This is a genomic window from Bradyrhizobium sp. JR4.1 (assembly GCF_040548605.1).
Taxonomy (GTDB): domain Bacteria; phylum Pseudomonadota; class Alphaproteobacteria; order Rhizobiales; family Xanthobacteraceae; genus Bradyrhizobium; species Bradyrhizobium canariense.
Genome location: NZ_JBEPRY010000001.1, coordinates 1,031,205 through 1,087,674, shown reverse-complemented (window position 1 = coordinate 1,087,674; position 56,470 = coordinate 1,031,205). Strand labels below are relative to the sequence as shown.

Below are 56,470 nucleotides of genomic sequence, written 5' to 3'. Positions count from 1 at the left end.
CGACGACAGTCGTGTCCACGACCGCCACGGCACACCTCATCCGAACATCTATGCGGTCGGTGGCCCCACCAAGGGTACACACTTCTACGCCGCCGCTGTCGACGTCAACATGCGCCGCGCACAGATCGTGGTCGATTCGATCCTCAACCCGAAAGGTCCGAAGATGAGCACCATCACGACGTCAGTCGAAGAAACCGACCGCCTTGCCGATCTGGTCCGCCGCGACGATCCTTCGCTCGATACCATGGTGCTCGCGCCGGACGGCAAGTATCAGACGCGGCCCGCCGCGCTGGACGAATTGATGTGGGAGGTGAGGGACTGCCTTGGCGAGGCGTTCCGGCACTGGGCTCCGGAGGACTTCCCGACGCTCTACTGCGCGTGGGGCCGCTGCCGCGTAGGTTCGACAGCGCTCACCAACCTCTTCGGCGTCGCCGGGATGCCCTCCTATTTCCAGCCGGTGAAGGCAATCCTGCGCCATCGTCTCGTCGGAAACGCGGGGGAGCCCTGGGCCGTGCCGGTCGCGGCGGAGCAGCCGCACGTCTTCAGCAAGGAAATGGCGGGGCCCTATGTATTGGCCGAAAGCCTGTTCCTGCCGCTGCTGCCATTGATCGAGGCCGGCTGGCCGGCAGACAAGCTCCACATGATCATGCTCGACCGCGATCCCGCCAGCTCACTCGCATCGTGGCTGGAGAAATGGTCGGACCGCGTTCCGGAGGACCGGCTGATCCAGAACTACGTCATCTCCACGCTGAACGCCCTTCGCGTCGAAAGCTACGCAAGGCGGCAGGGTGTGGCCGTCACCCGCTACGTCTATGAAGCCAGCAAGGACGCGACCGGCTCGGTGCGAAAGCTGTTCGACCGGCTCGGCCTCGGCGCCCGCTTCACCGAGAGCGCCGTCACCGATTGGCGGGAGCGCGGGCAGATCGAATCGAAGGGTTCGGGCGTCACCTTCCTCAGCGAGCCCAAGGTCTACACCGTCGTCGGCCTTCATGGATCGGACACCGCCTACCGCTATCGCGGCCGCAAGACGGCGTCGCTGAGCGATGCCCAGCTGGCGGTCATCGAACGCTACGACATCAACGGCATCTACCGCGCCTCGGTCGCGGCCTGCGTCGATGACCTCTCACTGGACGCCGACACGGCGATGCGCCTGTTCGGCGACCGCCTGGGCACGGCCGCATGACCGCTCAGATCGATTCCGCGATAGAGGCGCCAGTGCGCGGCGCCTCCGATCAACCCGCGGCGCGCCACAGCGTTACCAGTCATCTCCAGCGCCTGGAGGCGGAAAGCATCCACATTCTGCGGGAGACCGTGGCCGAATTCCGCAAGCCTGTGATGCTGTATTCCATCGGCAAGGACTCCTCCGTGCTGCTGCATCTGGCGATGAAGGCATTTCATCCCGGCAAGCCGCCCTTTCCGCTGCTGCACGTCGACACGACCTGGAAGTTCCGCGAGATGATCGCGTTTCGCGACCAGCGCGCACGCGAACTCGGCCTCGATCTGATCGTCCATACCAATGACGACGGATTGAACCAGGGCATCGATCCCTTCACCCACGGCTCGGCCCGTTACACCGACGTCATGAAGACGCAGGCATTGCGGCAGGCGCTGGACCTCCACGGCTTTGACGCCGCAATCGGAGGCGCGCGACGCGACGAGGAGAAGTCGCGCGCCAAGGAGCGCGTGTTCTCGCACCGGAGCGCGGCGCATCGCTGGGATCCGAAGAACCAGCGGCCGGAGCTGTGGAGCCTGTACAACACGATGCTCGCGCCCGGCGAGAGCATGCGGGTGTTTCCGCTGTCGAACTGGACCGAGCTCGACGTCTGGGATTACATCCTGCTCGAGGACATCCCGATCGTTCCCCTCTATCTGGCAGCTCGGCGCCCGGTGGTCGAGCGCGACGGCGCGCTGATCATGGTGGACGATCAACGGATGCCGCTGCTTGCAGGCGAAGAGCCGCGGTGGCGCTCCGTCAGGTTTCGCACCCTTGGCTGCTATCCCCTCAGCGGCGCGACGATCTCGACGGCGGCAACTCTGCCCGAGATCGTACGGGAGATGATGGCATCACGCACCTCGGAACGGCAGGGACGCATGATCGACCGGGACAGTCCCGCATCGATGGAGCGCAAGAAAGCGGAGGGCTACTTCTGATGTCCTATCACGAGGCCCCCACGATCGCCGCAACCGACGTGCCGCGGCTCGAACAGGACGACGATCGTCCGACGCTGCGTTTCGTCACCTGCGGCAGCGTCGACGACGGCAAGAGCACGCTGGTCGGCCGCCTGCTCTACGATTCGAAGACGCTCCTCGACGACCAGCTCGACGCGCTCGCCTCGGAAAGCAAAACGTCCGGCACCGCCGGTGGCGATCTCGATTTCGCTCTGCTGGTCGACGGTTTGCAGGCCGAGCGCGAGCAGGGCATCACGATCGACGTCGCCTACCGGTTCTTCGCCACCAAACTGCGGCGCTTCATCGTCGCCGACACGCCCGGGCATGCGCAGTATACGCGCAACATGGCGACCGGCGCCTCCAACGCCGATCTCGCCGTGGTGCTGGTCGACGCCCGCAAGGGCGTGATCACGCAGACACGGCGCCACAGCCACATCCTGTCGCTGCTCGGCATCCGCCACGTCGTGCTCGCCGTGAACAAGATGGATCTGATCGGCTTCGACGGGGACCGCTTCGCGGCCATCACCGCCGAATATCTGACCATGGCCGGTCAACTCGGCATCTCCCGGGTCCAGTGCATCCCGGTCGTTGCGCCCGACGGCGACAACATCGTCGCCGCGAGCGCGCGGATGCCCTGGTACGCCGGGCCGACCGTCACGGCCTATCTGGAATCGGTGGACGTTGCCGGCGACGTCTCGCGGCGGCCGTTCCGGCTGCCGGTGCAATGGGTCAACCGGCCTCATGCGGAGTTTCGCGGCTTCTGCGGGCGAATCGCCAGCGGTACGATCGCGACCGGCGAGAGCATCGCCGTGCAGCCCTCGGGCCGTCGCACGAAAGTCGCGCGCATTCTCACACCCGGCGGCGAGCGCGACCGGGCTGTGGCGGGCGATTCGGTGACGCTGACTTTGGCGGACGAGATCGACGTCAGCCGCGGCGACGTGCTGACGGCAGGACCCGCGCCCCTGATCTCGGATCAACTGGCCGCCCATCTCGTCTGGTTCGACGACGAGGCCATGGTCCCGGGCCGGCGCTATTTGCTCAAATGCGGCACGGCCTCGACCGGCGCGGTGATCACGACGCTCAAGCACCGTATCGCCATCGACACCATGGCGCTGGAGAGCGCCGCCACGCTCGATGCCAACCAGATCGGCTACGTCCATTTCAGCCTCGACCGTCCGCTGGTGTTCGAGGCCTATCGCGACGACCGCGACATGGGCAGCTTCATTCTCGTCGATCCGATCAGTCACCGCACGGCTGCCGCGGGGATAATCGACCTCTCGCTGCGGGCGGCCACCAATATTCATTGGCAGCACCTTGCGGTGGATAAATCCGTGCGGTCACGGCTGAAGCAGCAGCGGCCCTGCGTGCTCTGGTTCACCGGCCTCAGCGGTGCCGGCAAATCGACGATCGCCGATCTCGTCGACCGCAGGCTTGCCGAACTCGGACGCCACGCCGCGCTGCTCGACGGCGACAATCTGCGCCACGGCATCAATCGCGACCTCGGCTTCTCCAGTGCGGAGAGGATGGAGAACGTCCGGCGCGTCGCGGAGATCGCAGCGCTGTTCGTCGATGCCGGCATGGTCGCGCTGGTCGCGCTGATCTCACCCTTCCGCAGCGAGCGCGAGCTGGCCCGCCAGCGGGTCGAGGCAGGCGAGTTCATCGAGATCCATGTCGCGACCCCGCTCGCCGAATGCGAGCGCCGCGATCCGAAGGGACTCTATCGCAAGGCACGGGCAGGGGAGCTGAAGGGTTTCACCGGCATTGATGATCCCTACGAGGCACCGCAGGCGCCGGAGATCACCATCGACACCTCGGAACTGTCAACCGAGGCGGCCTGCGAACGCATCATCCGCTATCTCCGGGAGCATGATTATCTGTAGCGGCCGGGACCGGTCTTGCCCGGCATCATCCGGGCGGCCGGCACAGAGCTCAGAAGTCGGAAGCGATGCCCTTGCGCTCCCAATCGCCATAGCGGGTCGGTTCGGGTCCTTTTGGCCCCTGCAACTCCTTTGGCGTCGCCTGGCCGTCGTTTTTGGCTCGGACTGCCGCAGCCTGCCGGCGCGCTTCGGCCTCGGCCAGCGCACGCTGGGCGGCCGGTGTGAGCTGCTTGCGGTCGGAAACGGGAGGCTGGTCACTCATCGTCGGCTTTCTAGCGCGGGACGGCCCGCGGCGCGACGCCCAATAACGCATTCCTGAAATGGCTCCGAAAGGGCTGAAAAACCCGGAAGCGATTCTTACATTTGGCATATTCGCGTGCCAGAGATCGCCTTCTCAAGGCATGCGCCCATTACGGCGAACTGCCGCTCGCTCAGAACCTTGTTTCCGCATGCCTTCTCAACGTTTCGCTCCTCCATCCGAAGTGCCCGGTCTCGCGGCGCGGCGGATTGCCGCCGACATCGTCGACGGCGTGCTGCAAAAGCACCGCACTCTTGACGAGCAGCTCGACGGCAGCGGCGCCCATCCCGGACTGAAGACGCTCCCCGATCGCGACCGCGCGCTGATGCGCCGCCTGGTCGCCACCGTGCTGCGCCGGCTCGGCACGCTCGGCCATGTGCTGTCCCGCTTGCTCGACAAGGGCATTCCCTCCGACGCGCCGCGCGCGCAGAGCGCGCTGTTGATCGGCGCTGCCCAGATCCTTTGGATGGATGTGCCCGATCACGCGGCCGTCGATCTCTCCGTTCGCCTCGTGCAATCCGACCGGCGCGCCGCGCGCTATGCCGGCCTCGTCAACGCCGTGCTGCGCCGCTGCGCCCGCGAGGGCAAGGCGCTGGTGGACGAGGTTGCGGCGCAGTCGCTGGACCTGCCGCCCTGGATGGTCGCGCGCTGGAGCGCGCATTACGGCGAGACGGTCGCAAGGGACATGGCGCTCGCGCTCAGCCACGATCCTTCGCTGGATCTGACCGTGAAGTCGGACGCCGCGCAATGGGCGAGCCGCTTACATGGCGAAGTGCTGCCAACGGGATCGGTGCGTACGGTGCTGCACGGCGCGGTGACCATGCTTCCCGGCTTCGCCGAAGGACAGTGGTGGGTGCAGGACGCCGCCGCTGCGCTGCCGGCCCGGCTGTTCGGCGACATCAAGGGCAAATCCATCGCCGATCTCTGCGCCGCTCCCGGCGGCAAGACCGCGCAGCTGGCGCAGGCCGGTGCGCATGTCACGGCCATCGACCGCTCGCCTGCCCGGGTGGCGCGGCTGCGTGAGAATCTGACGCGGTTGTCGCTCCAGGCCGAGACTGTCGTCGCCGACGCCGCGGAATGGGCGGGTCCGGCCGATGGCTTCGACGGCATCCTGATCGATGCGCCCTGCACCTCGACCGGGACGATCCGCCGCCACCCCGATGTCTCCTGGCTCCGTCAGGAATCCGACATCGCAGCAATGACCGTGCTCCAGCGGAGGCTGCTGCAAAACTCGGTCCCGCTGCTCAAGCCCGGCGGGACGCTGGTGTACTGTACCTGCTCGCTGGAACCCGAAGAGGGCGAGCATGCGGTCGCCGCGCTGCTGGCCGCAGAGCCTGGGCTTCGCCGGGTCCCGATCGATGCGTCCGAGGTGTCGGGGCTCAGCGAGATCGTCACCGGCGAGGGCGATTTGCGCACTCTGCCCAGCCATCTGCCGAACGCCGATCCCAAGCTCGGCGGGCTCGACGGATTTTTCGCGGCCCGGCTCGTTAAATCCTGATTTTGCACTGGATTTTGCAACCACGGCGCTGATTCGCGTCGTTCAAGGTGGTGTCGGCCGTCCGATTTTGGGATTAATAAGGATTCGTCGGAATCCTCTCCCCCATCAAGGCAAGGCGTGTCGGTCGCTCAACGCAGACGTATCTCGACGCTGGTGATGAACCGCTTCGCGCGGAACATGCTCGCGCGCGCGAGCGGCGGTTCCGTCGCCCTGTCGCGGGTCTGGCCCGGCCGCGCCGACCGGTTGATCATCGCGCCGCATGATCTGCGTACCGCAGACGCGACCCGCGCCGCCGAGATCTATGCCGGCCGCTTCGTCTTCGCCGGCAAGATCGTCAACTGCCACGGTCGTTCGATCTTCGATCTCGAGCCGCCGTCGGAGGATTGGGAGGTCGCGCTGCTCGGCTTCGGCTGGCTGCGCCATTTGCGCGCCGCCGACACCGCGCTGACGCGCGCAAATGCGCGCTCGCTGATCGAAGATTGGATCGGCAACCCTGCCAGCAAGCGCCGTCCCGTCGCGCGACGCGCCGACGTGCTGGCGCGGCGCGTGATCTCCCTGCTGTCGCAGGCGCCGCTGGTGCTCAACGACACCGACAACAAATTCTACCGCCGCTATCTGCGCGCGCTGGCGCGCGAAATCCGCTTGCTGCGCTACACCATGGTCAACATCCCCGACGGAGTGCCGAAGCTCCAGGTGCTGATCGCGCTGTGCTATGCGGCGCTGTGCCTCGCCAACCAGGCAAGTCACATCCGCAGCACCTCGAAAAAGCTCTCCGATGAATTGCAGCGGCAGATCCTGCCCGACGGCGGCCATGTCTCGCGCAACCCGGGCGCGCTGATCGAGCTGTTGATCGACCTGTTGCCGCTGCGGCAGACCTTTGCCGCGCGCAATATCGCGCCGCCGCCCGCGCTGCTCAACGCGATCGACCGCATGATGCCGATGCTGCGCTTCTTCCGCCACGGCGACGGCAATTTCGCGCTGTTCAACGGCATGAGCGCGACGCCCTCGGACCTGCTCGCGACGCTGCTTGCCTATGACGACACCCACGGCGCGCCGATGTCGAACATGCCGCACACCGGTTTCCAGCGCCTCGATGCGGGCCAGACCACTTTGATCATCGACACCGGCCCGCCGCCGGCAGCCAGCGTCAGCCACGACGCCCATGCCGGCTGCCTGTCGTTCGAACTGTCCTCCGGCATCAGCCGCATCGTCACCAATTGCGGCATGCCGGCCACGGGCCGCGACAATTGGCGGCCGTTCGCACGCGGCACGGCGGCGCATTCGACGCTGACCTATCACGACACCTCGTCATGCCAGTTCGTGGAAATGTCGGCGATGAAGCGGCTCTTGCACGGTGCTCCGGTCACCAGCGGCCCCGTCGAGGTCGAGAGCTATCGCGAAATCGTGCAGAACGGCACGCTGCTCACGACGTCGCATGACGGTTACCTGACAAAATTCGGCGCGATCCATCGCCGCGTGCTGATGATCGCCAATGACGGCGCGCGCATCGACGGCGAGGACACGTTGTCGCCGCCGCAAGGCGGACGCTTCAAGGGTCCGGATGCCGATTTCGCGCTGCGATTCCATCTGCACCCGGCGGTGAAGGCGAGCCGGCTGTCCGACGCCCGCGGCGTCATGCTGGTGCTACCGAACCGCGACGTCTGGACCTTCGAGGCGCTCGACGACAAGGTGGAGCTCGAGGACAGCGTGTCCCTGGCCGGCAATGACGGCCCGCGCCGCACCGCGCAGATCGTGATCCGCCAGGATGCGCGGCAGGCGCCCTCGATCCGCTGGAGTTTTGTCCGCTCCAGCGCCTCGCCGGCAGTCACGAATGCCCGCAGAAATGCGCGGCGGGAGCCGGAACTTCCGCTGTAGACGCATGTGATTCGGCCCGATCTGAACGTTGTGAAAGCGATCGAAAACTGCTATCGAGCCCTCGCTCGCGCGACTGGCGACCTTGGATGGAGCACCATCGGGAAGCGCGGGACTGAGAAGCCGCGCGCCTGGGCATAGACACTCCTTCAGACAGAGGATCTTGCTCATGACTGACCATCCCCGCCGCGTCACCCGCGCCCTTCTCTCCGTTTCCGACAAGACCGGCCTGATCGAATTCGCAAAGGCGCTTGCCGCGCACGATGTCGAACTGGTCTCGACCGGCGGTACCGCGAGGGCGATCGCCGCGGCCGGCCTTGAGGTGAAGGACGTTTCCGAGCTGACCGGCTTCCCCGAGATGATGGATGGCCGCGTCAAGACGCTGCATCCGAAGGTGCATGGCGGCCTGCTCGCGATCCGCGACAACAAGGACCATGCGGATGCGATGACGGCGCATGGCATCGCGCCGATCGATCTCCTCGTCGTCAATCTCTATCCGTTCGAGGCGACCGTCGACAAAGGCGCGGGCTTCGAGGATTGCATCGAGAACATCGATATCGGCGGCCCCGCGATGATCCGCGCCGCCGCGAAGAACCATGACGACGTCGCCGTCGTGGTCGAGGCGCAGGACTACCAGGCCGTTCTCGACGAGCTCGCCGCCAACAAAGGCGCAACCACGCTGAAGTTGCGCCGGCGCCTTGCTGCCAAGGCGTACGCGCGCACTGCTGCATATGACGCCGCGATCTCGAACTGGTTCAACCGCCAGCTCGAGATCGACGCGCCCGATTTCCGTGCCTTCGGCGGCCGGCTGATCCAGTCGCTGCGTTATGGCGAGAATCCGCACCAGACCGCGGCGTTCTATGCGACCCCCGACAAGCGGCCGGGCGTCTCGACCGCGCGGCAGCTCCAGGGCAAGGAGCTCTCGTACAACAACATCAACGACACCGATGCGGCCTATGAATGCATCGGCGAGTTCGACGCCAAGCGCACCGCGGCCTGCGTCATCGTCAAGCATGCCAATCCCTGCGGCGTCGCGGAGGGCTCCGACCTCGTCAGCGCCTACCGCAAGGCGCTGGCCTGCGATTCCACCTCGGCCTTCGGCGGCATCATCGCGATGAACCGCGCACTCGATGCCGACACCGCGCGCGAGATCACGAAAATCTTCACCGAGGTGATCATCGCGCCCGACGCAAGCGAGGAAGCGATCGCCATCATCGGCGCGCGCAAGAACCTTCGGCTTCTGCTCGCCGGCAGCCTGCCCGATCCGCGCGCGTCCGGCCTCACCGCCAAGACGGTGGCGGGCGGTCTCCTCGTGCAGAGTCGCGACAACGCCGTGGTCGACGACATGACCTTCAAGGTTGTCACGAAGCGCGCGCCCACTGATGCCGAGATGCGCGACCTGAAGTTTGCGTTTCGGGTGGCGAAGCACGTCAAGTCCAACACCATCATCTACGCCAAGGATCTCGCCACCGTCGGCATCGGTGCCGGCCAGATGAGCCGGGTCGATTCAGCGCGGATCGCGGCACGCAAGGCCCAGGATGCGGCCGCCGAGCTGAAGCTCGCCGAGCCGCTCACCAAGGGCTCGGTGGTGGCGTCGGATGCGTTCTTCCCGTTCGCCGACGGCATGCTGGCCTGCATCGAAGCCGGCGCCACCGCCGTGGTGCAGCCCGGCGGCTCCATGCGCGACGACGAGGTCATCAAGGCTGCCGACGAGCATGGCATCGCCATGGTGTTCACGGGCACGCGCCACTTCAGGCATTGATTGAATGGCGGTAGCCCGGATGGAGCGAAAGCGAAATCCGGGTTCTCGCCTCACGGAGAGACCTTCCCGGATTGCGCTTCGCTCCATGCGGGCTACGAAGCTACTCCCGCACCCGCATCAACAGCGCCAGCCCCGCAACGAAGAACACCACCAGCACGGCCATGCCGGCCTTCTGGCTCGCCGTCACCGCGGTGATCACGCCGATCAGCAGCGGGCCGATGAAGGACGTCACTTTCCCCGTCAGTGCGAACAGACCGAAATATTGCGCGATGCGGTCCTTCGGTGCGAGACGGATCAGGAGCGTGCGCGAGGCCGCTTGCAGCGGACCGCCGGCTGCACCGATCAGGCAGCCCAGCACCAGATAAGCGCGCTCTGACGCAGCGGCGAACAATGCACCGCCGGGCGTGGGCGGCGCGACCTTGATGAAGAAGATCGAATCCTTGTCGACCAGCAGGATTGCCGCCAGCGCCAGCAGCAGGATCAGCATGCTGCCGGCGATCACGCGCTTCGGCCCGAAGCGATCGTCCAGCTTGCCGCCAAACCACGCGCCAAACGCGCCGGCGATCGCGAGCATGATGCCGAAGGTGCCGATCTGGATCGTGTGCCAGCCGAACGTGCCGGCAGCATAGATGCCGCCGAAGGCATTTAGCGACACCAGACCGTCGGTGTAGATCATGTTGGCGAGTAGAAACGCCGCAAGCGATTTCTGCTGCGGCAGACCTTTGATCGATTGCTTCAGCTCCGACAAGCCTTCGTGCAGCGCCTCGCGCACCGGGCGCTTCGCCGGATAGTCCGGCGTGAACAGGAACATCGGCGTCACGAAAATGATGAACCAAAGCCCGGTCAACGGTCCGGCGGCGCGGTCGCCTTGATGGCTGACGGGATCGAGCCCGAACAGAGGCGTGAGACCGAGCAGCGTGCGACCGGTCTCGGGATTCGCGGCGAGCAGGCCGAGCACGATGATCAGGCTGACGATGCCGCCGACATAGCCCGTCGCCCAGCCGGTGCCGGAAAGCCGGCCGATGCGCTCCGGCGGCACCAGCGTCGGCATCATCGCATTGTTGAAGAGGGTGGCGAATTCCGCGCCGACGCTGGCGAGCGCGACCGCGGTGAGCAGCGGCGGAATGATCGAGGGATCGCCGGGCTTCCCGATCCACAGCGTGCAGGATGCCAGCACCAGCACGGCGCCGAATCCGGCGATCCACGGCTTCCTGCGGCCCGAAGCATCGGCGATGGCCCCCAGCACCGGCGACATCAGCGCGATCGCAAGGCCGGCGGCAGCCATCGCAAAGCCCCACAGCGATTGGCCGGCGGCGGGATTCGGCGCAATGGCAGTGGCGAAATAGGGCGCGAACACGAAGGTCGTGATCAGCGTGAAATAAGGCTGCGCAGCCCAGTCGAAGAAGATCCAGCTGACGACGGCGCTGCGCGGCGGATAGGTCCGCTGCGCGCCGGCGATGCGCGCATCCGGGGCGATCGTCGTCACTCCATAATCCTCATCACGAACAGTTTTGCCTCTGTCTGGGCAAACCGTATAGCATTGCAGCGCTGCATGTGAACTGCCCATGGCCTTTGCGGAAGTTTGATGATGTCGTCTTTTTCGACACGGCGGACATTTTTCGCCTTCCTTGCCACTCTGGCGTTCGGACTTCCGGCCGCGACCGCGCAGGATGCGCGGCGGGCCTATGTACCGCCCGCGCTCGACACGGTGCATGCCCTTCCCGCTGAGCACGGCATGGTGGTGGCGCAGGAGAAAATCTCTGCGCAGGTCGGCGCCGACATCCTGCGGCGCGGCGGCAATGCCGTCGACGCCGCGGTCGCGACCGGCTTTGCGATGGCCGTGACCTATCCACGCGCCGGCAATATCGGCGGCGGCGGCTTCATGGTGATTCATTCCACTGAGCGCAACGAAGACATCACGATCGATTATCGCGAGACCGCGCCGGCTGCGACCACGCCCCAGATCTTCCTCGGTGCCGACGGCAAGCCCGATGCGGCGAAGTCGCGGGATTCCGCGCTCGGCGTCGGCGTGCCCGGCACTGTTGCGGGTCTTGCGCTGGCGCTGGAAAAATATGGCTCGGGCCGGTTCACGCTGGCGCAACTGCTCGAGCCCGCAATCGCGCTCGCCCGCGATGGCTTCCTCGTCGGCGACGACATCGCCGACACGCTGCCGGGCTGGCACAAGCGGCTGGTGCGCTGGCCCTCCTCGGCCAGGATCTTCTCGCGGCCTGATGGCACGCCACTCAGTGAAGGCGACCGGCTGGTGCAGAGCGATCTCGCCGAAACGCTGTCGGCTGTCGCCGCACAGGGCCCGCGCGGTTTCTATGAGGGGCCGGTCGCGGAGAAACTCGCCAAGGCCGTGGCCGACGCGGGCGGCATCATGACGCCGGCCGATTTGAAATCATATCAGGCGGTGATCCGCGCCCCGGTGCGCGGCACCTATCGCGGCTATGACATCGTGTCGATGCCCTTGCCGTCATCGGGCGGCGTGGTGCTGGTGGAGACGCTTAATATCCTCGAAGGTTTTCAGCTCGCCGATCTTAAACAGGGATCGCCGGCTTCGCTGCATCTGCTGATCGAGGCCATGAAGCGCGCTTATGCGGACCGGGCGCGCTATCTCGGCGATCCCGCCTTCGTCAACGCACCGATCGGGACGCTCACCGCCAAAGATTACGCCGCTAAACTGCGGGCAACCATCTCCGCCGATCGCGCCACGCCGTCGAAACAGCTCGTTTCCACCGCGACCTCACCGCACGAGGGCAGCAACACCACGCATTTTTCCGTCGTCGACGGCAGCGGCAACGCAGTCAGCAACACTTATACGCTGAACTTCAGTTACGGCGTCGGCCTCGTCGCCGACGGCACCGGCGTGCTGCTCAACAACGAGCTTGACGATTTCACAGCGGCGGTTGGCGCTTCCAATGCCTACGGCCTTGTCGGCTACGAGGCCAATTTGCCCGGGCCGGGCAAGCGGCCGCTGTCCTCGATGTCGCCGACCATCGTCCTGAAGGACGGCAAGCCGGTTCTGGTGACGGGCTCGCCCGGCGGCAGCCGCATCATCTCGACCGTGCTCCAGGTGATCGTCAACGTGCTCGATTACAAGATGGACGTGGCGGCCGCCGTGGCCGCACCGCGGCTGCACCACCAATGGCTGCCCGACGAGGTCCGGATCGAGAGCGGCTTTTCCGACAATGTGCTGCTCGAGCTGAAGGCGATGGATCATCTCATCGTCACGCCGATGGGGCAGACATCGGCGAATTCGATTGCGGTGACCGCCAACGGTCCGCTCGGCGCGCCCGATCCGCGTAGCCGGGGTGCGGAAGCAGCGGGGCAGTAACTCTGTCGTTGCATGGCGCGAAGGCCGGCGGCCGGCTTGCGCAGGCCGCCGCGCGTGCTACCACCGCGAGGCCAAAGAGGCCGCAAAAGAAAACACTGTCGGGAAACGCACATGACCACCGTTGATCCGAACCAGCGCATCGAACGCGCCGAGATCGAGGACACCAGCCTTCTCGCCTTCTATCGCGACATGAACGCGCCTGAGCGGCGGACGTTCTGGGCCTGCGCCGCGGGCTGGGCGCTCGACGGCATGGACTTCATGATCTATCCGCTGGTGATCGGCACCATCATCGCGCTATGGAAGGTCGATGCGGGATCGGCCGGCCTCGCCGGCACCGTGACGCTGCTGGCTTCCGCCATCGGCGGCTGGCTCGGCGGCTATCTCTCCGATCATATCGGCCGGGTCAGAACGCTCCAGATCACCATCATCTGGTTCTCGTTCTTCTCGCTGGTCTGCGCGGTCGTGCAGAATTTCGAACAGCTCCTGATCGCACGCGCGGTGCTGGGCCTCGGCTTCGGCGGAGAGTGGGCGGCAGGCGCCGTGCTGATGGGTGAAGCGATCCGGCCGCAATATCGCGGGCGTGCGGTCGGCTCGGTGCAGTCGGGCTGGGCCGTCGGCTGGGGCCTTGCAGTGCTGTCGCAGGCGATCCTGTTCTCGGCCTTGCCGGCGGAGACAGCGTGGCGCTGGATGTTCGTGGTCGGCGCGCTGCCGGCGCTGCTGGTGTTCTACATCCGCCGCTCCGTGACCGAGCCGGAGATCGCGGCTGAGGCCCGCGCCAAGCAGGCCGCGAGCGGCAATCGCCCGGCGCTCTGGGAAATCTTCTCCGGTCCAATCCTGAAGACCACGATCCTGGCGTCGCTGATGGCGACAGGCTGCCAGGGCGGCTATTACGCCGTCACCTTCTGGGTGCCGCAGTTCTTGACCAAGGAGCGGCATCTGTCGATCGTCGGCTCGACCGGCTATCTCTCGACGCTGATCATCGGCTCCTTCATCGGCTATCTCACGGGCGCCTGGCTCGCCGACCGGATCGGACGGCGCAATCTCTTTCTGACCTTCTCGATCGGCGCAATAGCGGTTGTGCTGCTTTACACGCAGCTGCCGCTCACCAACGAGGTCCTGTGGGTGCTCGGCTTCCCGCTCGGCTTTTTCGCCTCGGGCTATTTCTCCGGCGTCGGCGCATTCCTGACCGAGCTTTATCCAACGCGACTGCGCGGCTCGGGCCAGGGATTTTGCTACAATTTCGGCCGCGGCATCGGCGCGCTGTTTCCGTTCCTGGTCGGAGCGCTGTCGGCGACGACGTCGCTTGCGAATGCGATCGCGATCTTCGCGGTGGTGGCTTACGCGCTGTTCTTCATCGCCGCTTTCGCGCTGCCGGAGACGCGCGGGCGCGTGCTGCACGCGGACTGATGAAGGCTAACTATCGTCCGACCTGATACGGCCCGCCCTTTTCGAGGGCGCGACTGTATGCCGGCCGCGCATGAATGCGCTCCAGGAACGCCATCGCCTTGGGATGGCCGAGCTCGAGCCCGCCGCGCGCCTGGGCTGCCTCGAGCGGAAAGCTCATCTGGATGTCGGCGGCGGTGAATTCGTTGCCGGCGAACCACTCGCTCTTGCCGAGCTCGCCTTCCCAATAATCCATGTGCTGCTTGATCTGCGGATTGACCAGTGCAGTGAGCGCCTGGTTCGAGACCTTGCGCACCAGCGGGCGCAGCAACGCCGGCGCGCGCTTCGGCATCAGCGTGAACAGCAGCTTGAGCAGCAGCGGCTGCATCGCCGAGCCTTCCGCATAGTGCAGCCAATAGGTGAAGCGCAGCCGCTCGGGCGTGTTCGGCGGCGGGACCAGCCGGCCGTTGCCGTAGGTGGCGATGAGATATTCGATGATCGCGCCGGATTCAGCGATGGTGTTGCCGTTGTCGGTGATGACGGGCGACTTGCCGAGCGGATGGATGGCGCGCAGCTCCTTCGGCGCGCGCATGTCCGGCTGTCGCTGATAGCGCACGATCTCGTAGGGCACGCCCAACTCCTCGAGCAGCCACAGCACGCGCTGCGAGCGGGAATTGTTGAGGTGATGAACGGTCAGCATCGCGTGGTCCCCGGGGCTAGGCGCGGTCGATCGGCCGCGCGTTCGTGCCAGCCTGGGAACACAATGTCGAGCCATCCGGTCGGATATTTTAACCCGGGTATATTGACCTGAGCAATTTACCCGGGTATTAAAGGACTCAACACGATCAATATGGCAATGATTCCAATGCAAAAGACTTTCACCGCTTTCCAAGGGCATCGCCGTCTGGTCTCCGGGCCGGCAGGAGAGGTCGCGCTGGTCATCAAGCGGATGGCGGAACGGCCGGACCAGCCCATCGTCATCTTCGAGGACGCCACGGGCCGGTCGATCGACTTCGATCTGCGCGGCGGAGACCGCGAGGTGCTGGCGCGGCTGGCGAAGCTTGTCCCGCCCCCGGTTGAGGACACCCCATCGCCGAGCGAGCCGCGCGGCCGCGGCCGGCCGAAGCTCGGCGTGGTCGCGCGCGAGGTGACGCTGCTGCCGCGGCACTGGGAGTGGCTCAGCGCGCAAGCAGGCGGCGCTTCGGTCGCGCTGCGGAAACTTGTCGAAGAGGCGCGGCGTGCCAGCGGCGACAAGGATCGCGCGCGGCAGGCGCGCGATGCGGCCTATCACTTCATGTCGACCATGGCCGGCAATCTGCCGCAGTTCGAGGAAGCTTCGCGCGCGCTGTTTGCGGATGACCGGCGGCGTTTCACCGGACTGATCGCAGATTGGCCCGCCGACATCCGCGACCACATCGTCAAGCTCGCCTACAGCGACCGCGCTTGAGCTTGAGGCGTTCGTACGCGCAACTCGCGCCCAACGTGTTCGCGCGCTCACAGTATTATGACCGTCATTAAACGGTGGACCTGTGGTGCGCGCCGCGCCACAATGGATGACAATACAGATCAAAAAGCTAGGTCAGGGAGAATGATTTTGACCCGCACAGCCCCGCAATTCCTGTTCGATTTCGGCAGCCCGAATGCCTATCTCAGCCACCTCGCGATCCCCGCCATCGAGCAGCGCATCGGCGTCAAATTCGAGTATGTGCCGATCCTGCTCGGCGGCATCTTCAAGTCGACCAACAACAAGTCGCCGGCCGAGACGCTTGCCGGCGTCAAAAACAAGCGGGAATTCCAGGCGGTCGAGACCGAGCGCTTCGTCAAGCGCTTCAAGGTCCAGCCCTATGTCTGGAATCCCTTCTTCCCTGTCAACACGCTGAACCTGATGCGCGCGGCGATCGCGGCGCAGCTCGAAGGCGTGTTCGAAACATACGTCGAGGCTGCCTTCGATCACATGTGGCGCGAGCCGAAGAAGATGGACGATCCGGAAATCGCGGCCAAGGCGCTGGCGTCCTCCGGCCTCGACGCGCAAAAGCTGTTCACCCGCGCGGCGGAACCGGAGGTGAAGGGCAGATTGATCAAGAACACCGAGGAGGCTGTTGCACGCGGCGCGTTCGGCTCGCCGACCTTCTTTGTCGGCAACGAGATGTTCTTCGGAAAGGAACAGTTGCGCGAGGTCGAGGAGATGGTCTCGGGGAAGTGATTTTCGTATGATGGACAGATCGAGCCATCATCTCTGATGTCGTCCTGGCGAAAGCCAGGACCCATAACCACCGAAGGCTGTGCTGTGACGAGCTGGGGCTCCAACTTGCCCGACAATATACAGTCGGGGTAATGGGTCCTGGCTTTCGCCAGGACGACAGCAAGAAACAACAAGGACAATCCCATGCGTATCCTCGTGGTCGGCGCTGGCGCCATCGGCGGCTATTTTGGTGGCAGGCTGTTGCAGGCGGGCCGCGACGTCACCTTCCTGGTCCGGCCGCGGCGCGCCAGCGAGCTCGCGAGCGCCGGCCTCGTTATCAAGAGCCCAAACGGGGACGTGACCTTGAACAATCCGCCGACGGTTCAGGCCGACGCGCTCAAGGAAAAATTCGATGTCGTGCTGCTCAGCTGCAAGGCCTTCGACCTCGATGACGCCATCAAGTCGTTCGCGGCAGCAGTCGGGCCGAATACCGCGATCATCCCGATGCTCAACGGCATGAAGCATCTCGACATCCTCGACGGCAAGTTCGGCAAGGAGCGCGTGCTCGGTGGCCTCTGCGCCATCGCCGCGACGCTCAACGAAAAGCGTGAGGTGGTGCAGCTGCAGCCGATGCAGTCGATCAATTACGGCGAGCGCGATGGCAAGCTGTCGGATCGGGTCAAGGCGATCGACGAGGCCTTCAAGAGCGGCATCGTTGGGGCCACCGCCAGCCAGAACATCATGCAGGACATGTGGGAGAAGTGGGTGTTCCTGTCCTCGCTGGCTGCGTCCACCAGCCTGATGCGCACCTCGGTCGGCAACATCCTCGCCGCGCCCGGCGGCAGGGATTTCCTGCTCGGCATGCTGGATGAGACCAGTGCGATCGCAGCCGCGTCGGGCTACTCGCCGGGCGGGCCGTTCTTCGAGCGCGTGAAGGGCAATCTCACCACCGAGGGTTCGCCGATGACGGCCTCGATGTTCCGCGACGTCAAGGCCGGCCTGCCGGTCGAGGCCGATCACGTCATCGGCGACCTCATCGAGCGTGCCGATGCCGCCAAGGTGCCGGTGCCGAAGCTGCGCATCGCGTACACGCATTTGAAGGCGTATGAGAAGCAGCGGGCGGGCTGACCGCAGCTTCCGCTATTTGAAATACGCGAGATAGTGCGAGACGGCGGTGATTTCCTCATCGCTCATGTGATAGGCGACATCGGCCATCGCGGCGCCGCCACCGCCGACGCGCTGACTGCTCTTGTAGTCTTGCAGCGCCTTGACGAGGTATTCCTCGCGCTGGCCCGCCAACCTCGCGACGGCCTTGGTGCCGGCAAAGCTATCGGTATGGCATGAGGCGCAGCGGCGGCCGGCGGCAACTTGCGCGCCCTTTTTCGACAGGTCCGGATCCTTGTCCTCCGCCGCTGTCGGCGGCGTCAGCGCGGCGAAATAGGCGCCGAGATTGCGGACGTCCTCGTTGGTGATCTCCTCGGCGATCGGCTGCATCTGATCGTTCTTGCGCGAGCCGGCGCGGAAGAACACCAGCTGCCATTGCAGGAATTGATCGGGCTGGCCAGCGAGCGAAGGGATGTTCTCGGTCTGCGAGATGCCGTTCTCGCCGTGACAGCCGGCGCAGACGGCGGCCTTCTCCTTGATCGCAGCATTGTCGGCGGCGCTTGCGGAGAGAGAACCGAGCGCGAGAAGCGCAACCGCGCTGATTGCGTGCGAGATGAACTGCCGGCGCATGATTGGGATTCCGATCTATCGAACGCGCCATTCCGGGCGAAGAAGCGCGAGCTATGATGCGCAATGGCGCATCTGAGAATTCCATAACCCGCGTTCGTGGCCAAGGGTTCCGGGCTTGCGCGCAAGGGGCGCGCAATCAGAAACGACGGCGTGCGAAATTGAAATGAGAAAGGCTGCGGCGCCGCTCGGCACCGCAGCCTCGTGTCATCTTGCGCTACTTCTTGCTGTAGCTGATGCGGTAGATCGCGCCGGCCCAATCGTCGGCGACGAGGATCGAGCCATCCTTGGCGAGGATGATGTCGTCGGGACGGCCGAGATAGCCCTGGTCGCCCTCGATCCAGCCGGAGGCGAACACCTCCTGCTTGGCGTTCTTGCCGTCGGGCCCGACGATCACGCGCATGATGCGGCCGCCCTGGTACTTGTGACGATTCCAGGAGCCGTGCTCGGCGATCAGGATGTTGTTCTTGTACTCGGCCGGGAATTGGTCGCCGGTATAGAACTTCATGCCGAGCGGAGCGACGTGAGCACCGAGGTTCAGCACCGGCGGCGTGAATTCGGAGCACTTGTGGCCCATCGCGAACTTGGTATCCGGCAGGTCACCCTGGTGGCAGTAGGGATAGCCGAAGTGCTCGCCGATCTTGCTGATCATGTTCAGCTTGTCCGAGGGCAGATCGTCGCTGATCCAGTCGCGGGCATTCTCAGTGAACCAGAACTTGCCGGTGCGCGGATCGACGTCGCCGCCGACCGAGTTGCGAACGCCGAGCGCGTAGATTTCCGCATTGCCGGTCTTGGGATCGACGCGGCGGATCTGCGAGACGCTGGTCGGGGGCACGCCGATGTTGAAGGGCGGTCCGAACGGAATGTAGAACCAGCCTTCCTTGTCGACCGCGATGTACTTCCAGCCATGCGCGGCATAGGACGGCATGTCGTCATAGACGACCTTGCCCTCGCCGGGATTGTCGAGCTTGTTCTCGATGTCGTCGTAGCGGATCAGCTTGTCGACCGCGATGACGTAGAGCGCACCGTCCTTGACGGCCAGACCCGTGGGCATGTTCAGCCCCTTGAGGATGGTCTTGACCTCTTTCTTTCCGTTGTTGTCCTTGATGGCGTAGACGTTGCCGAGGCCGAACGAGCCGACGAACAGCGTGCCCTTGTCACCCCAGGCCATCTGCCGCGCGGCCAGCACACCGGACGCGTAGACCTCCATCTTGAAGCCCGGCGGCAGCTTCACCTTCTTGACGATGTTGGCGAGTTCGGCGTCGGAGGCGCCGGTCGGCGGCCCCGATGGCGGCGCCAGGCCCTTCTGCGCCTCGGTCTCGTCGCCGAGGAACCAGTCGTCCGGCGGATGGGTCCAGAACTCCTTGGTGCCGGATTCGTATTTCTTCAGCGGCTTGTTCTTGTCCTGTTGCTGCGCATGACCGACGCTTGTCCCCGCGAGAAGGGCAACCGCTGCAAGCGCCAGGACGGATTGAAAGGCGGATTGAAAGACGGATCCATGGAATTTCATCGCGTCACTCCCCTAAGGCAGCCGTCAGGGCTGCACATTTATTTTATTTTGCTGTCGAGAGGCGAAGTTCGGACTCTGTCGAGAGGACAGACGCAGAAAGGTTAGCACATCTGCGAGCGGTGAGAAGCGCGCCGCGTGCGATGCGATAGCGCTCAGTAAAAATTGAGACGGAAAGTCAATGATGGCGAACGCCGCGACAACAACGCTCTCGCTGCAGCGCGGAATCAAGATCACGCGCGGCTAATTTACAGGCAGCAGGAGGTTCGGAACAAAAAAACGCGAAAACAACCCCATGCACAGTAGAACGGCTCCGGCCATCTTGCTGCCGGTGATTCCGGGTAGACATCTGACGAGTCGAGCGAATTAGCAAAGGTGGCGGCTACGGGGCGACGGGGTAGGGACCATCGTCGAAAATCGTCTCATGATAGCCTTTCGATCCGATATCGCGCGCCAGCGTGCTGCGAAAATCGCGATCATCGCGAAGACAGTTCAGGACATGCGCGAAGTCGAATTCGGGCCGCCAGCCGAGCTCGTGCCGCGCGCGCTCGTTGACATAGACGCGATCGATCGCGGGGAACAGGCGCCAGCCGCGCGCTGCGTAGAGCTCCGCACAATCCGGATAGAGCTCGCGCACCACACTGGCCGCGTCGCGCGCAAGCGCGGCGAGATGGCGCTGCTCGAACGGGCTCGTGGCCGACACGATGGTGCGGGCAAATCCGATGTTCGGCGCGCGCTCGACTGCGAGCAGATGGGCGCTCACCGCGTCCGCGATATCCAGCCGGCGATAGAGCAGCTCGTTGGCCTGCGCGTTCTCCGGCGCGTAAGCCGACCGCATCGCCGGATCGTCATCGTCTTCCGGGAAGAAGCGCGAGGTCCTCAAGATCACGACAGGCAGGCCGCGCTCGCGACAGAACAGCTCGCAGAGAGTTTCGGCCATCAGCTTGGTCGTGCCGTAGATGTTCTTCGGGATCGGCGGCAGGTCCTCGGTGACCCACACCGCGGCCTGTCCCGCCTCGGAGCGGAGCTGCGAGCCAAACGCGCTGGTGGTGCTGGTGAAGACAAAACTGCGCACGCCGGCCGCCACAGCCGCTTCAAGCAAATTGAGCGTGCCGGTGACGTTGGTGTCGATGAAGGCTTGCTTGCTGTGGGTCGCCACATGCGGCTTGTGCAGCGTCGCGGTGTGGATCACCGCGGTGACGCCGTCCATCTGGCGCCGCACGAAATCGGAATCGACGATCGAGCCGACAGCGTCGGTGAAGGGCGATGGCTTCAGGTCGATCCCACGCACAGACGAACCGCGCCCGCGGAGCGTGCGGAGAAGACCCTCGCCGAGATGGCCCGCGCTGCCTGTGACCAGAATTGTCATTCGTTACCCAATACAGCCGCCAGCGGCGTGGAAAACCACGTGCCCGTCCGGTCCGGCTGGATGCTTTGGGAAAAATTGGAGCGGGCGAAGGGGCTCGAACCCTCGACCCCGACCTTGGCAAGGTCGTGCTCTACCACTGAGCTACACCCGCATCCTGTGTCGGTCGCATGACTGCGCCGGCAACGGCTGTCGTATGCCAAAAGCGGGAGGGGAATGCAACAGCTACCGGCGGCATAGATGCGCAATCGGAGGCCCGATATCAACCCGAACGCGGCCAAATGACCCAAAAAGGCCCCGGAACCGTCGAATCGGCACGCACCGATTGAAATTCGGCCGTCCCGGCCCAATTTAGGGCCAACAGCGAAGCATATGAATTGGCGACGTGCTAAAGACCCGCCAATTCCAGACATCAGACGAGGGGATCCCGTGACGATCATCGACCAGGGTAACGGAGCAGCGGGCCCGGCTGCCGCCGATCTGATCAAGGACACGACCACCCAGACCTTCGTGAAGGACGTCATCGAGGAATCGAAGCGCCAGCCGGTGCTGATCGACTTCTGGGCGGAGTGGTGCGGCCCCTGCAAGCAGCTCACGCCCTTGCTGGAAAAAGCGGTCAAGGCCGCCAAGGGCAAGGTCAAGCTGGTCAAGATGAACATCGACCAGCACCCGGCGATCCCGGGCCAGATGGGCATCCAGTCGATTCCGGCGGTGATCGCCTTCGTCAACGGCCAGCCGGCCGACGGCTTCATGGGTGCGGTCCCGGAGAGCCAGCTCAACGCCTTCATCGAGAAGCTGACCAAGGGCGTGACCGCGCCGGGTGAGCCGAATATCGCGGAAATCCTCCAGGAAGCCGAGGCCGTGCTCGCCGAGGGCGATGCCGCCGCGGCCGCGCAGATCTACGCGGAAGTGCTGCAGCTCGAATCGACCAACATCGCAGCCCTGGCCGGGCTCGCGAAATGCTACGCCGTCTCCGGTGCGATGGAGCAGGCCAAGCAGACGCTCGCCATGGTGCCGGAATCCAAGCGCAACGACCCGGCCGTGAAAGCCGTGCAGACCGCGATCGATCTGGCCGAGCAGGCGGAGCAGCTCGGGCCTGTCGCCGAGCTGGAACAGAAAGTCGCCGCAAACCCGCTCGATCATCAGGCCCGATTCGACCTCGCGATCGCGCTCAACGCCCAAGGCAACCGGGCAGCTGCCACCGAGCAGCTGCTCGCGATCGTCAAGCGCGACCGCAAATGGAACGACGACGGCGCCCGCAAGCAGCTGGTGCAGTTCTTCGAGGCCTGGGGCGGCACGGACGATGCAACCGTCGAGGGACGCAAGCGCTTGTCGATCATCCTGTTTTCCTGACGCGCGCTGGCAAGGCCAGGGGACCCGGCAGATGCCGATCAACATCGAATATCGCGGGCCCGCCGACCTTCCGGAGATCCTTCCGGTGTTTCCGTTGCCGGGCGCGCTGCTGCTGCCGCGCGGGCAGATGCCGCTCAACATCTTCGAGCCGCGCTACCTCGCGATGATCGACGATGCCTTCCGCGATGGCCATCGCCTGATCGGCATGATCCAGCCCGACATCGCGCACTCGCCCAAGAATTCCGACAAGCCGGCGCTGTTCCGCGTCGGTTGTGTCGGCCGCATCACCCAACTCGCGGAATCTGGCGACGGCCGCTACATCCTCGAGCTCACCGGTGTCTCGCGCTTCAAAGTGCTCGAGGAGCTCGAAGTGCTCACCGCCTACCGGCAGTGCAAGGTGGATTTCTTCGCCTTCGTCGACGATTTCACGCCGCGCATGGGCGAGGAGGAGGTCGATCGCGAAGCACTGCTGACGGTGCTGGCGGACTTTCTGAAGGCCAACAACCTCAAGGTCGACTGGGAGGGCGTCGAGACCGCTCCCAACGAGGCGCTCGTCAACGCGCTGGCGATGATGTCGCCCTATGGTGTGGCCGAGAAGCAGGCGATGCTGGAAGCGCCCGACCTGAAGACCCGCGCCGAAATTTTGATCGCGGTCACCGAGATGGATCTCGCCAAAAAACGCACCTCAGGCGATCCGCCGCTGCAGTGACGGCCTGAACGCTCACGCAGCGCAGACGGCTGCTCCGGCATCTCGCAGCAGCATTTTCGCGATGCTGGATGCAGGCATCGGCCGGCTGAAATAGTAGCCTTGCGTTTCGGCGCAGCCGTCTTCACGCAGGATGTCCAGCTGCTCCCTCGTTTCGACGCCTTCGGCGGTCGTGGTCTTGCTCAAGCTGACTGCGAAACGAACGACTGCTCGCGCGAGATGTTGCGCCTCTGCCCTCGCGCTGGTCAGTTCGCTGACGAAGCTGCGGTCGATCTTGATCTTGTCGAACGGGAATCTTTGCAGAAAGCTCAGAGAAGAATAGCCGGTGCCGAAATCGTCCAGGGCGATTCGCACACGGAGCTGGCGCAGCTGACCGAGGGCCTCGAATACAGCTTCGCTGTCATGCATGATCGCTGTCTCCGTAACTTCGAGCTCGAGCCTGTGCGGCGCCACACCCGAACTCGCCAGCGCGCTGACAACGACCGGCACAAGCTCCTTGCTCCTGAATTGAGCGGGAGACAGGTTGATCGCGATGCTGAGATCGACAGGCCATTTTGCGGCTTCCGCACAGGCCGTCCTAAGGACCCATTCCCCCAGCGGCACGATCAGGCCGGTCTCTTCCGCAAGCTGGATGAATTCGCCCGGCATGACCAGACCTCGCTGCGGGTGATGCCAGCGCAGCAGGGCCTCGAAGCCCCTGGTCTTACCGGTCGCGGCGTCGATGAATGGCTGGTAATAGAGCTCGAAGTGACCGCCGGCAAGCGCATCGCGCAAGTCGCGCTCCAGATTCCGTCGCGCATGCATGATCTCGTCGAGTTCCGGCTCGAAGAAACGGAATGCGCCACGTCCACCATTCTTGGCCGAGTAGAGGGCGAGATCGGCGCTCTTCATGATCGCGTCGGGATCATTGCCGTCACGCGGCGCGATGGCAATGCCGATGCTGGTGCCTACGGTGACCCGGTGATCGCCGAGGTCGAAGGGTTTGCAAAGCGCCTTTCTGATGTTCTCGGCGAGGGTCGCGGCCTCCACGGCCGGGCTGGTCACGTAGTCGATCACCGCGAACTCGTCCCCGCCCAGTCGGGCGATCAACGCCGTTTCCGTGGTGCATTCGCGCAAACGCGCCGCGACGGCGCGCAGCAGGGAATCGCCCGCCGGATGTCCAAGCGTGTCATTGACTTCCTTGAAGCGATCGAGGTCAAGCATGAGCACGGCAAGATCAAGACCACCATTGCGCGTAACTGCAATGGCATGCTCCATCCGCTCTCTGAGCAGCACCCGATTTGGCAGGTCGGTCAACGCATCGTGTTGCGCCATATGGGTGATTTTGGCCTCGGACCGGCGTTGCTCCGTAACATCAAGATGCGTGGCCACCCATCCGCCGCCGGGCATCGGCTGTCGCGTCACGCAGATCAACCGACCATCCGCAAACTCGTCGATCCTGCTCGAGACTGTGTCGAACGGCAATGCAGCCAGTCTCGAGATGTATTGCCCGGCAGCGCCCTCGCTCGTATCGCCCTTGAGGATGCCGTTCACAACGCGGTGCTTGACGATGTCGACGTGCGGCGTCCCCGTCTTCAGCAGTTCCGGCGGCAGCCGATAGAGCAGGGCATAGCGCTCGTTGCAGACGACGAGCCGCTTCTCCGTGTCAAACATGCAAAGGCCCTCGACCATGTTGTTGATGGCCGTGTCGAGCCTGATCTTCTGGTCCTGGATTTCCTTTTGCGAATCTTCCACCTGTTGCCTGGCAAACGAAAGCTGAGTGATAACTTCCTCGAATCGGCTGGTTCTGGTCGCAAGCCGGCGATCCGCCAGCACGCCCACAAAACTCATCCCGAGCACCGACAGGGCCACGCCCGCGATTGCCACGGCGAGGAAGCCGGGAGAAAGCGACAGTGTGTCGCTTGCCAGCGTCGGGTCTGGAACGATCTGTACCGCCCCCATAGCCGTGAAATGATGCGACACGATGGCGAGCGTCAGCAGCAGCGCCGCAGCGAAGGTCCCCCACCTGTCCTTGCGACCCAGGGCGACCGCAAGTGCGGCGTAGCCTAGGACCATGCCGAGGGCGATCGAGATGAGCACCAGCTCCGGCGACCAGGTCACGCGACCAGGCACTTCGAGGGCCGACATGCCCAGATAGTGCATGCTCGCAATACCGCCGCCGATGATGCCGCCACCGGCAGCCGCGCGCCAGCGGCCGGGCCTGCCGACGGCAACGCCAAAACCTGCCGACGTCAGGATCATCGCTGCGGCGAGCGACAAAGCTGTCAGCGTGATGGCGTAACCGGTCGAGACGCCGGGCTCGTAGGCAAGCATTGCCACAAAATGCGTTGCCCAGATTCCATAACCGATGGCGGCGCCGGCGACCGCAATCCAGATCAGTCGCGTCCAGGCGCGCGATGCGTTCGCTCGATGAAAGATGCTGACGGCTACAATGCTTGCGGCGAAGCAAACCAGACCGGCGAGCATGACAAGCCGCCAATCGTGCTCTGCCGTGAGGCAGGTAAAAACGCGGAACATCGAAATCGCCTCCCTCGTCAATAAGCTCGACGATTGATCCGATTGGCTTTGGTCACGTTAATTTCTTGCAATGCCCGGTTGCATGCCTATCGGGAGGTAAACCCAACCTCGACAATGGCGCCGTTTGGCGGTAGCCGGTGCGGGCGAAGGACTTAATTCTCGTGGAACCACGGGTTTAGGCGGGCCCAAGGCTCCATCCGCTTGAATTAACCCGGTGCTGCTTAGAGGTGCCCGCGGATTCGTTTGCGGCCGGTGATCATCGCGCGGATCAGGTTCTCGCGCTGGAGACGCCCCATCAACAGCACGCCCAGGACGTGCAGCACGACCAGGACGATGACCGCGTCGGATGAATAGTGGTGGGTGTCCTCGATCCACCAGACGCCGAAGAAAGTGACGGTCACCGACATCGCGCCTGATATCGTCGAGACCGCGAGCGAGACCAGCAGCGCCACCAGCATCAACGTGCCGGCGGGATTGAGCCCGATATAGCGGCCGGTGATGCCGCGGCGCAGATTCCAGAGATAGCGTGGCGCGGCCCGAAGCCTGATGCCGACCATGCGGAAGCGCGAATAGCGGCTTCCCCAAAGACCCCAGACCAGACGGAACGCAAGAAGCCCGAGCACGGTATAGCCGACGATGCGGTGAAGTCCGTCATAGACGGTGGGCGTGAACCACGCGGCCAGAACGCAAGCCGCGAGCGCCCAGTGCCAGAGCCGCAGCGGGAGGTCCCAGACCGCGACTGTCCGCGAAGCGGCTCGATCCGCGGGGGTCCGGTTGGACCCCCTGCGTATTTGCGGTACCGTTTCATCGATCAAGCGAGGACCACCCTCAGGCCTAACTTTGCGCAGTTCATTTGGCGCGAGCCGTCTCGCGCGGTCTACTTCGCAATCGTGTGCTTCAGGCTCAGATCTTCGGGGCTGTAGAACAGCTCGTAAAGCTTGCCTTCCTTGACGCCGTAGACCTCGTAGCACGACCCTTCGATCTTTGAGCGCCGCACCTCGTAGCCGAGCGTCTTGGCCTTGGCTTCGGCTTCGCTCGCCGGCTTCCACGACGCCTTGTCGAGCTTGGTGCAGTCCTTGAAACCATCGGCCAAGGCTGCCGATCCCATGCCAATCCCGATCGTCAATGCAACGGCAGCAACACGAATAACCTTCACGAACGTCTCCTCTTCTGTCGTGGGCGCTACGCCTGAGGCGAAGCGGGACCGAAGGAAGCAAAGCACATGATGAAGTCAATGCGGTTCAGAAGCAGTTGGCTTTAGAGTTATTCTAACGATCCGAAAAAGCTCAGCGCTCTCCGTATGCAGCGCGTGTTTACAGCGACACTGCGGCCTTACGTCTCACGGTTTGATGGCAAGCAGATCGGGCGCGCCGCTCAGTAGCCGGCAACCGCCATCGCGACGACGGCACTTAGCGCCATCCATCCAAAATGCCGGCCGCGCGTGGCCCATGCGTTGGCGAAAGCAGCGAAGCCGAACACGCCGGCCATGGTGACGACGATCCAGTGGCGCGCCGGCTCCGATTGCATCCAGGGCGCCGCGATCAGGAGCGCACCTCCGCCGATCCAGGCGACGGTCGAGGCCTGCCACACCAGGCGGATCAGGGTGCGGAGCCGTTCCGGCTCTATGCGGGCGCGGGCAAAGACCTTGGTCTCGCCGAGAATGCCGTGAATGAGGGCCACGGCAATGGTCACGACCCCGGCGCACTGGAGCAAGAGATCACGCATCGTCAAAGCTCCCTGCAAATTTCGTCCATACAGTTGTGTATGGTGAGATAGGCGCTGGCCTGCCGGCTGTCAATACACTAGTGTATGGTTTGCATCCGGAATCCGACATGGCAGAACAGCTGAACGCCGACGACTGGATCAAACGGGGCCTGAAGGCGCTAGCGAGAGACGGCTTCACCGCGCTGAAGGCCGATCCGCTGGCGAAAGCCATGGGGGTCTCGCGCGGCAGCTTCTATTGGCATTTCGCCGATCTCGGCGCATTCCATGCCGCTCTCCTGAAGCGCTGGCGCGAGATCGCGGCCGAGCAGATCATCGCCGATGTCGAGGCGGATAGCGACGAGCCGCTGAAAGCGCTGCTGCGCAGGACTTTTGGCGCGCGGCTCGACCTCGAGCGCGCGGTGCGGAACTGGGCGGCCTTCGATGCGGCGGCACAGACGGCGGTGCGTGCCATCGACCGGCGCAGGCTCGACTATATCGAAGAGTTGCTGAGGAAGCGCGGGTTCGAGGCGGCGACGGCGCGAGCCCGCGCCCAAATCCTGTACTGGACGTTTCTCGGCTTCGCCCTGTCGGGCCCGCCATTGCCGGCCGCGCGGCTCGAGGGCCTGCTCGACGAGATCCTGCGGATGGCTTCGGCTTGAGCGACGCAATGGGCTGCTACGATTTTTTATGCTAAAGGCAACCGACCGCCGGAGACCCCCATGAACGCGCCCACCGAACGCCCCGAAGCCAGCGTCGATCCCAAATTGCTGGAGATTTTGGTCTGCCCGCTGACCAAGGGCCCGCTGGAGTTCGATTCTGCAAAGCAGGAGCTGATCTCGCGCAGCGCCAAGCTCGCCTATCCGATCCGCGACGGCATTCCGATCATGCTGCCGGAAGAGGCCCGCAAGATCGATTGAGAGACTTGTGGCCCGATGAGAGACTTGTAGCCCGGATGGAGCGCAGCGAAATCCGGGGTTCCTCGTATGACGCAGCGGCGCCGGAATACGCTGCGCTCCATCCGGGCTACCGAAAATCCTACAGCGCCTCGCCCTTCAACAGCCGCGGTATCTCACCGGTCAAACCCGCGGCTTGGCGGATAAAAAGATTCTTCAGCGGCGGGGCGCGATCGACGAGGCCGAGGCCGATGTCGCGGACGGTGCGCAGCAAGGTGGACTGGTTGGAGAACAGGAAGTTCAGCGAGTTGGTGGCAACGCCCATGGCCATGGTGTCGAAGCGGCGCCAGCGCTGGTAACGTTCGAGCACGTCGGCGGCGCCGATATCCATGCCGAGCCGCGCGGCATCGACCACGACCTCGGCCAGTGCGGCGACGTCCTTCAGTCCCATGTTGAGACCCTGGCCCGCGATGGGGTGGATGACGTGGGCGGAATCGCCGACAAGCGCGAGGCGCTGGGCAATGAAGGAGCGTGCGACGAAATAGGACAGCGGAAACGCGCGCGGCTTGTCGAGCGCCTTCACCTCGCCGAGATGCAGGCCGAAGCGCTGCTCGAGCTCGCCGTGAAATTCCTCATCGCTCAACGCAATGATACGCGCGGCTTCGCTGCGGCGCTCGGTCCAGACCAGCGAGGAGCGCTTGCCCGAAAGCGGCAGGATCGCGAACGGGCCCGCCGGCAGAAAATGCTCTTCGGCGCGGCCTTCATGATCGCGATCATGGCCGACGGTGACGACGATGCCGGATTGATCGTATTCCCAGCCATGGGTGGCGATGCCGGCGCGCTCGCGCAGTTTCGACTTCGCGCCGTCGGCCGCAACCAGGAGGCTCGCCGCAATGACGCTGCCGTCGCCGAGCGTCACATCGATGCCCTCGGCCCGCGCGTCGTAAGACGACACGGTGGTCGCGCGGAGATCAATGCCCTCGGCCTCGGCGCGGACCACCAGCGCATCGATCAGGCGGCGGTTCTCGACCATATGCGCGAAGGGCTCGCCCGGCGCGACATCGCCGGCAAAGTTGAGGAACGCCGGACGGGTGGCGTCTTCCAGCTTGGAATCGGTGACGGCCATGTCGAGGATGGGCTGCGCCTCGCCCCTGACGTCATCCCAGGCGCCGATCGCCTCGAACAGGCGGCGGCAGGCGGCCACGATCGCGGTGGCGCGCGGGTCCCGGCTCGGACGTGTGGAGAGCGCGGGGTCGGCGACGATGACGGGGATCTCGGGGCCGAGTCCCTGGCGCAACGCCACAGCCAGCGCCAGGCCCGCAAACGCGCCGCCACCGATGACAATGCTACCCTGTACCGACATATCCAATTCCCGGCTAAATCCTGGCCTTGCTAGCAGACTTGAGGTGGGCGAAACAGTGCGGTGAAACAAGGGCGGAAAGCCCCCATTGTGTCATTCCGGAGCAGCGAAGCCGGGGCGGCAAGGCGAAAGCTGAATTCCATGTCCAAGAGCCTGATCGACCTCATCTCGATCCTCGACCTCGAACAGCTCGAGGTGAATCTGTTCCGCGGCAACAGTCCGAAGACGAGCTGGCAACGGGTGTTCGGCGGCCAGGTGATCGGGCAGGCGATGGTTGCAGCGTGCCGCACCGTCGAGGGCAGGCTGCCGCATTCGCTGCATTGCTATTTCGTCCTGCCGGGCGATCCGCAGATCCCGATCATCTACCAGGTCGAGCGCCTGCGCGACGGCAAGAGCTACTCGACGCGACGCGTCACCGCGATTCAGCACGGCAACGCGATCTTCTCGATCATGGTGTCGTTCCATGCCGAGGAAGAGAGCGCGTTCGATCACCAGGACAAGATGCCCGACGTGCCGCGGCCGGAAAAGCTGACGGCGGAGGAGGTCGCGAAGCAGCCGATGTTCAAGGAGATGCCGGAGTTCATCCGCCGCTACTATGAATCCGACCGTCCGATCGAGCTGCGCCCGGTCGAGCTCGGCCGCTATTTCGGCCAAAAGATCGAGGACGGCCGCATCCATGTCTGGATCAAGACCGCGGCAACGCTGCCGGACGATCCGGCGCTGCACATGTGCGCGCTGGCCTACGCGTCCGACTTCTCGCTGCTCGACGCGATCATGGCGCGCTACGGCCGCACCCTGTTCGACAAGCGCATGATGCCGGCGAGCCTCGACCACGCGATGTGGTTTCACCGCCCGTTCCGCGCCGACGAATGGCTGCTCTACGCACAGGATTCGCCAAGCGCCCGAAGCGGCCGCGGCTTGACCCGCGGCTCGATCTTCAAGCCCGACGGCACGCTGGTGGCTTCCGTCGCGCAAGAAGGCTCGGTGCGCGAACGGAAAGCCTGAGAGGCATAAGCACGATCGATCGCGCTTATGCCTCTCGAGGTCAGGTCCGGAGCGATCCTCGCGGAGCCAGGACGGTCTCCGACGCGAACCAGTTCATGATCCAGCGATACACCCACGGGATCGGGATGATGAAGCCGCAAAGGAATGCAGCCACGATGCCCCGCCAGAGAATCCCGAGACCGCTGCCGTTGAAGACGATCTCGCGCCGCGTGCCTTCGATGCTGCGGCAGAACCAGCGCATTTGAGCCGCGGCGACCCAGGCCCAGCCGATGATGGTGATGATGGAGATCGCAAACAGCAGGCTCCAGCCGACATAGGCCCAGACCGTGCCGGTGAAGCTCAGGCCGAGCGGCTGCCCGTTGGAGGCGAGGTTCGCGACCATCCATTTGATCAGGAGCCAGTAGAGAACGATCTGGGCGATGAACAGCAAATTGCTCAGCAAGGGGACGCCGATCAACCCGATCACGATCGCCAGCACGATGAAGCCGAAATACCAGGGCACCAGCGCCATCGCATTGCCGGTGAAGCTGAGATTGGGCCGTCCGGGGACCTTCACGCAGGACACGATCCATTTCGTGTACCAGACGAACACCCACGGCACCGGGATGATGAAGCACATGCCGATCAGCATCACGATGCTGCGCCAGGTGAACTCGAGGATGCCGAAATCGACCGCCAGCGATCCTCCGGTGCCACCGCCGCCGTAACCCCCGGAGCCCATCATGGGCGGGCCGCCAGCCGGCATCATCGGGGGCGCACCGCCGCCGCTGATCAGGCCAGGGATTTCGGCCGCCTTCTGCCAGCCGGCCATGCCCTCCGACCACACCAGCGTATCGGGGCGCACGACTCCCTGGGCGACGAGGTCGCGGAATTGCCCTTCCTGGTAGGGCCCCTGCTGCTTGCCCTCGGATGCGTAGAACCAACTCGCCATGAAGCGTCCCCCCTCAAACATAGTTTTGTACCGGCCGCGACGCTTGGGTTCATCGCATCCATGCCAAAAACGCATTGTGGAGGATGAACGGCTGCCCTGTACAGAGGCGGCCGTTCACATAGCCCAACGATTTTCCGCTTCAATCTGCAACTTTTTTATGCCATTTGCCCGGAAAGATGCCAGATTGACGCAGCGCCGGGGACATACGGCGCGGCGCATCCCGGGGAATAGGCCTGACCATGAAACTCGTCGTCGCGATCATCAAACCCTTCAAGCTCGATGAAGTCCGCCAGGCACTGACGGCGATCGGCGTCCACGGCATGACCGTGACCGAAGTGAAGGGCTATGGCCGCCAAAAGGGCCACACCGAGATCTATCGCGGCGCTGAGTACGTGGTGAATTTCCTGCCGAAGCTGCGGATCGAGATCGCGGTCGCCTCCGATATCGCCGAGAAGGCGGTCGCCGTCATCACCGCGACCGCGCGCACCGGCCAGATCGGTGACGGCAAGATCTTCGTCACGCCGATTGATCACGCGACCCGCATTCGCACCGGCGAGACTGACAGCGACGCGCTCTGATTCTTGCTTTGACGCGTTTTCCTTTCGCGAACCGGTATCCACTTCGCGCGAAAACGCTCTTCTTCTTCGATCGCACCGGGCAACGGCGCCACGGCGTGCGACGCAATCAATAGCTGGGGGAAACGACATGGCGGGATTGTTGCGCCGCGCGGCTGCTATGGCCGCGCCGATCGGGCTTGTGTCGATCATGGCTTCGCCGGCGCGCGCCGCGGGCTCCGAGATCAACACCGCCGACACCGCCTGGATGATCGTCGCCACCGCATTGGTGCTGATGATGACGATCCCGGGGCTCGCGCTGTTCTATTCCGGCATGGTGCGCAAGAAGAACGTGCTCGCCACCATGGCGCAGAGCCTCGCCGCGGTGACGATCATCTCCATTCTCTGGGTCGCCTTCGGCTATTCGCTGTGCTTCGTCGGCGACGGCCCATGGATCGGCACGCTCGACCGCTGGTTCCTCGCCGGCATGACCATGGACAGCGTCAACCCGGCGGCGAAGACGATCCCGGAAGCGCTGTTCATGCTGTACCAGATGACGTTTGCGATCATCACGGTGGCGCTGGTCGCGGGCGCGGTCGCCGACCGGATGCGGTTCTCCGCCTATCTCCTCTTCTCGGTCGCATGGTTCATCTTCGTCTACATTCCGCTGGCGCATTGGGTGTGGGGCGGCGGCTTCCTCGCGAGCATGGGCGTGCTGGATTTCGCCGGCGGCCTGGTGGTGCATCTGTCGGCCGGCACCGCCGGCCTCGTCGCGGCGAAGGTGATGGGACGCCGTCACGGCTACGGCACCGAAAATCTTTCGCCGTTCGATCTGTCGCTCGCGGTGATGGGCACCGGCCTGTTGTGGGTCGGCTGGTTCGGTTTCAACGGCGGCTCGGCGGGCGCAGCCAATTCGCGCGCGGTGCTGGCGATCATCGCGACCCATCTCGCAGCCTGCTCCGGCGCGCTGACCTGGGGTGCGATCGAATGGTCGACGCGGCGCAAGCCGTCCGTGCTCGGCATGATCTCCGGCGCGGTCGCCGGCCTCGGCACCATCACGCCGGCCTCGGGATTCGTGGCGCCCTGGCACGGTATCGTCATCGGCGTGATCGCAGGCCTCGTCTGCTACTGGGCCTGCACCTGGCTGAAGCACCGGTTCGACTATGACGATTCGCTCGACGTGTTCGGCGTCCACGGCATCGGCGGCCTGACCGGGACCCTGCTGGCCGGCGTGTTCGCAACCAGCGCCATCGGCGGCACCGCCGGCCTGCTCGAAGGCCATCCGCAGCAGCTTCTGATCCAGCTGTATGGGGTCGCCGTCACCTTCGTCTGGTCGGCAGGCGTGAGCTTCGTCCTGCTCAAGCTGGTCAGCCTGTTCGTGCCGTTGCGCGTCTCCCGTGAGCACGAGCTCGAAGGGCTGGATATTTCGCAGCACGGCGAAGCGCTGCAGTAATTGGGCTTGCGCAACACATAAGCACGTGCTTATGTGTGGCCATGATCGAAGCTGACATCTTCAAGGCGCTGGCCGACCCGACCCGCCGCAAGGTCTTTGAGAAGCTTGCCGGCGGAAGCCTGAATGCGAGCGCTTTGCGCGACGGATTAGAGATCAGCCAACCGGCGATGTCGCAGCATCTTGCGGTGCTGCGCGGGGCGGGCCTGGTGCGCGAACAGCGGCAGGGCCGCTTTGTGAATTACGAAGTCGATCCCGAAGGAATTCTCGCCATCGGGACCTGGCTTGCGCGGTACCGCGCCTATTGGCCGAAACGCATGGATGCCCTCGCCGATCTCTTGAAGGAGATGGATCAATGAGCGACGCCGCGAAGCCTGATCCCTCCGACGCAGCTCTCGTCCTCGAATATGAATTCGATGCGCCGCCGGCCAAGGTCTGGCGCGCGGTGACCATTCCGGCGTTGCGCGAGCGCTGGCTGCCGGATTGCGACCTTGCGGGCGCCGAGCCGGAATCATCAATCCCAGGCCAGGAGGTGCGCTACCGGCTTCGCGATTCCGAACCGCCGTTTCGCGAAAGCCATGTCATCTTCCGGATCGAACCGAACGAGGATGGCGGCACCCGCTTCCGCATCATCCAGCAAACCTGCATGAAGCTGCCGCAGCCGGCCAACAGCAATGGCTGCCTGATGCGCGCGGCCGCCTAACACCAACACCACTTCACCACCCGCAGACATGGAGGTCGCCGATGCGCGACATGCTTCAGCTCGTCCCTATGGTCGTCGAACAATCCGCCCGCGGCGAACGATCCTTCGACATCTATTCGCGCCTGCTGCGCGAGCGCATCATCTTCCTCAACGGCGAGGTCAATGATGCGATGTCGGGCCTCGTCTGCGCGCAGCTCTTGTTCCTGGAGGCGGAGAATCCGAACAAGCCGATCAATCTCTACATCAATTCCTATGGCGGCGTGGTCACCGCTGGCCTTGCGATGTACGACACCATGCAATTCATCAAGGCGCCGGTGCATACGCTGTGCATGGGCACCGCGCGCTCGATGGGCTCGTTCCTGCTGATGGCCGGCGAGCCCGGTCACCGCGCCGCCCTGCCCAATGCGAGCCTTCACGTGCATCAGCCGCTCGGCGGCTTTCAGGGCCAGGCGTCCGACATCCTGATCCATGCCACCGAGATGCAGGAAACCAAGCGGCGCATCATCCGGCTCTATGCCCAGCATTGCGGGCGCCCCGAACCGGACGTGGAACGGACCCTGGACCGCGACCACTTCATGACCGCGCAGCAGGCGGTCGACTGGGGGCTGATCGACCGGGTGTTCACGGAACGCAGCGCCGCCTGACGGTCTCTGCCTGCAACCGTCCGGCGAGCTCGCCCCGCGGCCGGTTACGCGCATTCCGTGAGCACAAGTGCGGGGGGTCCGATATTTCGCCGCACGACAAGCCCTGCAACAGGCGTCCGCCTTACGGAAATACCGTTCTGCTGCCCGGCGCATGAGCATCAATGTGTCGGCAGCTTGACGTGCCTTTATTTTAATCAGGCATGGTCAGGTATTGAGCGCGGCGTAATAGCGCACCGCACCGCACTACGCGTCAAACGCGAAAACACCCGTTTTCATAGCCCGTTAGCCAACACGCCCGATCTGGCACGGCATTTGATTCTAAGGGTCCTGGCTGTGCCCGCGTAGTGAACTTTCTCCCTCGTGGCGAACCAGTCGAGAAACGCCCGGCCACGTCCGGACCGGGCCCAAGCGGGGATAGGACCCATGAAAATTGTTATGGCGATTATTAAGCCATTCAAGCTGGAAGAAGTCCGTGACGCCCTGACCGCCATCGGCGTTCACGGTCTCACGGTGACGGAAGTCAAGGGATATGGCCGCCAGAAGGGCCATACGGAAATCTATCGCGGCGCCGAATATGCCGTGAGCTTCCTGCCCAAGATCAAGATCGAGGTCGCTGTCGCCTCCGACCAGGTCGACAAGACCATCGACGCCATCACGACCGCCGCGAAAACCGGTCAGATCGGCGACGGCAAGATCTTCGTCATCAATCTCGACCATGCGGTTCGCATCCGCACCGGCGAGGCCGATGCTGCGGCCCTTTGATTTCGCGCTCAATCAAAATTCAATCAGGAGTAAATGAAATGACGTTTAAGCGTCCCTATGGCGCGGGATTGGCGGCTCTCGCAGTCGGCCTGTTCGCTGCGACCGCAGCCTATGCCGAGCCAACGGTCAACAAGGGAGACAACGCCTGGATGCTGACATCGACAGTGCTCGTGCTGTTGATGACGATCCCCGGCCTCGCGCTGTTCTACGGCGGCCTCGTCCGCTCCAAGAACATGCTCTCGGTCCTGATGCAGGTGTTCTACACCGTCTGCGTCGTCACCGTGATCTGGGCCGTGTACGGCTACAGCCTCACCTTCACCGGCGGCTCGGACTTCATCGGCGGCTTCTCCAAGGCCTTCATGATGGGCGTCACCACCGACTCGAAGGCTGCGACCTTCTCGGTCGACGCCAACATCTCGGAGCTCATCTATATGTGCTTCCAGATGACCTTCGCAGCGATCACGCCCGCCCTCATCGTCGGCGCCTTTGCCGAGCGCATGAAGTTCGCGGCGATTGCGCTCTTCATCCCGCTCTGGGTCACGCTGATCTACTTCCCAATCGCGCACATGGTCTGGTATTGGCCCGGCCCGGACATGATCCAGGACGCTGCCAAGGCTCTGGCTGCTGCGGCTGATGGCGCGGCGAAGACCGCGGCGCAGGCCAAGCTCGACGAGATCAACGCCGACGCAGGCTGGATCTTCAAGAAGGGCGCGATCGACTTCGCGGGCGGCACCGTGGTGCACATCAACGCCGGCATCGCAGGCCTCGTCGGCGCTCTGCTGATCGGTAAGCGCGTCGGTTACGGCAAGGAGCTGATGGCTCCGCACTCGCTGACCATGTCGATGATCGGCGCCTCGCTGCTCTGGGTCGGCTGGTTCGGCTTCAACGCCGGCTCCAACCTCGAAGCCAATGGCGGCGCAGCGCTTGCCATGACCAACTCCTTCGTCGCCACCGCAGCCGCCGCGCTGTCGTGGATGTTCGCGGAGTGGATCATCAAGGGTCACCCGTCCGTGCTCGGCGTCATCTCCGGCGCTGTCGCGGGCCTCGTGGCCGTCACGCCTGCCGCCGGCTTCTCCGGCGTGATGGGTGCGATCGTCCTCGGCCTCGTGGTCGGCGTGGTCTGCCTGTTCTTCTGCACCGTCGTGAAGAACGCGCTCGGCTACGATGACTCCCTCGATGTGTTCGGCGTGCACTGCGTCGGCGGCATCATCGGCGCCCTCGGCACCGGCATCCTCGTCAATCCGGCGTTGGGTGGTGCGGGCATCATCGACTACACCGCGATCCCGCCGAAGGTTGCCGATTACGACTTCGCAGCGCAGATGATCTCCCAGGTCTGGGGCGTCGGCACCACGCTGGTGTGGTCGGGTATCGGTTCGGCGATCCTCTACAAGGTCGTCGATGTGATCGTTGGCCTCCGCGCCAATGTCGAGAGCGAGCGTGAAGGCCTCGACATCACCGAGCACACCGAGCGCGCCTACAACATGTAAGTCTCCTCCCGGGCGCGGCCTCCTCGGAGGTCGCGCTCACAACTACGGTTTGGGGCACATACCCGGCAATGTCCCGGCCGTTGAGGGGCTCCAGCGCAAGTTGGAGCCCCTTTCTTTTTGGACCCGAGCACCGCTGGGCCGTCATAAGTTAAATTGCATTGCTGCGAGCTTGTTGAATATCATGCTCCCCATTTGGAGCAGGATTTCATGCGTCTGCCCTATTGCCTGGTCTGGTGCTTCCTGTTGCTCGCTTTGTCGAGCCTCGATGCCCGTGCGGACAAGCGCGTCGCGCTGGTGATTGGCAACGGCGCCTACCGAAACGTTCCCACGCTCGCCAATCCGACCAATGATGCGGCCGATGTCGGCGCGGCCCTCAAGCGATCGGGGTTCGATCCTCTGGTCGCGACCGACCTCGGCCAGTCCGCCATGCAGGACACCATTCTTCGCTTCGCGCGTGAGGCTCGCGGCGCCGATGTCGCCCTGTTCTACTACAGCGGGCACGCGCTCCAGTTCGCCGGCGTCAACTATCTGGTGCCTGTCGATGCCGTCGTTCGCGACGAGGTCGATCTGCGCCGCCTGGTACGCGCCGACGAGATCCTGGCGGATCTCCAGCAGGCGAAGAACCTGCGCATCCTCGTGCTCGACGCCTGCCGCGACAATCCATTTGCCGACGAGTTGCGGCGAAACGTCGGACAGGGCCGTGGCGTCACCGTCTCTCGCGGCCTCGCCAAGATGGAAAGTCCCGAGGGCACCATCATTTCCTACGCGACACAGGCCGGCCGGACTGCCGACGACGGCAGCGGCCGCAACAGCCCCTATACCAGCGCGTTCCTGGAGCACATCGGCGACAAGGGCAACGTCAACACGGTATTTCAGACGATCAGCGCCGGCGTCTACCAGCGCTCCAAAGGCTTGCAAGTGCCGGAGCTGTCGCTGTCGTTCTTCGGCGAGTTCTACCTCAACGGCAAGCCCGAAACGGCGGCGTTGTCTCCTGCGACGCCTCAGGTCGATCCCTGCGCGGAGGCCAGCGACCATTGGCGTAGCGCGGAAGCGCTGGGAACGCTCGCGGCGTTCAAGGATCACCTCGCACGCTTCCCGGCGTGCGCGTTCGCAGATTTGGCGAAATCGCGCATCGAGACTTTGGCGAAACCATCAGACGCCGCCAAGCGCGTAACCGCGTTCGATGGAACCTGGATCGCGAAGGAAACTTGCGAGAACAAGCCCCCGTTTCCCGAGGCCTATTTCCAGTATGCGCTGCGCGTCAAGGATGGCGTGCTGCACACTCTCTCCGGGGAAGAGGGCAAGCCCGGTGCCACAATCTATGACGGGAAGATTGAAGCGGACGGCAGCGCGACTGTCACCGTCAACGGGCTGATTGGCGAAAAGGATCCGCTTCGCCGCACCGCCGGCGCGCCCTATCAGTACAAGCTGGCACTCGAGCTGAAAGAAACCACCGGCGCCGGCGTCCGCACCGAGACCGGCCGACCGTGTCGGATGGAGCTCTCCAAGCTGACGACACCGAGCCCCGCTGCAAGTCCGGGCCAACCTGATTCGAAGCGGCCGACCAAGCGCGACGACAAGAGGGCCGTGCTGCCGCCAGATCAGGCCGGAGCAGGGCAACCACGGCAGACCGGAAGCGGCATGAGCTGTTCGTTCATGCGAAGCAGGTGCGCCACGGCGTGCGTCAGTATGGGCGGCCGCGCGGATTGCGCTTCAACCGCTTGTCCACGGCTGGAAGCCGAGTGCATGAGCAGCGGTTGCTGGCGCGGCCGGGGATTCAACGGCTGCGGGCTTGCCAAGCGATAGATGCACGAACCGGCTGCGGATGGTCTGCCTTTGTCCGCTCGCAAAGAAAAAGATTGCCATTCCGCACCGCTGGCGCAGAAATATCGACCACAAGAAACAACAAAAGGGAGGTCGTCATGCGTTTGGAAGGCGGATGCTATTGCGGCGAAGTGCGCTATGTCGCCGAGGGCGACCCAATGATGCAGGCGCAGTGTCATTGCCGCGAGTGCCAGTACATCTCGGGCGGCGCGCCCAACACCTTCATCGCGATGCCGGCGGCCGGCTTCAGCTACATCGCCGGGCAGCCCAAGCAGTTCACCCGCAAGGACCTCGAGCGCGCCGTCACGCGCGAATTCTGCGCCGAATGCGGCACCCATCTGGTGACCAAGGTTCCGGGACTGCCGGCTGCGATCCTGAAGGTCGGCACGCTGGACGAGCCTGCGCAGTTCCATCCGCAGATGGCGATCTACACCTGCGACAAGCAGGACTTCCACGCGATCCCCGCGGGCATGGCGACATTCGAGAAGCTGCCGGCGCACTAGAGCCGCGATGACGGCGCGCTCCCTCCCTCGCATGCGGGGGAGGGCTGGGGAGAGGGTGCCTCAACATCGGGACAGTCCCTGTTTGGAGAGAACCCTCACCCACGCCTCCGGCGCGACCTCTCCCGCAAGCGGGAGCGGTAAGAACCGCCGCAGCCATCCCGTTGTTATCCGGCCTTATTTTTCCTGCTCTGGACGGAGCCGGCGACCGATGGTTAATCGCGTCTTAACCTCGCCCTATCTATGGTGAACTGAACCGCTTCCCGTCGGCGCCTTGCTGCGACCGGCTGTTCCAAGAGTGCTGGCGTCCAGAATGGCTATGACCGCTTCATCCCGTGCGCCGCAGGACAGTGGAAGCTCCGATAGCGAACGCTCTCCCTTCGTCCGGCTGAACGAGCTGCTGGCACCCCATCAGCCCGGCAAGCCGTTGATTTCGCTTGCCGTCGGCGAGCCGCAGCATCCCGTGCCCGACTTCGTCGGCCCGGTACTGGCCAAGCACATCGCCGATTTCGGCCGTTACCCCGCGAACAAGGGCACCGACCCGTTCCGCAAGGCTGCGGGCGCCTGGCTGTCGTCGCGTTTCAGGCTGCCGCGCGCGCTCGATCCCGAGAGCGAGATTCTCGTCCTCAATGGAAGCCGCGAGGGGCTGTTCCTCGCCGCGATCGCGGCGGCGCGCTATGTCGGCCCACGTCCCGGCAAGCCCGCGATCCTGATGCCGAACCCGTTCTATCCGGTCTATGGCGCCGGCGCCCGCGCCGCGGCTTGCGAACCGGTCTACCTGCCGACCACGGCCGAGAACGGCTTCCTGCCCGATCTCGACGCCATCGACGAGGCGACGCTGGCGCGCACGGTGGCGTTCTATCTGGCTTCGCCCGCCAACCCGCAGGGCTCGGTCGCCTCGCGCGATTATTTCACGCGCCTGAAGCAGCTCGCCGACCGCTACGGCTTCGTGATCCTCAGCGACGAGTGCTATTCGGAGATCTACACCCGCGAAGCGCCCGGCAGCGCGCTCGAATGCGCCGGCCCTGATTTCACCCGCGTGGTCGCGTTCCAGTCGCTGTCGAAGCGCTCCAACCTGCCGGGCCTGCGCGTCGGCTTCGCCGCCGGCGACAAAAAACTCATCGGCATGTTCCTCGAGCTGCGCAATATCGCGGCGCCGCAGGTGCCGGTACCGCTCCAGCATGTCGCGACCGTCGCTTACGGCGACGAGGCGCATGTCGAGGAGAACCGCAGGCTGTACCGGATCAAGTTCGATCTCGCCGACCAGATCATCGGCAATCGCTACGGCTATCGCCGGCCCGACGCCGGCTTCTGCGTCTGGCTCAACACGTCCGAAATCGGCGACGACGTGTCTGTGTGCCTGAAACTCTTCAAGGAAGCAGGCGTGCGCGTGGTGCCCGGCAGCTATCTGGCGCGGCTCCAGCCCGACGGCTTCAATCCCGGCGCAGGCTACATTCGCCTTGCGCTGGTGCAGGATGGCGAGACTACGGCGCAGGCGCTGCACCGCCTGGTCGAGACTCTGGGTTAGGCGGGGCCCGTGAGCATGTCGACAATCGAACGTGTCATTCCCTTGGTCGGCCATCTGCCGCCCTCGATCCGCGAGGGGTTGGCGCGGCGCGTGCGCGAGCTCAGCGGTCTCGGCCTGATCGCATTGTCGGGCGTCGCCTCGGCGGCGCTGATGACCTGGTCAGTGCAGGATCCCAGCCTCAGCCACGCAACGTCGCGGCCGATCCGCAACATTCTCGGCTATGCCGGCGCAATCGGCGCTGACCTTGCGATGCAGATCCTCGGGCTCGGCGCGATCATGCTGGTCCTGACGATCGCGGTCTGGGGGTGGCGCATGCTGACCCATCGCCCGTTCGACCGCGAGGCGCTGCGGCTCGGCTCCTGGATTCTCTGCACGGTGATCGCGGCGGGCTTCGTCAGCTGCTGGCCGCATGGCGGCGCCTGGCCGCTGCCGACAGGCCTCGGCGGCGTGGTCGGCGATGCCTTGGTTCGCGCGCCCGCGGTGATCTTCGGACCGCCGGGCATGATCTATCGCATCGTGCTCGGCACGATCCTGTTCGCGGCGATGGCGGCGACCTTCCTGATCGCCTGCGGCCTCGGCGCACGCGAGCATGACGACGAACTCGCGGACATCGAGGACGACGACAAGCCGCTCGAACAGGACGAGGACAGCGATCGCGGTTCGGTGTCGCTGGGCTGGCTGTTCCATGCCTTGATGAGCACGAAGGCGCGACTGACCTGGTTGCTTGGTGCGGCCTACCGCTCGCTGGTCTCGAGCGGACCGAAGACCAAGGCCGTTGCATTCAGCCGCCAGGAGCCGAAGCTCGGTGGCGGCCGCACCGCGCCGTCGATCTCGCCCCAATCCGAAGACGAGCACGACGAGGACGAACACGAGGACGACGAGGAGGAGGAAGAGGAGGAGGAGCCGGCCGCGCGCGCCCCGCGTAAGAAGGCTGCGCCCAAGGCCGCTTCCAAGAAATCCTCCGACAAGTTCGAGCTTCCGTCCGTGTCGGTGCTGGCCGCGCCGAAGGCCGGCGATCGTCAGCCGCTCAGCAAGGCCGAGCTGGAAGCCAATTCGCGCGCGCTCGAAGGCGTGCTGCAGGATTTCGGCGTTCGCGGCGAGATCGTGAAGGCCCATCCGGGTCCCGTGGTCACGCTGTACGAGCTGGAGCCGGCGCCGGGCATCAAATCGTCGCGCGTGATCGGATTGTCCGACGACATCGCGCGTTCGATGAGCGCGCTGTCGGCGCGCGTCGCCGTCGTGCCCGGCCGCAACGCCATCGGCATCGAGCTGCCGAACGCCCATCGCGAAAAGGTCTATCTGCGCGAGCTGCTGGTCGCCAAGGAGACCGTCGATTCGGTTGCGAAGCTGCCGCTCTGCCTCGGCAAGACCATCGGCGGCGATCCCGTCATCATCGACCTCGCACGCACGCCGCACATGCTGATCGCCGGTACCACCGGCTCCGGCAAATCGGTCGCCATCAACACCATGATCCTCAGCCTGGTCTACCGGCTGCGCCCGGACCAGTGCCGCCTGATCATGGTCGATCCGAAGATGCTCGAACTCTCCGTCTATGACGGCATTCCCCATCTGCTCACGCCCGTCGTGACCGACCCGAAGAAGGCGGTGGTCGCGCTGAAATGGGCCGTGCGCGAGATGGAAGAGCGCTACAAGAACATGGCCAAGCTCGGTGTGCGCAACATCGACGGTTACAACACGCGCTTGCTCGAATTGAAGGCCAAGGGCGAAGAGCCAACGCGCACGGTGCACACCGGCTTCGACAAGGAAACCGGCAAGGCGATCTACGAGGAAGAGAAGCTCTCGCTCGACCCGCTGCCCTACATCGTCATCATCGTCGACGAAATGGCCGACCTGATGATGGTTGCCGGCAAGGACATCGAAGGCGCGGTGCAGCGTCTGGCGCAGATGGCGCGCGCAGCCGGCCTGCACGTGATCCTCGCCACGCAGCGTCCATCGGTCGATGTCATCACCGGCACCATCAAGGCGAACTTCCCGACCCGCATCGCCTTCCAGGTCACGTCCAAGATCGACAGCCGCACGATTCTCGGCGAGATGGGCGCCGAGCAGCTGCTCGGCCAGGGCGACATGCTCTACATGGCCGGCGGCGGTCGCATCAGCCGCGTGCACGGACCGTTCGCGTCGGACGACGAAGTCGAGAAGGTGGTGCGCCACCTCAAGACGCAGGGACAGCCGGAATATCTCGAAGCCGTCACGGCCGAAGAACCCAGCGAGGACGAGGACGGCGCGGTGTTCGACGCCTCCGCCATGGGCGCGGATGGCGGCGGCGATTTGTTCTCGCAGGCCGTTGCGATCGTCAAACGCGACCGCAAGGCCTCGACCAGCTACATCCAGCGCCGCCTGCAGATCGGCTATAACCGCGCCGCATCGCTGATGGAGCGCATGGAACTGGAGGGCATCGTCGGACCCGCCAACCACGCCGGCAAACGCGAGATTCTGGTCGAGGAAGAAGACAGCCATATGTGAGGCGAGCCGCCTCGGACCACCATTTCACGCAAAAACGTTATCTGCTTTTGGCCGAAATCACGCTAAAAGGGCGCCCAGCCACACAGGACGACGCGTTGATCAGACATCCGGACATTCGATTCGCTGCCATCGTCGCCGCGCGAAGCGCGCGCATGGCCGGCGTGATTCTCGTCACCGCCGCGATGGTGAGTGCGGCGTCGTTCGCGCAGACCGTTCCCGTGCCGAAGCCTGCACCGAAGGGCCGCGATGGCAGTCCGGCCGGTGGAGGACCCACGGTCACCGGCGCGACCCAGACGCCGCCGAATCCGGTGATTCCGGATCCGCGCCGCAACGTGCCGAGCAGCATCTTCCAGACCTTCGATGCCAACCAGAAGGCCCAGGCGGCCAAGGTCAGCGCCTATCTCTCATCATTGTCGACGCTAGTCGGAAATTTCGTCCAGGTCGGCCCCGACGGCAGCAAGACGCAAGGCGACTTCTACATCCAGAAGCCGGGCAAGGTGCGCTTCGAATATGACGCGCCGAGCCCGATCGACATCGTCGCCGACGGATCGTCGCTGGTGGTGCGCGACCGCAAGCTCGCGACGCAGGACGTTTATCCGCTGTCGCAGACGCCGCTGCGTTTCCTGCTGTCCGACCGCATCGACCTGATGAAGGACACCAACGTCGTCAACGTCTCGGCCGACGACGTCTTCGTCAGCGTCACCATCGAGGAGAAGCAGGCGCTGGTCGGCACCAGCCGCCTCTTGCTGATGTTCGGCGCCAAGGACGGTCAGTTGAAGCAGTGGACCGTCACCGACCCGCAAGGCTACGACACCACGATCGCGGTCTATAATCTGGATACGAGCAAGAAGCTCGATCCCGGCATGTTCAAGATCGATTTTACCAATTACGGCCCGTCGCCGGGCTAGGTGCCGTAGGGTGGGTTAGCCGAAGGCGTAACCCACCATCTCGGTCCGCAAATTTGGAAGCATGGTGGGTTACGCTGAGCTAACCCACCCTACGATTCCGCTGCTGTGGACAAGCATTTTCCTCGCGCAAATCCATGCTAAGACGCATCCCTCATGCGTTTTTCCCTGACAACCTGGAACATCAATTCGGTGCGGCTACGCATCGATCTGGTCGCAAAATTTCTCAAGAGCTCGCGGCCGGACGTGCTGTGTCTCCAGGAGACCAAGTGCATCGACGACGCCTTTCCACTGAAGCGCTTCAAGCGGCTCGGCTACGAGCATGTCGCGCTGAACGGGCAGAAGGGTTATCACGGCGTCGCCATCGTCTCGAAGATTCCGTTCGAGTCGAAGGACATCCGCACCTTCTGCGACAAGGTTGATTCACGCCATATCTCAGTATCGTTCGGTGAGAAGGCCGGGATCGCGAAGCCCCTGGTGGTGCATAATTTCTACGTGCCGGCCGGCGGCGACATTCCCGATCCCGCGCTGAACGAGAAGTTCGATCACAAGCTCCGCTTCCTCGACGAGATGAAAGCGTGCGAGCCGTTGCATCCGCGCGGCGAGGATCGCCACATCCTGGTCGGCGATCTCAACGTCGCTCCGCATGAGAACGACGTCTGGTCGCACAAGCAGCTTCTGAAGGTGGTGTCGCACACGCCCATCGAAACCGAGAAGCTGCAAGCCGCGCTCGCCGCCGGCGAATGGGTCGACGTCGCGCGCGACCGCATTCCGATGTCGGAAAAGGTCTACACCTGGTGGAGCTACCGCTCCGCCGATTGGACCCTCGGCGACCGCGGCCGCAGGCTCGACCACATCTGGGTCTCGCGCGCGCTGAAAGACGCGGTCGGCGATTTCAAGATTTTACGCGACGCGCGGAGCTGGGAGCGTCCGTCGGACCATGTGCCCGTGACGGTGACGCTCGAGGTGTGATCTTGTAGCCCGGATGGAGCGTAGCGAAATCCGGGGCAGCTTTTCCGGAGGCACGAATCCCGGATTGCGCTTCGCTCCATCCGGGCTACGGCACTGCTAGCTGGTCAGCTTCGCACCCGCCATCAATATATCGCTGGCGATCTGGCTGGAGCGCACCGCGAATTCATCGCGAAGGCGGACGGCCGCGGCGGGGTCGCTTTCGAGCACACGCTGAAACAGGCTGCGCGCGACGCGGATGACGGAGGCGTGCTCGATCGCGATCGCGCTCGACGGCCGCTTCATCGGCACGATCAGCGCGAGCTCGCCGATCAGCGCACCGGGACTTGCGATCATCTCCGCGCCGGCGCCGTCGTCGACCCGGAAGGCGCCGCGCTGGACCACGAAGCCGGCATCGGCATCGTCGCCGAGATTGAACAAGACGTCGCCGCGGACGAAGTCACGCTGCTCGGAGCCGATCGCCAGCATGCGCAACGAAGTGTCTCCCAACAGGCGCAGTGTCGGGACACGCTCGAGAAGCGCTACATCGTCGTCGATTGACATTCAGGTCCGGGGCTCAAGGGCATGCAATCTAAAACGATTCGCACGCCCCAGAAGCGTATCACGGCACCAGCTTGTAGCCACCGGCTTCCGTGACCAGGATCTCCGGGTTCGCGGCGTCCTTCTCGATCTTCTGGCGAAGGCGGTAGATGTGGGTTTCCAGCGTGTGGGTGGTGACGCCGGAATTGTAGCCCCAGACCTCCTGGAGCAGGGTCTCGCGGGAGACCGGCATCTGACCGGCCCGGTAGAGGAAGCGGAGGATCGCGGTTTCCTTCTCCGTCAGCCGGACCTTGCGCGCGTTGGCGGCGGTCAGCATCTTGGAGCCGGGCCGGAAAGAGTAGGGGCCGACCGAGAACACCGCGTCCTCGCTGGCTTCGTGCTGCCGGAGCTGGGCGCGGATGCGCGCCAGCAGCACGGCGAAGCGGAAGGGTTTTGCGACATAGTCGTTGGCGCCGGATTCCAGCCCCAAAATCGTGTCGGAATCGGTGTCATGCCCGGTGAGCATGATGATCGGAGCCTTGAACCCGCCCTTGCGTAATGAACGCACCACTTCGCGGCCATCGGTGTCAGGCAGGCCAACATCCATCAGGACGAGATCAGGGGCATTGGCCTTCGCGGCGCTCGCGCCCTTGGCGCCGGTATCGACCGCGGAGGCTTCAAATTCTTCGTGCAGCGACAATTGCTCCACCAACGTATCGCGCAGATCGGTATCGTCATCCACGATCAGGATCTTGCGGGCATTGGCCATAGGGGGTCATCCTTTTGGGGTCCGGCGCGGCGCGCATCCATGCTGCACCCAACCGAGAGGGAAGTTTAGGGGTCGCCGTTATTATTATTGTTCGTGTTGAAGTAGTGGGCTGTTACCGATTCACAAGCCAGAACCACTCTAACCCAGAATAGCAGGCCGTTTTGATGAATGTCCTGTAATGAATTCGACATCGCACGTTCACATGAAAAATAAAGCTGCTTCAGCTAGTTACACCATGAACCGAAGCGCCGGGCCGCTGTCGGCGATCCGCGTTAAGCCTGCCGCCGGGAATCCGCGCCGGGGCTGGCTGACCGCCGGAGCGCTGACGATTCCGGTGGCGCTCGGACGCGGCGGCATTCTGGCGAACAAGCGCGAGGGCGATGGCGGCACCCCGAGGGGCAGCTTCCGTCCCAGACGATTGTGGTGGCGGGGCGACCGGCACAGCCGCCCGCAGACCTTCCTGCCGGCCCGGATCATCACCGGCGAGGACGCCTGGTGCGAGGATCCCAAGGACCGTCACTACAATCAGGGGATCCGCCTCGGCGAGGGGCAGGGCGGCGACCGGCTCAAGCGGGCCGACCATCTCTATGACTTCATCATCGAAATCGACCACAATACGAGGCCTCGGATCGCCGGCCGGGGCAGCGCGGTGTTTTTGCATCTGGCCCGCGACAATTTCGGCCCGACCGCAGGCTGCGTCTCGATGACCGAAGCGGCGATGCGACAATTGCTGCGGCGGCTGGGACCAAAAACAAAAATCATCATCGGGTGAGGACACATGCTCGACAGGGATCAGATCGCCGCCGCTTCGCAGGTCCTGATCAAACATTGGCGCGACGGCACCAAGCTTGACGCGCTGGAGCCACCGTTGCGGCCTCAGAACCGCACCGAGGGTTACGCCATACAGGCCGCACTCAGCGGGACTTTGTTCGGCTGGAAGATCGCGGCGACAAGCGAGTCCGGACAGAAGCACATCAACGTCGCGGGACCGCTGGCCGGTCGGATCATGAGCGACACCGTGATCGCCGATGGCGGCACAGTCTCGATGAAGGGCAACGCGATGCGCGTCGGCGAACCTGAGTTCGCTTTCCGCATGGCGCGCGATCTGCCGCCGCGCGCGGCGCCGTATACTGTCGACGAGGTGCTCGCCGCCGTGGACAGCTTGCATCCCGCGATCGAGATTCCCGATTCGCGCTTTGCCGATTTCGCCAGCGCCGGCGAGGCGCAGCTGATCGCCGACAATGCCTGTGCGCATCTGTTCGTGCTGGGCGCGGCGACGAATGCGAACTGGCGTGCCATGGATCTCGTCGAGCAGCGGCCGCAGATCACGCTGCGTGGCCAGCGCTATCTCGGCCACGGCAAGAACGTGCTCGGCGATCCCCGCATTGCCCTGGTCTGGCTGGCCAACGAGCTGCGTGGCCTCGGCATCACCTTGCGGGCAGGAGAGGTGGTGACCACGGGCACGTGCCATCCGCCGCTGCCGATCCAGGCCGGCGATCAGTTTGTCGCGGACTTTGGCGCGCTGGGAAAGGTGGCGGTGGGGTTTGAATAGGCTCTTCCCCACTGTCGTCCCGGCGAAAGCCAGGACCCATACCGCGTGATCTACGCAAAGGGCAGAGCGGTCGTTGCCGCGGTGTTCGTCAAACAGACTATCGCGGTAATGGGTCCTGGCTTTCGCCAGGACGACCAAAAACAAATTCGCTTATGATCACCGGTGCCCGAAGATCGCACTGCCCACGCGCACATGCGTGGCGCCGAGCATGATCGCGGTCGCATAATCCGCGCTCATGCCCATCGAGAGCTTCTTCAATCCATTGCGCGCGGCGATCTTGGCGGTCAGCGCGAAATGCGCCGCCGGCGGCTCGTCCACCGGCGGGATGCACATCAACCCCGAGATTGTCAGCCCGTAGGTGTCGCGGCAGCTCGCGATGAAAGCATCGGCCTCGCCAGGGGCGATGCCGGCCTTCTGCGGCTCCTCACCGATATTGATCTGGACGAACAATTCCGGGTGCTTGTCCTGGGATTCGATTTCCTTGGCTAACGCCTGGCAAATGCTCGGGCGGTCGACCGAATGGATGGCATCGAACAGCGCGACCGCCTCTTTCGCCTTGTTGGATTGCAGCGGGCCGATCAGATGCAGCGCGATATCGGGGTAAACAGAAGTTAACGCGGGCCATTTGCTTTTGGCCTCCTGCACGCGATTTTCACCGAATACGCGCTGTCCGGCGTCGATGACCGGGGTAATTGCATCCGCGGCGAAAGTTTTCGACACCGCAATCAGCGTCACGGAGGCACGTTCGCGCCGCGCATCCCTGCAGGCGCGCGCGATTTCGGCTTCGACCGCGGCGAGCGCGTTTGGTGAATGGCCGGTTAGCGGCGCGGCGTTGGCTTCAGTCATGATGTCGCATCGGAGCTGTTGTTGCGGAGCTAGTTCTAATTTTACCGAGTTCAAGAAAGAGTTTTTGAACCCTTTGCTTTACCTTAGCCGCGGGGTGGGCAGCGAAGATGGCAAACGTCAGTTTCAACCGCAAACGAGCGAAACTCAAGCAGGTTCTCGGAATCCGGGCGCGGCTTGCGTTGCTCGCGGTAATTCTGGTGACGCCTTTGATGTTCGAGCGCATCCGTTCGCTCGAAGACACGCGCACGCGGCAGATCGCGCAGGCCACGGCCGAATTCACCACCGTTGCAAGACACAGCGCCGACGCGCAGCGCGAGGTGATATCGTCGGTCGAGACCATCCTGAAATCGGAAGCTTTCATCCGCGCCTCCGTCGGCGGCATCAGCAAGAGCTGTGACGTGCTGCGCGCGAGCCTGCCGTCGAATCTTCCCTGGATCCGCACGCTTCTGATCGCCGGCCAGGACGGGCGCATCCAGTGCGCCACCAACAACATGTATGTCGGCCTCGACCTCGGTGACCGGCCGTACTTCCAGCAGGCGCAGGAAACCGGCCGCTTCGTGCTGAGCGACTTCATCCTGTCGCGCCCGGTGCCGACACCGACCGTCATGGCGGTCTACCCGGTGTCCGCCTTCAGCGGCGTAGCGGATGCCGTCGTGCTCGCCACCGTCAACCTCGACTGGATGTCGAAGGTCATGAGCAATCTGGGTGGCCGCGCCGGCATCACGGCCGTGCTGGTCGACAGCGCGGGCACCGTGCTGGCGGCACCGGCCGACCAGCATAGTGCGATCGGACGTCCGCTCGACAACATGCCACTGATGTCCGCGATCGCCGACAAGGCGCTGAGGTCTGACCAGGACGAAGGTTCACTCTCCTTCCTCGCCGCGGACGGCTCCCGCCGCGCGGTCAGCTATATCCGCATCGCCGGAACCAATGCCCGCCTGATCGCCAGCATCGACGAGGACAAGGTGTCCGCGGCCGTGAGCCGCGATATCCGCACCGCCTATCTCCAGCTCGCTTTCGTCGTCGTGTTCGTGCTGCTCGGCGCGCTGATCGCAGCCGAGAAACTGGTGATCAAGCCGATCAGGATGCTCGCCGACATGGCCAAGCGTCTGGGCGAGGGCGATCTGTCGGCGCGCGCCGCGCGCAATCGCCTGCCATCCGAGTTCGTGCCGCTGGCCCGTGCGTTCAACGCGATGGCCGCGCAGCTCAGCCAGCGCGAACGCGAGCTGATGGCGAGCAACGACCGGCTCACGGTGATGGCCTCGATCGACATGTTGTCGGGGCTCGCCAACCGCCGCGGCTTCCAGAGCCGCCTCGACTTCGAATGGATGCGCGCGCAGCAATATGGCAGCGACCTCGCGCTGTTGATGATCGACGTCGATCATTTCAAGCTGTTCAACGACACCTACGGCCATCTCGAAGGCGATTCCTGCCTGACCAGGCTCGGCGAGTCGCTGTCCGGCATCGCCGCCGACACGATGGGCTTCGCGGCCCGCTACGGCGGTGAGGAATTCTGCCTGTTGCTGCCGAACACCGACATCGCGCGCGCCGTCGAAATCGGCGAACAGGCGCGCGCGGCCGTGCTGAAGCTGTGCCTGCCGCACATCACCTCCGACCACATGATCGTCACCGTCTCGATCGGCGTTGCCGCGACGAAGCCCAACGAGAGCTTGCGTCCGGGCGATTTGATCGAAGCCGCCGACGCCGCGCTCTACGCCGCCAAGCACCGCGGTCGCAACAACGTCGTCGAACACGGCATCATGGTGATCGACAACGGCGCGGCGGAAATGATGATGGCGGGTTAAGGGCTAACCCGCAGCCCCGGTGGCATCGAGCTCGCGCTCGGTGACCACGCGATTGCGGCCGTTGTTCTTGGCGAGATAGAGCGCGCGATCGCAGCGCTCGATGAGATCTGTGATCGGTCGAGATCGTCGAAGCTGGTGTCCATCGCAAGTCTTCGGGTCCTGGCCACCACCAACCTGGCATCGACCTCTTAATCACACCCCAATGGCGGCCGCACTATTTGCCCGGGACGGTCGCGAAGGTTCCCAAATTGCGGCAACCCATTGACCCCTTGAGGACTTCTATGGCCTAGTCCGCCGTCTTTAGCTGGCCCAGATCCACGAAAACCCAACGATTCCATGACCTCCGAACGCTACAACGCCCGCGACGCCGAACCGCGCTGGCAAGCCGCCTGGGACCAACAGGCGATCTTCGTCTCCAGAAACGACGATCCGCGGCCGAAATATTATGTGCTTGAGATGTTCCCCTACCCGTCGGGGCGCATCCATATCGGCCATGTCCGCAATTACACGCTCGGCGACGTGCTGGCCCGCTTCATGCGCGCCAAGGGTTTCAACGTGCTGCACCCGATGGGCTGGGACGCTTTCGGCCTGCCGGCCGAGAACGCCGCGATCGAGCGCAAGGTCGCGCCGAAGGCCTGGACCTACGACAACATCGCCGCGATGAAGAAGCAGCTCCGCTCGATCGGGCTGTCGCTGGACTGGAGCCGCGAGATCGCGACCTGCGATCCCAGCTACTACAAGCACCAGCAGAAGTTGTTTCTGGACTTCCTGCGCGAAGGCCTCGCCGAGCGCGAAAAGCGCAAGGTGAACTGGGACCCCGTCGACATGACCGTGCTCGCCAACGAGCAGGTGATCGACGGCAAAGGCTGGCGTTCGGGCGCCGTCGTCGAACAACGGGAAATGAACCAGTGGGTCTTCAAGATCACGAAGTACTCGCAGGAGCTGCTGTCGGCACTGGATACGCTGGACCGCTGGCCCGACAAGGTGCGGCTGATGCAGCGCAACTGGATCGGCCGGTCCGAGGGGCTGCTGATCCGCTTCGCGCTCGACGCGGCGACGACTCCGGCCGGCGAGAGCGAGCTGAAGATTTTCACGACGCGCCCGGACACGCTGTTCGGCGCGAAGTTCATGGCGATCTCGGCCGATCATCCGCTGGCGCAGGCAGCCGCGGCCAAAAATCCTGAGCTCGCCGAGTTCATCGGTGAGATCAAGCGGATGGGCACAGCGCAGGAGATCATCGATACCGCCGAGAAGCAGGGTTTTGACACCGGCATCCGCGCGGTCCATCCGTTCGATCCGAGCTGGAAGCTGCCGGTCTATGTCGCGAACTTCGTGCTGATGGAATACGGCACCGGCGCCATTTTCGGCTGCCCCGCCCACGACCAGCGCGACCTCGACTTCGTCAACAAGTACGCTCTCGGCAATACGCCGGTGGTGTGCCCCGAGGGCCAGGATCCGAAATCGTTCGTCATCACCGATACCGCCTATGACGGTGACGGCCGCATGATCAATTCGCGCTTCCTCGACGGCATGACCATCGATCAGGCCAAGGACGAGGTGGCGAAGCGTCTCGAGAGCGAGCTGCGCGGCAACGCTCCGGTCGGCGAGCGTCAGGTCAATTTCCGCCTGCGCGACTGGGGCATTTCGCGCCAGCGCTATTGGGGCTGCCCGATTCCTGTCATCCACTGTCCGAAGTGCGACGTGGTGCCGGTGCCGGATGCCGACCTCCCCGTGGTGCTGCCGGAGGATGTGAGCTTCGACAAGCCAGGCAACGCGCTCGATCATCACCCGACCTGGAAGCACGTGACCTGTCCGCAATGCGGCGGCAAGGCGCAGCGCGAAACCGACACCATGGACACCTTCGTAGATTCGTCCTGGTACTTTGCGCGCTTCACCGATCCCTGGAACGAGAACGCGCCGACGACGCCAGAGGTCGCCAACCGGATGCTGCCGGTCGACCAGTATATCGGCGGCGTCGAGCACGCGATCCTGCATCTGCTCTACAGCCGCTTCTTCACGCGCGCGATGAAAGCGACCGGGCACATCGCACTGGACGAGCCGTTCGCCGGCATGTTCACGCAGGGCATGGTGGTGCACGAGACCTACCAGAAGGCCGACGGCACCTACGTCCAGCCGGTCGAGGTGAAGGTCGAGACCGGCGCCAACGGCCGCCGCGCCACGCTGCTGACGTCAGGCGAAGACATCCAGATCGGTCCGATCGAAAAGATGTCGAAGTCTAAGAAGAACACGGTCGATCCCGACGACATCATCGAGACCTATGGCGCCGACGTCGCCCGCTGGTTCATGCTGTCGGACTCCCCGCCCGAGCGCGACGTGATCTGGAGCGATGAGCGCGTCCAGGGCGCCTCGCGCTTCGTGCAGCGGCTGTGGCGGCTGGTGAACGACTCGATCGAACCCGGCAAGGCCGCGCCGGCCGCCCGGCCCGCCGGCTTCGGCCCGGACGCCACCGCCTTGCGCAAGGCCGCCCATGGTGCGCTGGACAAGGTCACCACCGGGATCGAACGGCTGCACTTCAACGTCTGCCTCGCCCATATTCGCGAATTCACCAATGCGTTCGCGGAGGTCTTGCAGCGTCCCGGCCAGCCGGCTCCAGATTTGGCTTGGGCGATCCGGGAGGCGAGCCAGATCCTGGTCCAGCTGTTCTCCCCGATGATGCCGCATCTGGCCGAGGAATGTTGGCAGGCTCTCGGCCACAGCGGGCTGGTTTCCGAGGCCAATTGGCCCCAAATCGAACGTGATTTGCTGGTTGAAGACAGTGTGACCCTGGTGGTTCAGGTCAACGGCAAGAAGCGCGGCGAGGTCACAGTTGCAACAGCGGCCGAGAATCCGGAAATCGAGGCTGCCGTTTTGGCCCTCGATGCGGTAAAACTGGCCCTGGATGGCAAGCCCGTCCGCAAGGTGATTATCGTCCCCAAGAGGATCGTGAATGTTGTCGGCTAGGATCCGCATCGCAGCCCGCTTGCTGGCGGTCGCCGCACTGGCGGCCATGACGGCCGGCTGCTTCCACCCGATGTATGCCGAGCACACCGACGGTACGCCCGGCCTGCGCGAGAAGCTGATGGGGGTCGATCTGCCCCCGATCTCCAAAGCCAATGCCTCGCGCGAGGCCCGCGTCGGCGTCGAGGTCCGCAACGCGCTGGCCTTCAGGCTCTATGGCACCGCCACCGGCATGCCGCCGACCCACCGCCTGGAGATCCGCTTCTCAAGCAGCAAGTCGTCGCTGATCGTCGATCCCAATACCGGCCTGCCGAGCAGCGAAAACTACGGCCTCGACGCCCAGTACAATCTGATCGAGGTCGTCAGCGGCAAGTCGGTAATGACCGGCACCACGTTCTCCCGCGTGTCCTACGACATGCCCGGCTCCTATCAGCGTTTCAGCCGCAACCGCGCAATACGTGATGCCGAGGATCGTGCCGCCAACGAGATCGCCGAGAACATCACGACTCGCCTCGCCTCGTTCTTCACCGCGGGCACTTAATTCATCCCGTCACCCCGGTTCGCCCGGAATGACGAATCCCAGGCAACATGGTCGCGCTGCGCGGAAAAGAGATTGACGCCTTTCTCGCCCGCCCCGATGCGGGCCGTTCGATCATCCTGCTCTATGGTCCAGACGCCGGCCTGGTCCGCGAACGCGCGGATGCGCTGATCGCCTCGGCTGTCGACGATCCCAACGATCCGTTCTCGCTGGTCAAGGTCGATGGCGACGAGCTCTCCGCCGAGCCGTCGCGCCTCGTCGACGAGGCCATGACGGTGCCGCTGTTCGGCGGCCGCCGCGCCATCCGCGTGCGCGCCGGCTCGCGCAGCTTTGCCAGCGCTATCGACACGCTGGCTGAGATGGGCGTGAAGGATTGCCGCATCGTGATCGAGGCCGGCGAGCTGCGCCCGGAATCGCCACTGCGCAAGGCCTGCGAACGCGCCAAGACGGCCGTCGCGATCGCCTGCTATCCCGATACCGAGCGCGACCTCGCCAAGCTGATGGAGGACGAGCTCCGCATCGCCAATTTGCGCATCGCGCAGGATGCCCGCGCGGCGCTGATGTCGTTCCTCGGCGGCGACCGCCAGGCCTCCCGCAACGAGCTGCGCAAGCTCACGCTCTATGCCCATGGCAAGGGCGAGATCACGCTGGATGACGTGATGGCTGTCGTCGCCGATGCGTCGGAGCTGAAACTCGATCCGATCGTCGATGGCGCCTTCGCCGGCCGACCCGAGATCGTCGAGAACGAGTTTGCCAAAGCCATGATCGCCGGCACCTACCCCGGCGTGATCATCTCTGCGGCGCAGCGCCAGGCGGCGTGGCTGCACAAATCGGCGCTCGCGATCGCCGACGGCACGCCCGCTTCCGCCGTGCTCGACAGCGGCTATCCGCGCCTGCATTTTTCGCGGAAGCCCGCGGTCGAAACCGCACTGCGCAATTTCAGCGTGGCGCGGCTCGCCGCCATCATCGAGCAGCTCGCGACCGCCGCGCTCGACACGCGCAAGCAATCCACCCTCGCCGCCGCCATCGCCCAGCGCACGCTGATGGCGATCGCCGCGAACGCGAAGCGGCGGAGCTGAGCACGCCGCTCTGCCCCCCGTCATTGCGAGGAGCCCTTGCAACGAAGCAATCCAGAATCTCTCCGCGGAAAGATTCTGGATTGCTGCGCTCGCGATGACGAGGACGGTGCGTGCCCCTCATCCTGAGGAGCGCGCTCTTGCGCGCGTCTCGAAGGATGCAGGCCGGGCCCTCGCCCTTCGAGACGCCGCTCCGCGGCCCCTCAGGGTGAGGGTGAGAGAGCGGAACTAGCGGCTACAGTGCGCCCTTCGCAAGCCGCCGCATCACCTCGTCGAGCTGATCGAGGTTGCGGTAATTGATCTGCACGGAGCCGCCGGGGTCGCGGTGGCTCACCGTGACCTTCAGCCCGAGCGCATCGCTGACGCGCTTTTCCAGATCGATCGTGTCGGGGTCCTTTTCCTTCGCCCCCGTGCGCGCCTTCTGCGGCTTGCGCTCCGGCACGCCCTCTTCATGCGCCAGCGCCTCGGTCTGGCGGACGTTGAGGCCTTCTTCGACGATGCGCTTGGCGGCCGCGAGCGGATCAGGCACGCCGATCAGCGCGCGGGCATGACCAGCGGTCAGATCGCCGCTCGTGATCAAGGCTTGCACCTCGGCGGGAAGCTTCGTCAGCCGCATCATGTTGGCGATGTGGCTGCGGCTCTTGCCGACGACTTTGGCGATGTCGTCCTGGCTGCGTTTGAACTCGTTGGCGAGCGCGTGATACCCGAGCGCCTCTTCCATCGGGTTGAGGTCTTCGCGCTGCACGTTCTCGACGATCGCGAACTCCAGCGCATTGCTGTCGCTGATGTCGACGGGGACGATCGGCACTTCGTGCAGGCCGGCCATTTGCGAGGCCCGCCAGCGCCGCTCGCCGGCGATAATCTCGAAGCGGTCCTGCGCACCCTTCACCGGCCGCACCACGATCGGCTGGATCACACCATGCTGCCTGATCGAATCGCTGAGCTCCCTGAGCTCGCTTTCCGAAAAGCTGCGGCGCGGATTGCGCGGATTGGGCTTGATGAACTCGATCGGCACCTTGCGTTGTGCGCGCGGCCGATCGACATGCTGAGCCTCGCCGCCGACGTCACCGATCAGACTCGCAAGACCCCGGCCCAGTCGCGAACGCGCTTCGTCGGCCATCGCCAGCTCCCTTGGATTCACGCTGC

General features: G+C 64.4%; 51 protein-coding genes, 1 tRNA gene, 1 pseudogene and 1 riboswitch (1 of these 54 running past the window's edge). Of the genes and pseudogenes, 35 read left to right on the top strand and 18 right to left on the bottom strand.

Going from position 1 to position 56,470, the window contains the following annotated elements:
• The 3 genes in view from ABIB90_RS05215 to cysC are tightly spaced (each overlapping or abutting the next) and all read left to right on the top strand, a layout consistent with a single transcriptional unit that may run on beyond the window.
• Positions 1-1,183 carry the final stretch of an FAD/NAD(P)-binding protein gene (locus ABIB90_RS05215; RefSeq protein WP_354200356.1) on the top strand. The gene continues 1,289 nt to the left of window position 1, outside the view, so 1,183 of the gene's 2,472 nt are visible here — the last part of the coding sequence; its start codon lies beyond the left edge, outside the window; it ends in the stop codon at positions 1,181-1,183.
• Complete coding sequence (gene cysD / locus ABIB90_RS05210; RefSeq protein WP_354127094.1) at positions 1,180-2,151, top strand: sulfate adenylyltransferase subunit CysD; 972 nt, start codon at positions 1,180-1,182, stop codon at positions 2,149-2,151. Before ABIB90_RS05215 ends, cysD begins: the two co-directional genes overlap by 4 nt.
• Positions 2,151-4,049, top strand: coding sequence for an adenylyl-sulfate kinase (gene cysC / locus ABIB90_RS05205; protein WP_354200355.1), 1,899 nt, complete (start codon positions 2,151-2,153; stop codon positions 4,047-4,049). The genes cysD and cysC overlap by 1 nt, the downstream gene beginning before the upstream one ends.
• Before the next feature lie 49 nt (positions 4,050-4,098).
• On the opposite strand, the gene ABIB90_RS05200 is transcribed toward cysC, so the two are convergent.
• Complete coding sequence (locus ABIB90_RS05200) at positions 4,099-4,308, bottom strand: DUF1674 domain-containing protein (protein WP_088941367.1); 210 nt, start codon at positions 4,306-4,308, stop codon at positions 4,099-4,101.
• Positions 4,309-4,495: 187 nt separating this feature from the next.
• Between ABIB90_RS05200 and ABIB90_RS05195 the strand changes: the two genes are divergently transcribed.
• The 3 genes from ABIB90_RS05195 to purH all read left to right on the top strand — a co-directional run bounded on the left by ABIB90_RS05195 (position 4,496) and on the right by purH (position 9,476).
• Positions 4,496-5,842 (top strand): RsmB/NOP family class I SAM-dependent RNA methyltransferase, encoded by a 1,347-nt coding sequence (locus ABIB90_RS05195; protein WP_354200354.1) that lies wholly within the window; start codon positions 4,496-4,498, stop codon positions 5,840-5,842.
• 156 nt (positions 5,843-5,998) lie between these two features.
• The gene (locus tag ABIB90_RS05190; RefSeq protein ID WP_354200390.1) at positions 5,999-7,717 is read left to right on the top strand and encodes a heparinase II/III family protein; all 1,719 of its coding nucleotides are present in this window, start codon (positions 5,999-6,001) and stop codon (positions 7,715-7,717) included.
• Between the two features lie 59 nt (positions 7,718-7,776).
• Positions 7,777-7,858, top strand: a riboswitch (ZMP/ZTP riboswitch).
• 25 nt (positions 7,859-7,883) lie between these two features.
• Positions 7,884-9,476 carry a bifunctional phosphoribosylaminoimidazolecarboxamide formyltransferase/IMP cyclohydrolase gene (purH, locus tag ABIB90_RS05185; protein WP_219681873.1) on the top strand — a complete coding sequence of 531 codons (1,593 nt, stop codon included), beginning with the start codon at positions 7,884-7,886 and terminating at the stop codon, positions 9,474-9,476.
• Between the two features lie 100 nt (positions 9,477-9,576).
• On the opposite strand, the gene ABIB90_RS05180 is transcribed toward purH, so the two are convergent.
• Positions 9,577-10,962: an MFS transporter gene (locus ABIB90_RS05180; protein WP_354200353.1), complete on the bottom strand. Its 1,386-nt coding sequence runs from the start codon at positions 10,960-10,962 to the stop codon at positions 9,577-9,579.
• Between the two features lie 99 nt (positions 10,963-11,061).
• Here ABIB90_RS05180 and ggt point away from each other — a divergent pair, with 99 nt between their 5' ends.
• Positions 11,062-12,813, top strand: coding sequence for a gamma-glutamyltransferase (ggt, locus tag ABIB90_RS05175; RefSeq protein WP_354200352.1), 1,752 nt, complete (start codon positions 11,062-11,064; stop codon positions 12,811-12,813).
• Between the two features lie 111 nt (positions 12,814-12,924).
• Positions 12,925-14,220 (top strand): MFS transporter, encoded by a 1,296-nt coding sequence (locus ABIB90_RS05170; RefSeq protein ID WP_354200351.1) that lies wholly within the window; start codon positions 12,925-12,927, stop codon positions 14,218-14,220.
• Between the two features lie 10 nt (positions 14,221-14,230).
• Here the strand turns inward: ABIB90_RS05170 and ABIB90_RS05165 are convergent, their stop codons facing one another.
• Entirely contained in the window at positions 14,231-14,896 is a 666-nt protein-coding gene (locus ABIB90_RS05165) for a glutathione S-transferase family protein (protein ID WP_007598666.1), read from the bottom strand.
• 150 nt (positions 14,897-15,046) lie between these two features.
• Between ABIB90_RS05165 and ABIB90_RS05160 the strand changes: the two genes are divergently transcribed.
• The 3 genes from ABIB90_RS05160 to panE all read left to right on the top strand — a co-directional run bounded on the left by ABIB90_RS05160 (position 15,047) and on the right by panE (position 17,506).
• Positions 15,047-15,643, top strand: a complete 597-nt coding sequence (locus ABIB90_RS05160) for a DUF2239 family protein (RefSeq protein ID WP_354200350.1) — start codon at positions 15,047-15,049, stop codon at positions 15,641-15,643.
• A 141-nt stretch (positions 15,644-15,784) separates the two neighbouring features.
• Positions 15,785-16,399, top strand: a complete 615-nt coding sequence (locus ABIB90_RS05155) for a 2-hydroxychromene-2-carboxylate isomerase (protein WP_354200349.1) — start codon at positions 15,785-15,787, stop codon at positions 16,397-16,399.
• Between the two features lie 183 nt (positions 16,400-16,582).
• Positions 16,583-17,506 (top strand): 2-dehydropantoate 2-reductase, encoded by a 924-nt coding sequence (gene panE / locus ABIB90_RS05150; protein WP_354168364.1) that lies wholly within the window; start codon positions 16,583-16,585, stop codon positions 17,504-17,506.
• Between the two features lie 12 nt (positions 17,507-17,518).
• Here the strand turns inward: panE and ABIB90_RS05145 are convergent, their stop codons facing one another.
• From ABIB90_RS05145 to ABIB90_RS05130, 4 genes are all read right to left on the bottom strand, one after another.
• A complete protein-coding gene (locus tag ABIB90_RS05145; RefSeq protein ID WP_354200348.1) occupies positions 17,519-18,112 on the bottom strand; it encodes a c-type cytochrome in 594 nt (197 codons plus the stop codon).
• Between the two features lie 214 nt (positions 18,113-18,326).
• Positions 18,327-19,619 (bottom strand): PQQ-dependent sugar dehydrogenase, encoded by a 1,293-nt coding sequence (locus ABIB90_RS05140; protein WP_354200347.1) that lies wholly within the window; start codon positions 19,617-19,619, stop codon positions 18,327-18,329.
• Positions 19,620-19,998: 379 nt separating this feature from the next.
• Positions 19,999-20,985 carry an NAD-dependent epimerase/dehydratase family protein gene (locus ABIB90_RS05135; protein ID WP_354200346.1) on the bottom strand — a complete coding sequence of 329 codons (987 nt, stop codon included), beginning with the start codon at positions 20,983-20,985 and terminating at the stop codon, positions 19,999-20,001.
• A gap of 76 nt (positions 20,986-21,061) precedes the next feature.
• Positions 21,062-21,136, bottom strand: a tRNA-Gly gene (locus tag ABIB90_RS05130).
• A gap of 275 nt (positions 21,137-21,411) precedes the next feature.
• Between ABIB90_RS05130 and trxA the strand changes: the two genes are divergently transcribed.
• Positions 21,412-22,335, top strand: a complete 924-nt coding sequence (gene trxA / locus ABIB90_RS05125; RefSeq protein ID WP_007598659.1) for a thioredoxin — start codon at positions 21,412-21,414, stop codon at positions 22,333-22,335.
• A 31-nt stretch (positions 22,336-22,366) separates the two neighbouring features.
• Complete coding sequence (locus ABIB90_RS05120) at positions 22,367-23,044, top strand: LON peptidase substrate-binding domain-containing protein (protein WP_007598658.1); 678 nt, start codon at positions 22,367-22,369, stop codon at positions 23,042-23,044.
• 12 nt (positions 23,045-23,056) lie between these two features.
• Here ABIB90_RS05120 and ABIB90_RS05115 read toward each other — a convergent pair whose 3' ends face one another.
• The 4 genes from ABIB90_RS05115 to ABIB90_RS05100 all read right to left on the bottom strand — a co-directional run bounded on the left by ABIB90_RS05115 (position 23,057) and on the right by ABIB90_RS05100 (position 27,283).
• A complete protein-coding gene (locus tag ABIB90_RS05115; protein WP_354200345.1) occupies positions 23,057-25,558 on the bottom strand; it encodes an EAL domain-containing protein in 2,502 nt (833 codons plus the stop codon).
• A 221-nt stretch (positions 25,559-25,779) separates the two neighbouring features.
• Complete coding sequence (locus tag ABIB90_RS05110) at positions 25,780-26,373, bottom strand: cytochrome b/b6 domain-containing protein (protein WP_354200344.1); 594 nt, start codon at positions 26,371-26,373, stop codon at positions 25,780-25,782.
• 62 nt (positions 26,374-26,435) lie between these two features.
• Positions 26,436-26,714 (bottom strand): PepSY domain-containing protein, encoded by a 279-nt coding sequence (locus ABIB90_RS05105; RefSeq protein WP_219681881.1) that lies wholly within the window; start codon positions 26,712-26,714, stop codon positions 26,436-26,438.
• A 218-nt stretch (positions 26,715-26,932) separates the two neighbouring features.
• Positions 26,933-27,283 carry a hypothetical protein gene (locus tag ABIB90_RS05100; RefSeq protein WP_007598653.1) on the bottom strand — a complete coding sequence of 117 codons (351 nt, stop codon included), beginning with the start codon at positions 27,281-27,283 and terminating at the stop codon, positions 26,933-26,935.
• Positions 27,284-27,390: 107 nt separating this feature from the next.
• Between ABIB90_RS05100 and ABIB90_RS05095 the strand changes: the two genes are divergently transcribed.
• Both ABIB90_RS05095 and ABIB90_RS05090 read left to right on the top strand, forming a co-directional pair.
• Positions 27,391-27,921 (top strand): TetR/AcrR family transcriptional regulator, encoded by a 531-nt coding sequence (locus tag ABIB90_RS05095; RefSeq protein ID WP_354200343.1) that lies wholly within the window; start codon positions 27,391-27,393, stop codon positions 27,919-27,921.
• 60 nt (positions 27,922-27,981) lie between these two features.
• Positions 27,982-28,179 (top strand): Trm112 family protein, encoded by a 198-nt coding sequence (locus ABIB90_RS05090; protein WP_007598651.1) that lies wholly within the window; start codon positions 27,982-27,984, stop codon positions 28,177-28,179.
• A gap of 118 nt (positions 28,180-28,297) precedes the next feature.
• On the opposite strand, the gene ABIB90_RS05085 is transcribed toward ABIB90_RS05090, so the two are convergent.
• Positions 28,298-29,518: a ubiquinone biosynthesis hydroxylase gene (locus ABIB90_RS05085; protein WP_354200342.1), complete on the bottom strand. Its 1,221-nt coding sequence runs from the start codon at positions 29,516-29,518 to the stop codon at positions 28,298-28,300.
• 138 nt (positions 29,519-29,656) lie between these two features.
• Here ABIB90_RS05085 and tesB point away from each other — a divergent pair, with 138 nt between their 5' ends.
• The gene (tesB, locus tag ABIB90_RS05080) at positions 29,657-30,520 is read left to right on the top strand and encodes an acyl-CoA thioesterase II (protein WP_219681884.1); all 864 of its coding nucleotides are present in this window, start codon (positions 29,657-29,659) and stop codon (positions 30,518-30,520) included.
• A 40-nt stretch (positions 30,521-30,560) separates the two neighbouring features.
• Here tesB and ABIB90_RS05075 read toward each other — a convergent pair whose 3' ends face one another.
• Entirely contained in the window at positions 30,561-31,451 is an 891-nt protein-coding gene (locus ABIB90_RS05075) for a DUF4339 domain-containing protein (RefSeq protein ID WP_354200341.1), read from the bottom strand.
• Positions 31,452-31,690: 239 nt separating this feature from the next.
• Here ABIB90_RS05075 and ABIB90_RS05070 point away from each other — a divergent pair, with 239 nt between their 5' ends.
• The 13 genes from ABIB90_RS05070 (at position 31,691) to xth (ending at position 45,264) form a co-directional block, all read left to right on the top strand.
• Complete coding sequence (locus tag ABIB90_RS05070; protein ID WP_007598647.1) at positions 31,691-32,029, top strand: P-II family nitrogen regulator; 339 nt, start codon at positions 31,691-31,693, stop codon at positions 32,027-32,029.
• Positions 32,030-32,156: 127 nt separating this feature from the next.
• Complete coding sequence (locus ABIB90_RS05065) at positions 32,157-33,458, top strand: ammonium transporter (protein ID WP_354200340.1); 1,302 nt, start codon at positions 32,157-32,159, stop codon at positions 33,456-33,458.
• A 41-nt stretch (positions 33,459-33,499) separates the two neighbouring features.
• Entirely contained in the window at positions 33,500-33,814 is a 315-nt protein-coding gene (locus tag ABIB90_RS05060; RefSeq protein ID WP_035993871.1) for an ArsR/SmtB family transcription factor, read from the top strand.
• A complete protein-coding gene (locus ABIB90_RS05055; RefSeq protein WP_007598644.1) occupies positions 33,811-34,158 on the top strand; it encodes an SRPBCC family protein in 348 nt (115 codons plus the stop codon). Before ABIB90_RS05060 ends, ABIB90_RS05055 begins: the two co-directional genes overlap by 4 nt.
• Before the next feature lie 41 nt (positions 34,159-34,199).
• On the top strand, positions 34,200-34,802 hold the full coding sequence (locus ABIB90_RS05050; protein WP_007598643.1) for an ATP-dependent Clp protease proteolytic subunit: 603 nt from the start codon (positions 34,200-34,202) through the stop codon (positions 34,800-34,802).
• 423 nt (positions 34,803-35,225) lie between these two features.
• Positions 35,226-35,564, top strand: coding sequence for a P-II family nitrogen regulator (locus ABIB90_RS05045; protein ID WP_007598642.1), 339 nt, complete (start codon positions 35,226-35,228; stop codon positions 35,562-35,564).
• 38 nt (positions 35,565-35,602) lie between these two features.
• Positions 35,603-37,051: an ammonium transporter gene (locus tag ABIB90_RS05040; RefSeq protein WP_007598641.1), complete on the top strand. Its 1,449-nt coding sequence runs from the start codon at positions 35,603-35,605 to the stop codon at positions 37,049-37,051.
• 207 nt (positions 37,052-37,258) lie between these two features.
• Positions 37,259-38,857: a caspase family protein gene (locus ABIB90_RS05035; protein WP_354200339.1), complete on the top strand. Its 1,599-nt coding sequence runs from the start codon at positions 37,259-37,261 to the stop codon at positions 38,855-38,857.
• A 116-nt stretch (positions 38,858-38,973) separates the two neighbouring features.
• Positions 38,974-39,378 carry a GFA family protein gene (locus ABIB90_RS05030; RefSeq protein WP_007598639.1) on the top strand — a complete coding sequence of 135 codons (405 nt, stop codon included), beginning with the start codon at positions 38,974-38,976 and terminating at the stop codon, positions 39,376-39,378.
• A gap of 310 nt (positions 39,379-39,688) precedes the next feature.
• The gene (locus ABIB90_RS05025) at positions 39,689-40,903 is read left to right on the top strand and encodes an aminotransferase class I/II-fold pyridoxal phosphate-dependent enzyme (RefSeq protein WP_354200338.1); all 1,215 of its coding nucleotides are present in this window, start codon (positions 39,689-39,691) and stop codon (positions 40,901-40,903) included.
• A 9-nt stretch (positions 40,904-40,912) separates the two neighbouring features.
• Entirely contained in the window at positions 40,913-43,387 is a 2,475-nt protein-coding gene (locus tag ABIB90_RS05020) for a DNA translocase FtsK (protein ID WP_035993868.1), read from the top strand.
• Positions 43,388-43,539: 152 nt separating this feature from the next.
• Positions 43,540-44,295, top strand: a complete 756-nt coding sequence (locus ABIB90_RS05015; RefSeq protein ID WP_219681963.1) for an outer membrane lipoprotein carrier protein LolA — start codon at positions 43,540-43,542, stop codon at positions 44,293-44,295.
• 153 nt (positions 44,296-44,448) lie between these two features.
• The gene (xth, locus tag ABIB90_RS05010; protein WP_007598633.1) at positions 44,449-45,264 is read left to right on the top strand and encodes an exodeoxyribonuclease III; all 816 of its coding nucleotides are present in this window, start codon (positions 44,449-44,451) and stop codon (positions 45,262-45,264) included.
• A 96-nt stretch (positions 45,265-45,360) separates the two neighbouring features.
• Here the strand turns inward: xth and ABIB90_RS05005 are convergent, their stop codons facing one another.
• Both ABIB90_RS05005 and ABIB90_RS05000 read right to left on the bottom strand, forming a co-directional pair.
• On the bottom strand, positions 45,361-45,804 hold the full coding sequence (locus tag ABIB90_RS05005) for a cyclic nucleotide-binding domain-containing protein (RefSeq protein WP_007604089.1): 444 nt from the start codon (positions 45,802-45,804) through the stop codon (positions 45,361-45,363).
• A 58-nt stretch (positions 45,805-45,862) separates the two neighbouring features.
• The gene (locus tag ABIB90_RS05000; RefSeq protein ID WP_007598630.1) at positions 45,863-46,549 is read right to left on the bottom strand and encodes a response regulator transcription factor; all 687 of its coding nucleotides are present in this window, start codon (positions 46,547-46,549) and stop codon (positions 45,863-45,865) included.
• Positions 46,550-46,784: 235 nt separating this feature from the next.
• On the opposite strand from ABIB90_RS05000, the gene ABIB90_RS04995 reads away from it, so the two are divergent.
• Both ABIB90_RS04995 and ABIB90_RS04990 read left to right on the top strand, forming a co-directional pair.
• Positions 46,785-47,321: a L,D-transpeptidase family protein gene (locus ABIB90_RS04995; protein ID WP_354200337.1), complete on the top strand. Its 537-nt coding sequence runs from the start codon at positions 46,785-46,787 to the stop codon at positions 47,319-47,321.
• Between the two features lie 6 nt (positions 47,322-47,327).
• Complete coding sequence (locus ABIB90_RS04990) at positions 47,328-48,101, top strand: 2-keto-4-pentenoate hydratase (protein WP_354200336.1); 774 nt, start codon at positions 47,328-47,330, stop codon at positions 48,099-48,101.
• A 156-nt stretch (positions 48,102-48,257) separates the two neighbouring features.
• Here ABIB90_RS04990 and ABIB90_RS04985 read toward each other — a convergent pair whose 3' ends face one another.
• A complete protein-coding gene (locus ABIB90_RS04985; RefSeq protein WP_219681890.1) occupies positions 48,258-48,947 on the bottom strand; it encodes a YggS family pyridoxal phosphate-dependent enzyme in 690 nt (229 codons plus the stop codon).
• A 107-nt stretch (positions 48,948-49,054) separates the two neighbouring features.
• Between ABIB90_RS04985 and ABIB90_RS04980 the strand changes: the two genes are divergently transcribed.
• Complete coding sequence (locus ABIB90_RS04980; protein WP_007598626.1) at positions 49,055-50,752, top strand: diguanylate cyclase domain-containing protein; 1,698 nt, start codon at positions 49,055-49,057, stop codon at positions 50,750-50,752.
• A 3-nt stretch (positions 50,753-50,755) separates the two neighbouring features.
• Here ABIB90_RS04980 and ABIB90_RS04975 read toward each other — a convergent pair.
• Positions 50,756-50,863, bottom strand: a pseudogene (locus tag ABIB90_RS04975) (GGDEF domain-containing protein); the annotation flags it as partial.
• A gap of 225 nt (positions 50,864-51,088) precedes the next feature.
• Here ABIB90_RS04975 and leuS point away from each other — a divergent pair.
• The 3 genes from leuS to holA are packed head-to-tail and all read left to right on the top strand — an operon-like array spanning position 51,089 to position 55,327.
• Positions 51,089-53,713 carry a leucine--tRNA ligase gene (gene leuS / locus ABIB90_RS04970; RefSeq protein WP_219681891.1) on the top strand — a complete coding sequence of 875 codons (2,625 nt, stop codon included), beginning with the start codon at positions 51,089-51,091 and terminating at the stop codon, positions 53,711-53,713.
• Positions 53,700-54,251 carry an LPS assembly lipoprotein LptE gene (lptE, locus tag ABIB90_RS04965; protein ID WP_354168451.1) on the top strand — a complete coding sequence of 184 codons (552 nt, stop codon included), beginning with the start codon at positions 53,700-53,702 and terminating at the stop codon, positions 54,249-54,251. Before leuS ends, lptE begins: the two co-directional genes overlap by 14 nt.
• A 47-nt stretch (positions 54,252-54,298) precedes the next feature.
• Positions 54,299-55,327, top strand: a complete 1,029-nt coding sequence (gene holA / locus ABIB90_RS04960) for a DNA polymerase III subunit delta (protein ID WP_354200335.1) — start codon at positions 54,299-54,301, stop codon at positions 55,325-55,327.
• A gap of 232 nt (positions 55,328-55,559) precedes the next feature.
• Here holA and ABIB90_RS04955 read toward each other — a convergent pair whose 3' ends face one another.
• Positions 55,560-56,444: a ParB/RepB/Spo0J family partition protein gene (locus ABIB90_RS04955; protein WP_354200334.1), complete on the bottom strand. Its 885-nt coding sequence runs from the start codon at positions 56,442-56,444 to the stop codon at positions 55,560-55,562.
• Positions 56,445-56,470: the final 26 nt, after the last annotated feature.

Bases quoted from the DNA above. Each gene is read 5' to 3' on its own strand.
- ABIB90_RS04980 (WP_007598626.1), top strand. From the start codon at position 49,055: ATGGCAAACGTCAGTTTCAACCGCAAACGAGCGAAACTCAAGCAGGTT.
- ABIB90_RS05135 (WP_354200346.1), bottom strand. From the start codon at position 20,985: ATGACAATTCTGGTCACAGGCAGCGCGGGCCATCTCGGCGAGGGTCTT.
- ABIB90_RS05000 (WP_007598630.1), bottom strand. From the start codon at position 46,549: ATGGCCAATGCCCGCAAGATCCTGATCGTGGATGACGATACCGATCTG.
- lptE (WP_354168451.1), top strand. From the start codon at position 53,700: ATGTTGTCGGCTAGGATCCGCATCGCAGCCCGCTTGCTGGCGGTCGCC.
- ABIB90_RS05190 (WP_354200390.1), top strand. From the start codon at position 5,999: ATGAACCGCTTCGCGCGGAACATGCTCGCGCGCGCGAGCGGCGGTTCC.
- holA (WP_354200335.1), top strand. From the start codon at position 54,299: ATGGTCGCGCTGCGCGGAAAAGAGATTGACGCCTTTCTCGCCCGCCCC.
- ABIB90_RS05140 (WP_354200347.1), bottom strand. From the start codon at position 19,619: ATGAAATTCCATGGATCCGTCTTTCAATCCGCCTTTCAATCCGTCCTG.
- ABIB90_RS04990 (WP_354200336.1), top strand. From the start codon at position 47,328: ATGCTCGACAGGGATCAGATCGCCGCCGCTTCGCAGGTCCTGATCAAA.
- ABIB90_RS05095 (WP_354200343.1), top strand. From the start codon at position 27,391: ATGGCAGAACAGCTGAACGCCGACGACTGGATCAAACGGGGCCTGAAG.
- ABIB90_RS05090 (WP_007598651.1), top strand. From the start codon at position 27,982: ATGAACGCGCCCACCGAACGCCCCGAAGCCAGCGTCGATCCCAAATTG.
- cysD (WP_354127094.1), top strand. From the start codon at position 1,180: ATGACCGCTCAGATCGATTCCGCGATAGAGGCGCCAGTGCGCGGCGCC.
- ABIB90_RS05030 (WP_007598639.1), top strand. From the start codon at position 38,974: ATGCGTTTGGAAGGCGGATGCTATTGCGGCGAAGTGCGCTATGTCGCC.
- panE (WP_354168364.1), top strand. From the start codon at position 16,583: ATGCGTATCCTCGTGGTCGGCGCTGGCGCCATCGGCGGCTATTTTGGT.
- ABIB90_RS04985 (WP_219681890.1), bottom strand. From the start codon at position 48,947: ATGACTGAAGCCAACGCCGCGCCGCTAACCGGCCATTCACCAAACGCG.
- tesB (WP_219681884.1), top strand. From the start codon at position 29,657: ATGTCCAAGAGCCTGATCGACCTCATCTCGATCCTCGACCTCGAACAG.
- ABIB90_RS05065 (WP_354200340.1), top strand. From the start codon at position 32,157: ATGGCGGGATTGTTGCGCCGCGCGGCTGCTATGGCCGCGCCGATCGGG.
- purH (WP_219681873.1), top strand. From the start codon at position 7,884: ATGACTGACCATCCCCGCCGCGTCACCCGCGCCCTTCTCTCCGTTTCC.
- ABIB90_RS05115 (WP_354200345.1), bottom strand. From the start codon at position 25,558: ATGTTCCGCGTTTTTACCTGCCTCACGGCAGAGCACGATTGGCGGCTT.
- ABIB90_RS05160 (WP_354200350.1), top strand. From the start codon at position 15,047: ATGGCAATGATTCCAATGCAAAAGACTTTCACCGCTTTCCAAGGGCAT.
- ABIB90_RS05040 (WP_007598641.1), top strand. From the start codon at position 35,603: ATGACGTTTAAGCGTCCCTATGGCGCGGGATTGGCGGCTCTCGCAGTC.
- ABIB90_RS05070 (WP_007598647.1), top strand. From the start codon at position 31,691: ATGAAACTCGTCGTCGCGATCATCAAACCCTTCAAGCTCGATGAAGTC.
- ABIB90_RS05100 (WP_007598653.1), bottom strand. From the start codon at position 27,283: ATGCGTGATCTCTTGCTCCAGTGCGCCGGGGTCGTGACCATTGCCGTG.
- ABIB90_RS05035 (WP_354200339.1), top strand. From the start codon at position 37,259: ATGCGTCTGCCCTATTGCCTGGTCTGGTGCTTCCTGTTGCTCGCTTTG.
- ABIB90_RS05050 (WP_007598643.1), top strand. From the start codon at position 34,200: ATGCGCGACATGCTTCAGCTCGTCCCTATGGTCGTCGAACAATCCGCC.
- ABIB90_RS05195 (WP_354200354.1), top strand. From the start codon at position 4,496: ATGCCTTCTCAACGTTTCGCTCCTCCATCCGAAGTGCCCGGTCTCGCG.
- ABIB90_RS05085 (WP_354200342.1), bottom strand. From the start codon at position 29,518: ATGTCGGTACAGGGTAGCATTGTCATCGGTGGCGGCGCGTTTGCGGGC.
- ABIB90_RS05075 (WP_354200341.1), bottom strand. From the start codon at position 31,451: ATGGCGAGTTGGTTCTACGCATCCGAGGGCAAGCAGCAGGGGCCCTAC.
- cysC (WP_354200355.1), top strand. From the start codon at position 2,151: ATGTCCTATCACGAGGCCCCCACGATCGCCGCAACCGACGTGCCGCGG.
- ABIB90_RS05155 (WP_354200349.1), top strand. From the start codon at position 15,785: ATGATTTTGACCCGCACAGCCCCGCAATTCCTGTTCGATTTCGGCAGC.
- ABIB90_RS05060 (WP_035993871.1), top strand. From the start codon at position 33,500: ATGATCGAAGCTGACATCTTCAAGGCGCTGGCCGACCCGACCCGCCGC.
- ABIB90_RS05025 (WP_354200338.1), top strand. From the start codon at position 39,689: ATGGCTATGACCGCTTCATCCCGTGCGCCGCAGGACAGTGGAAGCTCC.
- leuS (WP_219681891.1), top strand. From the start codon at position 51,089: ATGACCTCCGAACGCTACAACGCCCGCGACGCCGAACCGCGCTGGCAA.
- ABIB90_RS05200 (WP_088941367.1), bottom strand. From the start codon at position 4,308: ATGAGTGACCAGCCTCCCGTTTCCGACCGCAAGCAGCTCACACCGGCC.
- ggt (WP_354200352.1), top strand. From the start codon at position 11,062: ATGATGTCGTCTTTTTCGACACGGCGGACATTTTTCGCCTTCCTTGCC.
- ABIB90_RS05015 (WP_219681963.1), top strand. From the start codon at position 43,540: ATGGCCGGCGTGATTCTCGTCACCGCCGCGATGGTGAGTGCGGCGTCG.
- ABIB90_RS05145 (WP_354200348.1), bottom strand. From the start codon at position 18,112: ATGCGCCGGCAGTTCATCTCGCACGCAATCAGCGCGGTTGCGCTTCTC.
- ABIB90_RS05005 (WP_007604089.1), bottom strand. From the start codon at position 45,804: ATGTCAATCGACGACGATGTAGCGCTTCTCGAGCGTGTCCCGACACTG.
- ABIB90_RS04955 (WP_354200334.1), bottom strand. From the start codon at position 56,444: ATGGCCGACGAAGCGCGTTCGCGACTGGGCCGGGGTCTTGCGAGTCTG.
- ABIB90_RS05120 (WP_007598658.1), top strand. From the start codon at position 22,367: ATGCCGATCAACATCGAATATCGCGGGCCCGCCGACCTTCCGGAGATC.
- xth (WP_007598633.1), top strand. From the start codon at position 44,449: ATGCGTTTTTCCCTGACAACCTGGAACATCAATTCGGTGCGGCTACGC.
- ABIB90_RS05055 (WP_007598644.1), top strand. From the start codon at position 33,811: ATGAGCGACGCCGCGAAGCCTGATCCCTCCGACGCAGCTCTCGTCCTC.
- ABIB90_RS05170 (WP_354200351.1), top strand. From the start codon at position 12,925: ATGACCACCGTTGATCCGAACCAGCGCATCGAACGCGCCGAGATCGAG.
- ABIB90_RS04995 (WP_354200337.1), top strand. From the start codon at position 46,785: ATGAACCGAAGCGCCGGGCCGCTGTCGGCGATCCGCGTTAAGCCTGCC.
- ABIB90_RS05165 (WP_007598666.1), bottom strand. From the start codon at position 14,896: ATGCTGACCGTTCATCACCTCAACAATTCCCGCTCGCAGCGCGTGCTG.
- ABIB90_RS05045 (WP_007598642.1), top strand. From the start codon at position 35,226: ATGAAAATTGTTATGGCGATTATTAAGCCATTCAAGCTGGAAGAAGTC.